The 57671-nt window shown below is 33.4% G+C and carries 56 protein-coding genes (2 of these 56 cut by a window edge); 28 read left to right on the forward strand and 28 right to left on the reverse strand.

What is annotated here, in order from left to right; all coding sequences use genetic code 11:
* The 5 genes in view from BSF41_RS13595 to BSF41_RS13615 are tightly spaced (at most 54 nt apart) and all read right to left on the reverse strand, a layout consistent with a single transcriptional unit that may run on beyond the window.
* On the reverse strand, nt 1-604 hold the 5' portion of the coding sequence (locus tag BSF41_RS13595; protein ID WP_095930045.1) for an ABC transporter ATP-binding protein. Its footprint begins 119 nt before the window's first position; the window shows 604 of its 723 coding nt (coding positions 1-604); its start codon is at nt 602-604; the stop codon falls past the left edge of the window.
* The gene (locus BSF41_RS13600) at nt 601-1833 is read right to left on the reverse strand and encodes a nitrous oxide reductase family maturation protein NosD (protein ID WP_095930046.1); all 1233 of its coding nucleotides are present in this window, start codon (nt 1831-1833) and stop codon (nt 601-603) included. The genes BSF41_RS13595 and BSF41_RS13600 overlap by 4 nt, the downstream gene beginning before the upstream one ends.
* Nucleotides 1834-1862: 29 nt before the next feature.
* Nucleotides 1863-2864, reverse strand: coding sequence for a nitrous oxide reductase accessory protein NosL (locus BSF41_RS13605; RefSeq protein ID WP_095930047.1), 1002 nt, complete (start codon nt 2862-2864; stop codon nt 1863-1865).
* A gap of 54 nt (nt 2865-2918) precedes the next feature.
* Nucleotides 2919-4892, reverse strand: coding sequence for a Sec-dependent nitrous-oxide reductase (nosZ, locus tag BSF41_RS13610; protein WP_095930048.1), 1974 nt, complete (start codon nt 4890-4892; stop codon nt 2919-2921).
* A 29-nt stretch (nt 4893-4921) separates the two neighbouring features.
* Nucleotides 4922-5398, reverse strand: coding sequence for a c-type cytochrome (locus tag BSF41_RS13615; protein WP_095930049.1), 477 nt, complete (start codon nt 5396-5398; stop codon nt 4922-4924).
* Between the two features lie 565 nt (nt 5399-5963).
* Here BSF41_RS13615 and BSF41_RS13625 point away from each other — a divergent pair.
* From BSF41_RS13625 to BSF41_RS13660, 9 genes are all read left to right on the forward strand, one after another.
* Entirely contained in the window at nt 5964-6806 is an 843-nt protein-coding gene (locus BSF41_RS13625) for a hypothetical protein (protein WP_095930051.1), read from the forward strand.
* Nucleotides 6807-6866: 60 nt separating this feature from the next.
* A complete protein-coding gene (locus BSF41_RS13630; protein WP_253251823.1) occupies nt 6867-8864 on the forward strand; it encodes a TonB-dependent receptor in 1998 nt (665 codons plus the stop codon).
* Between the two features lie 181 nt (nt 8865-9045).
* Nucleotides 9046-9978, forward strand: a complete 933-nt coding sequence (gene nadA, locus BSF41_RS13635) for a quinolinate synthase NadA (protein ID WP_095930053.1) — start codon at nt 9046-9048, stop codon at nt 9976-9978.
* A gap of 29 nt (nt 9979-10007) precedes the next feature.
* The gene (gene nadB / locus BSF41_RS13640) at nt 10008-11522 is read left to right on the forward strand and encodes an L-aspartate oxidase (RefSeq protein WP_095930054.1); all 1515 of its coding nucleotides are present in this window, start codon (nt 10008-10010) and stop codon (nt 11520-11522) included.
* A 30-nt stretch (nt 11523-11552) separates the two neighbouring features.
* A complete protein-coding gene (gene ric / locus BSF41_RS13645) occupies nt 11553-12284 on the forward strand; it encodes an iron-sulfur cluster repair di-iron protein (RefSeq protein ID WP_095930055.1) in 732 nt (243 codons plus the stop codon).
* 14 nt (nt 12285-12298) lie between these two features.
* Nucleotides 12299-14422, forward strand: a complete 2124-nt coding sequence (locus BSF41_RS13650; RefSeq protein WP_095930056.1) for a ribonucleoside triphosphate reductase — start codon at nt 12299-12301, stop codon at nt 14420-14422.
* Nucleotides 14403-14570: an anaerobic ribonucleoside-triphosphate reductase gene (nrdD, locus tag BSF41_RS23620; protein WP_172426906.1), complete on the forward strand. Its 168-nt coding sequence runs from the start codon at nt 14403-14405 to the stop codon at nt 14568-14570. The genes BSF41_RS13650 and nrdD overlap by 20 nt, the downstream gene beginning before the upstream one ends.
* A complete protein-coding gene (locus tag BSF41_RS13655; RefSeq protein WP_256385527.1) occupies nt 14524-15240 on the forward strand; it encodes an anaerobic ribonucleoside-triphosphate reductase activating protein in 717 nt (238 codons plus the stop codon). The genes nrdD and BSF41_RS13655 overlap by 47 nt, the downstream gene beginning before the upstream one ends.
* A 20-nt stretch (nt 15241-15260) precedes the next feature.
* On the forward strand, nt 15261-15707 hold the full coding sequence (locus tag BSF41_RS13660; RefSeq protein ID WP_095930057.1) for a copper resistance protein CopD: 447 nt from the start codon (nt 15261-15263) through the stop codon (nt 15705-15707).
* Nucleotides 15708-15787: 80 nt separating this feature from the next.
* On the opposite strand, the gene aspT is transcribed toward BSF41_RS13660, so the two are convergent.
* The 11 genes from aspT to BSF41_RS13710 all read right to left on the reverse strand — a co-directional run bounded on the left by aspT (nt 15788) and on the right by BSF41_RS13710 (nt 27433).
* Nucleotides 15788-17464, reverse strand: a complete 1677-nt coding sequence (aspT, locus tag BSF41_RS13665) for an aspartate-alanine antiporter (protein ID WP_095930058.1) — start codon at nt 17462-17464, stop codon at nt 15788-15790.
* Nucleotides 17465-17838: 374 nt separating this feature from the next.
* Nucleotides 17839-19401: a vitamin K epoxide reductase family protein gene (locus BSF41_RS13670; RefSeq protein WP_095930059.1), complete on the reverse strand. Its 1563-nt coding sequence runs from the start codon at nt 19399-19401 to the stop codon at nt 17839-17841.
* A 34-nt stretch (nt 19402-19435) separates the two neighbouring features.
* Nucleotides 19436-20686 (reverse strand): AhpC/TSA family protein, encoded by a 1251-nt coding sequence (locus tag BSF41_RS13675; RefSeq protein WP_095930060.1) that lies wholly within the window; start codon nt 20684-20686, stop codon nt 19436-19438.
* A 112-nt stretch (nt 20687-20798) separates the two neighbouring features.
* Entirely contained in the window at nt 20799-20984 is a 186-nt protein-coding gene (locus BSF41_RS13680; protein ID WP_141248145.1) for a hypothetical protein, read from the reverse strand.
* Between the two features lie 825 nt (nt 20985-21809).
* Complete coding sequence (locus BSF41_RS13685; protein WP_253251824.1) at nt 21810-23246, reverse strand: serine hydrolase; 1437 nt, start codon at nt 23244-23246, stop codon at nt 21810-21812.
* Nucleotides 23247-23372: 126 nt separating this feature from the next.
* On the reverse strand, nt 23373-24509 hold the full coding sequence (locus BSF41_RS13690; RefSeq protein ID WP_095930062.1) for an AraC family transcriptional regulator: 1137 nt from the start codon (nt 24507-24509) through the stop codon (nt 23373-23375).
* Nucleotides 24510-24658: 149 nt separating this feature from the next.
* Nucleotides 24659-25174, reverse strand: a complete 516-nt coding sequence (locus BSF41_RS13695) for a GNAT family N-acetyltransferase (protein ID WP_095930063.1) — start codon at nt 25172-25174, stop codon at nt 24659-24661.
* A gap of 130 nt (nt 25175-25304) precedes the next feature.
* Nucleotides 25305-25673 (reverse strand): hypothetical protein, encoded by a 369-nt coding sequence (locus tag BSF41_RS13700; protein ID WP_095930064.1) that lies wholly within the window; start codon nt 25671-25673, stop codon nt 25305-25307.
* A 46-nt stretch (nt 25674-25719) separates the two neighbouring features.
* The gene (locus tag BSF41_RS23975; RefSeq protein WP_371611318.1) at nt 25720-26013 is read right to left on the reverse strand and encodes a LytR/AlgR family response regulator transcription factor; all 294 of its coding nucleotides are present in this window, start codon (nt 26011-26013) and stop codon (nt 25720-25722) included.
* On the reverse strand, nt 25974-26414 hold the full coding sequence (locus tag BSF41_RS23980; protein WP_253251825.1) for a LytTR family DNA-binding domain-containing protein: 441 nt from the start codon (nt 26412-26414) through the stop codon (nt 25974-25976). Before BSF41_RS23980 ends, BSF41_RS23975 begins: the two co-directional genes overlap by 40 nt.
* Entirely contained in the window at nt 26411-27433 is a 1023-nt protein-coding gene (locus tag BSF41_RS13710) for a sensor histidine kinase (protein WP_253251826.1), read from the reverse strand. The genes BSF41_RS23980 and BSF41_RS13710 overlap by 4 nt, the downstream gene beginning before the upstream one ends.
* A 141-nt stretch (nt 27434-27574) precedes the next feature.
* On the opposite strand from BSF41_RS13710, the gene BSF41_RS13715 reads away from it, so the two are divergent.
* From BSF41_RS13715 to BSF41_RS13725, 3 genes are all read left to right on the forward strand, one after another.
* The gene (locus BSF41_RS13715) at nt 27575-29962 is read left to right on the forward strand and encodes an outer membrane beta-barrel family protein (RefSeq protein WP_095930066.1); all 2388 of its coding nucleotides are present in this window, start codon (nt 27575-27577) and stop codon (nt 29960-29962) included.
* Nucleotides 29963-30130: 168 nt separating this feature from the next.
* Nucleotides 30131-30718: a TetR/AcrR family transcriptional regulator gene (locus tag BSF41_RS13720; protein ID WP_095930067.1), complete on the forward strand. Its 588-nt coding sequence runs from the start codon at nt 30131-30133 to the stop codon at nt 30716-30718.
* A gap of 66 nt (nt 30719-30784) precedes the next feature.
* Complete coding sequence (locus BSF41_RS13725; RefSeq protein WP_095930068.1) at nt 30785-31594, forward strand: SDR family NAD(P)-dependent oxidoreductase; 810 nt, start codon at nt 30785-30787, stop codon at nt 31592-31594.
* Nucleotides 31595-31668: 74 nt separating this feature from the next.
* Here the strand turns inward: BSF41_RS13725 and BSF41_RS13730 are convergent, their stop codons facing one another.
* The 4 genes from BSF41_RS13730 to BSF41_RS13745 all read right to left on the reverse strand — a co-directional run bounded on the left by BSF41_RS13730 (nt 31669) and on the right by BSF41_RS13745 (nt 36988).
* The gene (locus tag BSF41_RS13730; RefSeq protein WP_141248146.1) at nt 31669-32400 is read right to left on the reverse strand and encodes a hypothetical protein; all 732 of its coding nucleotides are present in this window, start codon (nt 32398-32400) and stop codon (nt 31669-31671) included.
* 341 nt (nt 32401-32741) lie between these two features.
* On the reverse strand, nt 32742-33836 hold the full coding sequence (locus BSF41_RS13735; protein WP_253251827.1) for a PepSY domain-containing protein: 1095 nt from the start codon (nt 33834-33836) through the stop codon (nt 32742-32744).
* Between the two features lie 56 nt (nt 33837-33892).
* A complete protein-coding gene (locus BSF41_RS13740) occupies nt 33893-36274 on the reverse strand; it encodes a TonB-dependent receptor (RefSeq protein WP_095930070.1) in 2382 nt (793 codons plus the stop codon).
* Nucleotides 36275-36415: 141 nt separating this feature from the next.
* The gene (locus BSF41_RS13745) at nt 36416-36988 is read right to left on the reverse strand and encodes a hypothetical protein (protein ID WP_095930071.1); all 573 of its coding nucleotides are present in this window, start codon (nt 36986-36988) and stop codon (nt 36416-36418) included.
* Nucleotides 36989-37319: 331 nt separating this feature from the next.
* On the opposite strand from BSF41_RS13745, the gene BSF41_RS13750 reads away from it, so the two are divergent.
* From BSF41_RS13750 to BSF41_RS13775, 6 genes are all read left to right on the forward strand, one after another.
* On the forward strand, nt 37320-38219 hold the full coding sequence (locus tag BSF41_RS13750; RefSeq protein WP_095930072.1) for a carbohydrate kinase: 900 nt from the start codon (nt 37320-37322) through the stop codon (nt 38217-38219).
* Between the two features lie 162 nt (nt 38220-38381).
* Nucleotides 38382-40559: an HAD-IIB family hydrolase gene (locus BSF41_RS13755; RefSeq protein WP_095930073.1), complete on the forward strand. Its 2178-nt coding sequence runs from the start codon at nt 38382-38384 to the stop codon at nt 40557-40559.
* A gap of 497 nt (nt 40560-41056) precedes the next feature.
* A complete protein-coding gene (locus tag BSF41_RS13760; RefSeq protein WP_095930074.1) occupies nt 41057-42568 on the forward strand; it encodes a glycosyl hydrolase family 32 in 1512 nt (503 codons plus the stop codon).
* Nucleotides 42569-42574: 6 nt separating this feature from the next.
* Nucleotides 42575-43096 (forward strand): PPC domain-containing DNA-binding protein, encoded by a 522-nt coding sequence (locus tag BSF41_RS13765; RefSeq protein WP_216359046.1) that lies wholly within the window; start codon nt 42575-42577, stop codon nt 43094-43096.
* Nucleotides 43097-43249: 153 nt separating this feature from the next.
* Complete coding sequence (locus BSF41_RS13770) at nt 43250-43840, forward strand: Crp/Fnr family transcriptional regulator (protein WP_095930075.1); 591 nt, start codon at nt 43250-43252, stop codon at nt 43838-43840.
* Nucleotides 43841-43916: 76 nt separating this feature from the next.
* Nucleotides 43917-44606 carry a CPBP family intramembrane glutamic endopeptidase gene (locus BSF41_RS13775; protein ID WP_095930076.1) on the forward strand — a complete coding sequence of 230 codons (690 nt, stop codon included), beginning with the start codon at nt 43917-43919 and terminating at the stop codon, nt 44604-44606.
* Nucleotides 44607-44854: 248 nt separating this feature from the next.
* On the opposite strand, the gene BSF41_RS13780 is transcribed toward BSF41_RS13775, so the two are convergent.
* Nucleotides 44855-45211: a hypothetical protein gene (locus tag BSF41_RS13780; RefSeq protein ID WP_095930077.1), complete on the reverse strand. Its 357-nt coding sequence runs from the start codon at nt 45209-45211 to the stop codon at nt 44855-44857.
* Between the two features lie 170 nt (nt 45212-45381).
* Between BSF41_RS13780 and BSF41_RS13785 the strand changes: the two genes are divergently transcribed.
* The 9 genes from BSF41_RS13785 (at nt 45382) to BSF41_RS13825 (ending at nt 52794) form a co-directional block, all read left to right on the forward strand.
* The gene (locus BSF41_RS13785; protein ID WP_095930078.1) at nt 45382-46509 is read left to right on the forward strand and encodes an NAD(P)/FAD-dependent oxidoreductase; all 1128 of its coding nucleotides are present in this window, start codon (nt 45382-45384) and stop codon (nt 46507-46509) included.
* Entirely contained in the window at nt 46510-47223 is a 714-nt protein-coding gene (locus BSF41_RS13790) for a methyltransferase domain-containing protein (protein ID WP_095930079.1), read from the forward strand.
* On the forward strand, nt 47220-48272 hold the full coding sequence (locus BSF41_RS13795; protein ID WP_095930080.1) for a type III polyketide synthase: 1053 nt from the start codon (nt 47220-47222) through the stop codon (nt 48270-48272). The genes BSF41_RS13790 and BSF41_RS13795 overlap by 4 nt, the downstream gene beginning before the upstream one ends.
* A gap of 12 nt (nt 48273-48284) precedes the next feature.
* Nucleotides 48285-48722, forward strand: coding sequence for a 3-hydroxyacyl-ACP dehydratase FabZ family protein (locus BSF41_RS13800; RefSeq protein ID WP_095930081.1), 438 nt, complete (start codon nt 48285-48287; stop codon nt 48720-48722).
* Nucleotides 48719-49987 carry a beta-ketoacyl synthase gene (locus BSF41_RS13805; protein WP_095930082.1) on the forward strand — a complete coding sequence of 423 codons (1269 nt, stop codon included), beginning with the start codon at nt 48719-48721 and terminating at the stop codon, nt 49985-49987. The genes BSF41_RS13800 and BSF41_RS13805 overlap by 4 nt, the downstream gene beginning before the upstream one ends.
* Nucleotide 49988: 1 nt before the next feature.
* On the forward strand, nt 49989-50243 hold the full coding sequence (locus BSF41_RS13810) for a phosphopantetheine-binding protein (RefSeq protein ID WP_095930083.1): 255 nt from the start codon (nt 49989-49991) through the stop codon (nt 50241-50243).
* Nucleotides 50240-50740: a 4'-phosphopantetheinyl transferase superfamily protein gene (locus BSF41_RS13815; RefSeq protein WP_095930084.1), complete on the forward strand. Its 501-nt coding sequence runs from the start codon at nt 50240-50242 to the stop codon at nt 50738-50740. The genes BSF41_RS13810 and BSF41_RS13815 overlap by 4 nt, the downstream gene beginning before the upstream one ends.
* A gap of 115 nt (nt 50741-50855) precedes the next feature.
* Nucleotides 50856-51641 carry a polysaccharide deacetylase family protein gene (locus BSF41_RS13820; RefSeq protein WP_095930085.1) on the forward strand — a complete coding sequence of 262 codons (786 nt, stop codon included), beginning with the start codon at nt 50856-50858 and terminating at the stop codon, nt 51639-51641.
* Nucleotides 51642-51666: 25 nt separating this feature from the next.
* Nucleotides 51667-52794: an aspartyl protease family protein gene (locus BSF41_RS13825; protein WP_141248147.1), complete on the forward strand. Its 1128-nt coding sequence runs from the start codon at nt 51667-51669 to the stop codon at nt 52792-52794.
* Nucleotides 52795-52935: 141 nt separating this feature from the next.
* Here BSF41_RS13825 and BSF41_RS23760 read toward each other — a convergent pair whose 3' ends face one another.
* Nucleotides 52936-53112 (reverse strand): hypothetical protein, encoded by a 177-nt coding sequence (locus BSF41_RS23760; RefSeq protein WP_172426907.1) that lies wholly within the window; start codon nt 53110-53112, stop codon nt 52936-52938.
* A gap of 204 nt (nt 53113-53316) precedes the next feature.
* On the opposite strand from BSF41_RS23760, the gene BSF41_RS13830 reads away from it, so the two are divergent.
* A complete protein-coding gene (locus BSF41_RS13830) occupies nt 53317-53715 on the forward strand; it encodes a helix-turn-helix domain-containing protein (RefSeq protein ID WP_095930087.1) in 399 nt (132 codons plus the stop codon).
* A gap of 119 nt (nt 53716-53834) precedes the next feature.
* Here the strand turns inward: BSF41_RS13830 and BSF41_RS13835 are convergent, their stop codons facing one another.
* The 6 genes from BSF41_RS13835 to BSF41_RS13860 all read right to left on the reverse strand — a co-directional run.
* Nucleotides 53835-54521, reverse strand: a complete 687-nt coding sequence (locus BSF41_RS13835) for a hypothetical protein (RefSeq protein WP_141248148.1) — start codon at nt 54519-54521, stop codon at nt 53835-53837.
* Between the two features lie 2 nt (nt 54522-54523).
* On the reverse strand, nt 54524-55219 hold the full coding sequence (locus BSF41_RS13840; RefSeq protein WP_095930089.1) for a hypothetical protein: 696 nt from the start codon (nt 55217-55219) through the stop codon (nt 54524-54526).
* Between the two features lie 47 nt (nt 55220-55266).
* Nucleotides 55267-55902 carry a hypothetical protein gene (locus tag BSF41_RS13845; protein WP_141248149.1) on the reverse strand — a complete coding sequence of 212 codons (636 nt, stop codon included), beginning with the start codon at nt 55900-55902 and terminating at the stop codon, nt 55267-55269.
* A gap of 62 nt (nt 55903-55964) precedes the next feature.
* Complete coding sequence (locus BSF41_RS13850; protein ID WP_095930091.1) at nt 55965-56456, reverse strand: hypothetical protein; 492 nt, start codon at nt 56454-56456, stop codon at nt 55965-55967.
* 97 nt (nt 56457-56553) lie between these two features.
* Nucleotides 56554-57312 (reverse strand): hypothetical protein, encoded by a 759-nt coding sequence (locus tag BSF41_RS13855; protein WP_095930092.1) that lies wholly within the window; start codon nt 57310-57312, stop codon nt 56554-56556.
* 4 nt (nt 57313-57316) lie between these two features.
* Nucleotides 57317-57671 carry the final stretch of a hypothetical protein gene (locus tag BSF41_RS13860; RefSeq protein ID WP_095930093.1) on the reverse strand. Its footprint extends 359 nt past the window's final position, so 355 of the gene's 714 nt are visible here — the last part of the coding sequence; its start codon lies beyond the right edge, outside the window — the gene reads right to left on this strand; it ends in the stop codon at nt 57317-57319.

Consider the following 57671-nt stretch of genomic DNA (forward strand, 5'->3'; position numbering starts at 1 on the left):
CCTGCATAAAAATAATCTGAGTAATCATATCGTCCAATTCACTCAACAAATGTGAAGTAATCAAGATTAGCTTTCCTTTGTTTTTCTCTTTTATGATTTTTTCTTTCAGAATTTCTGCAGCCAACGGATCCAATCCTGCCGTTGGTTCGTCCAGAATTAAAACATCGGGGTTAAAAAGAAAAGCTAATGTTGCACTTACTTTTTGTGTTGTTCCTCCAGAAAGTGTTCTCATTTGCTTCTCACTCATTTTGTCGAGCTTAAAAGCTTTTATCAAATCTTCATCCAATTCGTCTTTCGAATTTCTAATCTGCTTGATCATGGCTATAATCTGGGCAATGGTCATATGATCAGGATAACGGCCAATTTGCGGCATATAACCAATTCTTTTTCGGTATTCAAACTTCTTTAAAATAGATTCGTCATGCAGCAAAATGTCACCACTATCGGGTAAAACCATTCCTAAAACAGATTTTATTAATGTCGTTTTTCCACAGCCATTCGGACCAATTAAAGCGATGCATTCTCCGGCTTTAAACTCAAGGGTGATGTTTTGCAATACCTTTAGTTTGCCAAATTTTTTATTTATATTTTTTAAAGTAATCATAATACAATAGATTTCATTATAGGAGATTCATCAACAAAATTATCAGGCGTTATACTTGGTAGAATTTTCTCTGATTTATCTAGAAGCGTAATCATAAAGCTTCGAAATAAAAGCATCGCCGACGGATTATTCTCGGTAATTACCGCAAAAAGACTCAGCGGATGAAAAGGCACATCGCCAATACCATCTCGGTTCAAATCATACCCTTCATATTTATCCCAGTAATTATTATTGAAATGATTTAAAACTAAACTGCCGTTTGTGCTGATATCGAAAGTATTCGAAAGAAAATTATTAAACGAGATCACATTTTCCATACAGCTTGCCTGAACTTTCATTCCCCAGCCATTATCCTTAAAAATATTTCGTTCCAATTTTACACGGCTCGTCCCTTCCATATAAATTCCTGAAGTGTTCCTGATAAATTTATTTCCATTTATATAACTATCCGAAATTTCTTTAAGCAATAAACCATAAGAGGCGTCTCCCCAATTCTCCTCGAAATAATTGTTGAACATTTTTACATTTTTGGTAAACATTACCGCTACTCCTGCTCCATTATTTTTAAAGACATTTGAAATATAGGCATCATCATTCGAGAACATAAAATGAAGACCATAACGTATATTTGCTTTAGAAACATTTCGCCAGATTACAGAATTAGAAACAAATTCAAAATAAATTCCGTCGCGATGTCCAGAAATTCTATTTCCTATAATCTGCATATTCTCGCTTTTCCAGCAATGAATTCCGTTTCCAATACGCTGTTCTTCTTTTTGATAGGCCTTTATAGTATTGTTTTTTACAATGCAGTTGACGCCTTTTTGAACATAAATTCCAAAAAAATTATTCTCTAGAAAATTGTCTTTTACTACAACTCCAGTCTTGTTGTATATTTTAATTCCACAGGGATCATTCAGGGAGGCATACCCTGAATTGATAACTTTAAATCCGGAAAAAATTACGCTATCGGCTTTAATAGAAACTACTTCATATTTTCTTTGTCCGTCCAGAGTTGGCCAGTTTTTTCCCTGCAGAATTACTTTTTTATCTACAATTATATTGCCTTCGCGATAAACCCCTTTATTTACTATAATGGTATCACCAGATTTTGCGAGTTCGATCGCCTTTTTAATGGTTTTAATCGACTTGTCTTGCCCTACTTCAATCTTCTGAGACCAAAGGCAGTTTAAAAAAAATAAGAGTGAAAGACAAAAATGTAGCTTCATGATTTAATATTTTAATTTAAGACCGCATTTTATTTATTCAAAATTGCTGTCCATTCCTTTTCCTCTCCTTTTGATTGTGCTTCAAATGCTTTTGCTTCACTTTTATTGTTAAAAGCGGCAATATTTCCATTCATTGGGCTTTTTATGGTTCCGCCCCAAACAAAAAAGGCGCTTTCAGCAGGAATCAATTCATTGTTTTTTGTATAATCATGCACGTAATATGTCTTAATCTTAATGTTTGCATTGTCTTTGCAGTAATGCGACATACACGCAATATCATCAAACTTGTAAACTCGACCTTTTTCTGTAATAATTTCGGCTCCATGTCTTCCATCACTAATTCCCATCATACAGAAATCGCAATTATCAGCATTTAGTTTAATAGGAACAGGTTTGTCGCTAGAGCATGAAAAAAGAAAAACGGGAACCAGCAAAATGCCCAAGAGCCGACCAGATGGTTTAGCATACTTTTCTTTTACAATAACAGCAAAAAGCAAAACTCCAACCGCAATAAGCATCCAGCCTCCAAGATCAGGAATTGAATAAGCTCCAAAATTTAATAATTGTTTGTATCCGAGCATCGGTGGCTGATAAGCCATGCCAGGAACTCTAATCGCAGCATTAGGATCGAGATTATGCCCATATTCATAATTCCATCTATAGAAATCACAGGCAGACAATATTCCAAACAAAACAAAAGAAAAGAAGAATACAAAAAGTCCTTTTCTATTTGCTTTCCATGCACATAGTATCGAAATAGCGCCTAATCCAGCTAAAATAAATGGTAGAACTTTAAACTCAATAAAATCTTCTGTATGCAACGTTTTCATTCCGATATAATGGTTTAAACCGTTGATAATGTCAACATCACCCGCAATTTTAGAGGCGTGAAGTTTTAATACCAAACCTTCAGGATATTGTGGCGCTGTAAGCTCTATTCTCCATATTGGAAAAAATATAGCCCCAATCAATAGAAGTCCTGACAAGAAGAGCGCAATTTTAGAAAAAGCGGTTATTTTTTTATCTCTCATAATAATTCAAAATAAAAGGGAACAAAGAATACTTTGTTCCCTTATGGTTACTGGCTATTCTTTAGGCAGATTAGTACCTACACTATAAGTAATTGGAACATTACTTCCTGCTGGTGAAACTCGTACATAACCCTGCATTTCTTGGTGCAGTGCACTACAGAAATCAGTACAATAGAATGGGAATATTCCTTTTTTCTGAGGAACCCATTTTAATGTTAAGGTTTCTCCTGGCATAATAAGTAATTCGGCAGTATTGGCTCCTTTAATTGCAAATCCATGAGGCACGTCCCAGTCTTGTTCTAGATTCGTAACATGGAAATAAACTTCGTCACCCACACGAATTCCTTCGATATTATCTGGTGCAAAGTGAGAACGAATACAAGTCATATAAATGTGCACTTTATTACCTTCTCTCACTACCTTAGTTTCTTTTTCTCCTTTAGTAGCATATGCATGGTTATTCTCTGCAATTTTGTAATACTTCAACTGTCCGTTATTAATCACTTTTTCAGCTGGAATACCTTGTGCATAGTGTGGCTCGCCAATTGTTGGATAATCTAGAAGCAATTTCATTTTATCTCCACTGATATCAAATAACTGAGCACTTTGTGCCAATTCTGGACCAGTTGGCAAGAAACGGTCTTTCGTAATTTTATTGTAAACCACCATGTATTTTCCAAATGGCTTTTCTGTATTTCCACCAGGAATCATTAAGTGTCCAGGAGAATAATAAGTTGCTTTTCTGTCTAAAACCTTTAAATCTTTAATATTCCATTTAACCACTTCAGACGAAACAAACATTGTAGTGTAAGCATTTCCTTTTCCGTCAAACTCTGTATGTAAAGGCCCTAAACCTGGTTTTTGAACCTCTCCATGAAGAGCAGCTTCATATTTTACAACTGGAATTCCTGCATAATCGCCATCAAATTGTTTTTTAGCAATAGCATCTTTCAATTTTGTGAAACTAAATACCGGAATTAAAGCCGCTAATTTTCCACTACCTACAATAAATTCTCCTGTTGGATCAATATCGCAACCATGAGGCGATTTCGGACAAGGAATCATATAACAGATATCTTTAAGCTCAGAAGCATCAAGAGTAAGAACTTCATTTTTAATCTCAGATTTAGCAGTTTGAGTTTTTTCATCCCAAGTATTGTGAGCATATTTTGCAGGAATTCGTTTTCCTTTTCCAGCTTTAATATATTCCTCTGCTTTTTTCCAGTTTACAGCCATGATAAAATCTTTATCATTTTTAGAAGCGTTAACCTCCAATAAAGTATTAGCTTGTTCTGTATTATAACACGAAAAGAAGAACCATCCATGAGATTCTTTTTTACCAGGGTGGCTAAGGTCAAAATTTACACCTGGAGCTACAATTTGAAAAGCAAGATCCAATTCTCCTTCTTTTCCAACTTTTACAAAACTCAGATATCCTTTAAAGTTTTTCTTGTAGGTATTAATTGGAACGTCTCCATTATCATTATCAGCAGGAACGCTGAAACGGCTTGCTCCTACCACATACTCTGTGTTTTGAGTAATAAAAGGCGAAGAGTGATTACCTCCGCAGTTTGGCAGTTCGATAATTTCAGCAGTTTTGAACGTTTTCAAATCAATACGTGCAATACGTGGCGTATTATTGGCATTGGCAAAAATCCATCGTCCGTCAACTTCTCCATTTGTTTGCGATAAATCCAAGTGATGCTGATCATCCCAAGGCACATAACCATGCGAAGTATTCAACATAGGTTTGGTTTCTTCACTGTACCCGTAACCGCTTTGCGGATCTTCAGAAAACACCGGCATCACTCTTAACAATCTTCCGCTTGGAAGTCCGTAGACACTCACCTGACCGCTAAAACCACCCGATACAAAGTTGTAGAATTCATCATATTTTCCAGGTGCCACATATACTTTTGAGGCTGCATCGCCTTCAACAGCATCCGTAGAGTCTTTTGGTTTACAAGAAACAAAAAGAGCACACCCTAGCGTAACAACGAAAATCGATTTTAAAAATTTATTTTTCATAAGGCTATTTATTTTTGATTTTGATTTCTTTATTTTACCCCATCATTCTGGCGCATATATTCCAAGATAGATCTTGCTTCATCCTCCGTTAATCCTTGATTAGGCATACGAATCATGCAAAGCTCTAATTGCGCTTGCAATTCAGGATCTTTGTCAATCATGGGGTCTGGATTGGTAATAAAGTTCATGATCCATTGCGGTGTTCTTCTCTCGGTAACTCCTTTCCATCCTGGTCCAACCAATTTTTCGTCGGTAGATTTATGGCAAGAAGTACATTTTACTTCAGCAGTTTTAAGTCCTTTTTCAGCCAGTGCTTTATCTAAAGAAGCTCCTAACTCAACTGTTTCATATTTTCCGATACCTCTTTTAGGATCGTAAGATTCTGCATCAGCTGCTTTTTCTTCGGAGGCAGGGGCTGAAAAATCCTGATCGCTGTTTGACTTTTCTTTTCCGCAGGATACCATCAGGAAAAAACCAAACATTGTTAATAAGAATAATTTGTTCATTAGTTTGTTTTTTTAATTGTTAAACTTTTGATCAAAATTCTAAAACTTGTTTTTCACAAAGTATGATTACAATCATATCCTCAAAAAAAAGTTCATAATACCTTCGTATTCTCAAAAAACAACCAATGAAGTTTTGCGTTTACATATTTTTATTTGCGATCGTGTTTAGACCCGCTTTTCCGTTTTTGGATTACGTCGTCAACTACCATTACATTGCAACTGAATTATGCGAAAACAAAAATGCTCCCGAACTTCACTGCAACGGAAAATGCCATTTGAAAAAAGAGCTGGCAAAAAGCTATAAAAACGATACGCCAGCTTCTAACGAAAAGAAAAGTGAAACAACAGAAACATTGGTGCTCTTTATGGTCAAAATCCCAGTATTTTCCTTTAATGAAAACAGGGTTATCCATTTCATAATACATACATTTTACAACAACTTATACTCTCATTTAGAGGCCGTCAATATCTTTCGCCCTCCTATTTTCATCTGATTTTATTTGATTCTTTTCCTTCCGAGTAGTTTCGGCAGACCTTTTATTATCATTATTTAAATCATAATCACATGAAAATTTTAAAATACACAGCACTTTTATTTTTATCAATTGTTTTATTCTCTTGTTCTTCTGATGATGCTTCAGAAATTCCAGCAGATGAAACCACGGGACTTCATAAAATACAGGAAATCGCAAATGACACTCATACAATAGAATTATTCTCGTCAACAGGTTCTTTGGTTCAAGGTTATAATCATGTTTCTCTTCGAATAAAAGACAAGAAAACCAACACTTATATTACAGATGCCGAAATCAGCTGGACACCATTAATGCATATGGCTATGATGCAGCATTCTTGCCCAAGATCTGAAGTAGGGAAAGTAGACAAGAAAACAATTTTTGAAGGAGATATCATCTTTCAAATGGCGCAAAACGAAACGGAATATTGGGAACTAAGCATTTCATACAAAATTAATGGTGCCATTTATACTGCAAGCGACAAAATAAATGTTCCTGCATCAGCAAAACGTACCGTAAGCTCGTTTAAAGGAAGCGATGGAAACAATTATGTAATTGCTTATATCGCACCATCTTCTCCAAAAGTGGCACTAAACGATATGACAGTGGGAATTTATAAAATTAAGGATATGATGACTTTTCCTTTCGTTGATAATTTAAGAGTCAAAATCGATCCAAGAATGCCAAGTATGGGCAATCATGGTTCTCCTAATAATACTGATTTAATGCAACGTGACGTTTATGGTCCTTACATGGGAACACTTTCTCTAACTATGACAGGATATTGGAAAATAAATCTTCAGGTTTTAAACGCTAGTCATGAAGTTCTAAAAGGAGAAGCAGTTACAACAGACAATCCGTCAAGCAGTCTTTATTTTGAAATTGAGTTTTAGATCTAAAAAACAACAAGAAAGAGGCAAAACACAATTTGTCTCTTTCTCTTAAAGTATGAAATGATGAAAAATCTAACAGCACTCTTTTTGGCTGTGTTTTCAACAATATGCTGGGCGCAGGAAAAAGCAAATGATAGTCTTGAAACCATAAAACTAAATGAAATAATTGTTATTGGAAATAAACCTTCTTTACATTTAAAACAATCCAAATCTCTTACATCTGTAGAAGAATATCTCTCAAAATCATCAAAAGTGAATATGATTAAAAGAGGATCTTATGCATGGGAACCTATTATTAATAATATGGCCACAGAACGTACGGTGATTACAATTGATGGAATGCGCATTTTTGGAGCTTGTACCGATAAAATGGATCTGATCACTTCTTATGTTGAGGTTTCAAATTTAGCCGAAGCCACCATAGCATCTGGACAGCGGGCAAGCTGTCACGGCGCAGGAATTGGCGGATCGGTCGATTTAAAACGTAATCCGTTTAGTGATAAAAATACGGGGTGGAACGGCAGTTTAAATTCTGGTTTTGAAAGTAATAATCTGCAAAAAATTATAGGAGCATCCTTAGGATACAATGATTCTCATTTTTATACTCATATCGATTTTATGCATCGTGATGCCGATAATTATAAAGCAGGTGGCAATAAAGAAGTCCGTTTTTCTCAATTTACTAAATACAATATTTCTGCTAGCGTGGGTTATTTTATAAACCAACAGAAACTTTTAGAAGCTTCTGCAATTTATGACAAAGCCAATAATATTGGCTATCCAGCACTTCCTATGGATGTTTCTTTGGCTGAAGCTAAAATTGTATCTCTAAGTTATAAATACTTGCCAAAATCTAATTTCGTAACCAATTGGGAAACAAAATTATATTTTAATTCTATAACCCACAAAATGGATGACACCAAAAGACCTAGCGTACCTATACATATGGATATGCCTGGCTGGTCTGATACGTACGGCTATTATTCAAGAATGAAAGGAAAATTTGAAAAGCATAGTTTTCTAGCTGACTTAAACGGATTTTACAATAAATCTATCGCAGAGATGACAATGCATCCTTCAGATCCAAACGAAAATCTGATGTTTATGTATACATGGCCCGATGTCAGAACTTTATACAATGGATTGTCTTTAGAAGATAATATTAAAATTTCTGAAAATGATCATCTAAGAATTGGTGCTAATCTCGGATTTCAAAATAATACCATAGCGAATGATTTCGGATTAGCGAGTCTACGCATTTTTTATCCGGAAATGGATGCTTCAAAAAACCGTTTCTTAAAAAGTTTTGCAGCAAATTATACCAAAAAAAACAACATTTTTGAGTTCGGATTTGGTTTGGCTTACGCCGAAAGAGCACCTTCTGTATCTGAAGGCTACGGATTTTATCTCTACAACAGCAGTGATTTTTATGATTATATCGGAAATCCAAATCTAAAAAATGAAAATGCTTTTGAAGGAAACTTTTCTACTGGTTATAAAACATCGCAATTAACCGCAAAAATTACAGGTTCTTATTTCTATTTTTCTAATTATATAATAGGTAAAATCGACCCGAATACGCTTCCTATGACTATTGGCGCTTCTGGAGTAAAAAGATATGAAGCTATAGACAATGCCAAAATATTGAATACCGATTTTAATCTGACGTACGACTTTTTAGAAAATTGGCAATTCAAATCACAACTTACTTATAGCACTGGAAAAGATAATGATGGAAACAATTTACCTTTTATAAGTCCGATCAAATACAGCGCTGGAATCGACTTCAAGAAAGAAAATTTTAATGCTGGAATTAGTGTTTTAGGAAATCTGGCTCAAAATGAATTTGCCAAAACTTACGGACAAACCAAAACGCCAGATTATCTAATTTTTGGGCTTAACGCTGGATATGCTTTTCATTGGAATCAAAACATATTGAAACTGCAAACAGGTGTTGAAAATATATTGGATCGATATTACACCACTTATGCCGACTGGAATAAAATTCCGCGAATGGGGCGCAATATTTTCATCAATCTTACTTTCAATTTCCATTAAACATCAAATTATCAAGGTTAACATATAAAAACAAAAATTAAACAGTATGATTAGAATCATGTTTTGAAAAAAATGATGATAATATATTTACCCTATTAAAATTATATGCTTAAATATATTTTAAAACAAACTAAAAAATAAGCAACAACAGCTTTTGTTAGTACAAAATTCAAGAATTTATATGGACAAGAATTTTTTAATACAGGAGATCATCCGATTGAAAAAAGAAAAAAATGCCGTGATACTAGCTCATTATTATCAAGATGAGAATATTCAGGAAATAGCAGATTTTATTGGAGATAGTCTTGAATTGGCTAAAAAAGCTCAAAAGACAGATGCTGATATTATAGTTTTTGCGGGAGTTCATTTTATGGCAGAAACAGCCAAAATTTTAAACCCAAATAAAAAAGTAGTATTACCCGATTGGAATGCTGGCTGCTCTCTTGCAGATGGCTGTCCGCCTGAAGCGTTTAAATTGTTTAAAGAACAGCATCCCGATCATATTGTGGTTACTTACATTAACTGTTCTGCACAAATAAAAGCTATGAGCGACTTAGTCTGCACATCGGCAAATGCCAAAAAGATAATCGAATCTATTCCAGTAGAACAAAAAATAATATTTGCTCCAGATGAAAATTTAGGCAAATATCTTCAAAAAGAAACCAAGCGCGAACTTGTCTTATGGAAAGGCTCATGCGTTGTGCACGAAGCCTTTTCATTAGACAAATTAATAGAAATATATAACAAAAATCCGACTGCAAAAATTGCAGCTCACCCGGAATCTGAAAGTCATATTTTAAAAGCAGCACATTTCATTGGCTCGACTTCGGGAATTATTAATTTCATTAAAACGGATCCTGCTGCCGTTTTCATTGTGGCCACAGAAGCCGGTATCTTGCATGAGCTTACAAAAGCGGTACCTGATAAAACGTTGATTCCGGCTCCTACCACAGAAGACAACAGCTGTGCTTGCAGCGAATGTGCTTTTATGAAAATGAATACACTCGAAAAATTGTATTTGTGCCTTAAAAATGAAAGACCAGAAATGCTTATTAAAGATGAACTGAGAATAGAAGCGCTAAAGCCTATTAAAAGAATGCTTGAATTATCATAAAAAACGCAATAACCTTAAATCAAAATAACATGCTTAAAACAGATATACTTATCATCGGTTCTGGTATTTCGGGATTATTTTTTGCCATGAAAATAGCAAAAAAACGTCCAGACTTATCTATTGTTATAATGACGAAAGAAACAGCCAAAAATACCAATACACAGCTCGCTCAAGGCGGTATTGCTGTAGTTACAGATCATTTAAAAGACAGTTTTAATAAGCATATACATGATACCCTTCGTTCTGGAGGTGGTTTGTGCGATAAAGAAATTGTTAATATGGTGATTACGCAAGCTCCAGAAAGACTTCAGGAATTAATTGAAATTGGAACTTCTTTTGACAAAGATGAAAAAGGCCAATGGAATCTAGGTTTAGAAGGAGGACATTCACAACACAGAATATTACATCATAAAGATAGCTCCGGACAGGAAATTGAGAGTAAACTACTCAAGATTATTAAGAAGATGCCCAATATTGAACTCTTAGAGAATCATTTGGTCATTGATATCAATACCGAAACAAAAAAAGCTAAAACTACTTGTGCCGGAGTCTTCTTTTATGAAAAAAAACACAATCGCATTAAATACATGAGAACGCGCACTATTGTTCTAAGTACAGGAGGATGCGGACAGCTTTTTGAAAATACAACAAATCCTAAAATTGCAACGGGAGACGGACTTGCAATGGCAGCACGCGCGGGAGCAGAAATTGCAGATATGGAATATATGCAGTTTCATCCAACCGCTTTATTTACAGGAAAAGAAAATCCGTTGTTTTTGATTTCTGAAGCTGTAAGGGGTTTTGGCGCTCATATCGTAAATGATGAAGGAAAAAGGTTTTTATTTAAATATGATATTCGAGGCGAATTGTCTACACGAGATATGGTTTCAACTGCCATTAGTAAAGAACTTCAAGCGAGCGGAAAAAAACATGTTTATCTAGACTGTAGACATCTAGATCCAAAAGCATTTTCAAATCAATTTCCTGTGATCACAGCACATTGCAATGAGTTGGGAATTTACCCTGAAAAAGATTTAATTCCTGTTGTTCCTGCCGCACATTATCAATGTGGCGGTATTCGGGTAGATAAAAATGGAGTGACGACAATAAAAAATCTTTACGCAATTGGAGAATGCGCTAGAACTGGTCTTCATGGTAAAAACCGTCTGGCATCCAACTCTCTTCTTGAAGGTTTAGTCTTTGCACATCAGGCTTCAGAAAATGTAGACAGAACTATAGCCGAATTTATTTATTCATCCCAAATATTAATTCCAAAGTTTCCAAAGGCACATCAAGTCGACGATTACCTTGCTTTTGAAGTACTTAAAAAAGAATTGCAAAAACTGGTGACCGCATTTTACACAAGCGAAGAACGCGATGCCGAATTGGCTTTTGAAAAAATAAAAGAGCTTCATAATTATGCAGTTTCGCTTACAGAAGCACACGAAATTACGATTCCGTTTATCGAATTTTCGAATATGATTGCGGTTTCTTTATTGATTATTAAGCAATGTAAAGCTGCAACAGACCAAAAAATATGCTGAAACCAAAATTAATCTATACCCCCAACCATTATGAAACTAACAAGCAAAACAACCATTGGAGAAATCGTCGCAGATGACTTCAAAACAGCAGCCATTTTTACAAAATTCCATATCGACTTTTGCTGCAAAGGATATCGAACAATCGAAGAAGTTTGTAAAAAAAGAGATATTGAAGAAAGTGCTCTTATAGAACACATTGAAAAAGCAAGAAGCAGTTCTGCCAATCAGTCTTTTGATTACAAAAGTTGGCCAGCCGACATGATTGCAGATTATATAACCAAAACCCATCATAGATATGTAGAAGAAAAGTCTCCTGTTATTTTGGAGTATTTAAATAAATTGTGCGGTGTTCACGGTGCGATTCATCCTGAGCTTCATGAAATTCATACTATTTTTTCAAAGACGTATTTGGATCTCACAGCTCATATGAAACGAGAAGAGTTGGTTGTTTTTCCTTTTATAAAAAAAATGAAAATCGCACACAGTAAAGGTCAAGAACTGGAAACACCGCCTTTTTTATCTATCGAAACTCCAATTACAACATTAAAAGAGGATCATATAACCGAAGGACAGCGTTTTAAAAGAATTGCGGCTTTAACCAATAATTATACACCGCCTCTTGACTCATGCAATACTTATAAAGTTGCTTTTCTGATGCTGGAAGAATTTGACAAAGATTTAAAGAAGCATATACATCTGGAAAACAACATCTTATTTCCAAAAGCAATTGAACTTGAAAAAACATTTGAAAAAGTGTCTTAAATTAAAAGAATACCATGGAAAAATATGTTATCAAACGCAACGGAGATTATAAGCCTTTTGAAGCTTATAAAATTCAGGATGCCATTCAGAAAGCCTTTCAAAGCGTCAATCAGCCTATAGACAAGAGAATTTTTAAAACCGTTCTTTCTGGTCTTGAGGTAAAGTTTTCGTGGCCTGTAGAAGAAATTCAGGACATGATAGAAAGAGTGCTTTTTGAAAATGGATATTTCCAAGCCATGCGTTCGTTTATAATTTATCGTCACACCAGGAAATTACAGCGAGAACATATTAATGGTTTAAATGATGACACTACCTATATAGACAGTACGCAAACTGTTGAAGAATACATCAATCAATCCGATTGGAGAATTAATGCCAATGCCAATATTTCGTATTCAAACGCTGGCTTGGTCAGCAATACTGCAGGAAAAGTTATTGCCAATTATTGGCTCGATAAAATATATAATAAAGAAGAAGGTTCTGCTCATAGGAATGGCGACATACACATCCATGATTTGGATTGTCTTACCGGATACTGCGCTGGTTGGAGCCTACGTGTGCTATTAAATGAAGGTTTTAATGGCGTGCGTGGCCGTGTCGAGAGCAGACCTCCTTCTCATTTTAGAGAAGCATTGGGGCAAATGGCTAATTTCTTAGGAATTCTGCAAAGCGAATGGGCAGGCGCTCAGGCTTTCAGTTCTTTTGACACCTATTTGGCTCCTTATGTTTTTAAAGATCGGCTTTCTTATGAAGAAGTTTTAAAAGGAATTAGAAGTTTTGTTTACAATCTTAATGTGCCTGCACGTTGGGGACAATCGCCTTTTACAAACATTACTTTGGATTGGAATGTTCCAGAAGATTTAAAAGAACAGATTCCGACAAGAAGCGATCAGCATTTGTTTTTGAATGTAAATGATAAAAACCTAATTGCGGAAGCTCAAAACAGAGGTGCTCAAAAATTGATAGACTTAAAATATGGCGATTTTCAGAAGGAAATGAATCTTATTAATAAAGCCTATTATACCATTATGACCGAAGGAGATGCAAACGGACAGCCGTTTACGTTTCCGATTCCAACCGTAAATATTACAGAAGATTTTGACTGGCAAGGAGAAAATGTCGATTTATTATTTGAAAATACAGCTAAAATAGGTTCCTCTTATTTCCAGAATTTTATTGGAAGCCAATATGTTTTGGATGAAAATGGAAACCGAATTGAAAACCCAGAAGCTTACAAACCAAATGCCGTACGAAGTATGTGCTGCCGATTACAGCTCGATTTAAGAGAATTGTTAAAACGCGGAAATGGCCTTTTTGGTAGTGCTGAAATGACGGGAAGCATTGGTGTTGTAACTATAAATATGGCGCGTCTAGGATATCTGCATAAAGGAAATATCCTTACTTTATTTGAACATTTAGACGAATTGCTTCAAATAGCCAAATCGACTTTAGAGAAAAAAAGAATCTTTATTCAGCAAATGTACGACCGCGGACTTTATCCGTACACACAGCGCTATCTAAAACATTTTAGAAATCATTTTTCTACCATTGGTGTAAACGGAATGAACGAAATGGTGCTCAACTTTTCTGAAGGAAAACAAAATATAACGGACAGATCAGGAATACATTTCGCTACAGAAATCCTAGATCATATTCGCATGCGAATGAAGGAATTTCAAGAAGAAACTGGAAATCTCTACAATCTAGAGGCAACACCAGCCGAAGGAACAACATATCGTTTTGCAAAAGAAGATAAAAAGCGTTTTCCAGAGATTTTACAAGCGGGTCAAAACGAAAATATTTACTATACCAATAGTTCACAAATTCCGGTCGATCATACCGATGATCCTTTTGAAGCTTTATTACTTCAAGACGAATTGCAATGCAAATATACTGGAGGTACAGTTTTGCATCTTTATATGAGAGAAAAAATAAGCAGTCCAGCAGCTTGTAAAAACTTCGTGAAGAAAGTTTTAACTGGCTTTAAACTGCCATACATAACCGTAACACCAATTTTTAGCATCTGCCCTATTCATGGCTATCTAAACGGAGAACATGAATATTGCCCAAAATGCGACGAAATTTTACTCAATAAAAACAATCAAAAACACTTGGCTTATGAAAACGAAAACGCTTAAAATTCTAGAAGAAAAAAAATCCCAAAGAAGCAAATGTTTGGTTTATACACGTGTAATGGGATATCACAGACCTGTAGAAAGTTTTAATATTGGAAAAAAAGGTGAACACCAACAGCGTACCCATTTCGAAGAAAGTATTATCTATTAAAGGAATATTTAGCCTCACGCCTTTTACTTTATTAGATTTTCCGCATAAAACAGCCTGCATAGTGTGGTTTGCGGGCTGTAACATGCGGTGTTTATACTGCTACAATCCAGACATTGTTTTAGGAAAAGGAAAGATTGATTTTAATGAAGTTCTATCTTTCTTAAAAACTAGAAAAGGATTATTAGACGGTGTTGTATTAAGCGGTGGCGAATGCACTTTACACAAAAAAATAATTGATTTTATAAAAGAAATTAAAGCATTGGGATTTGAGGTTAAAATAGATACCAACGGTTCCAATCCAAAAATATTAAATAGCCTGATTCGTGATCAATTAATTGATTATGTCGCGTTAGATTATAAAAGTCTTCCTCATACCTTTAAAAAACTAACGCAATCAGGCTTATTTTCAGAATTTGAAGAAAGCTTAGAAATTTTGATTCACTCGAATATTCCGTTTGAAGTTCGTACCACTTTTCATTCTTCTTTAATTAAAGAAAATGATTTTGTGAAGATGATTGAATATTTAGAAACAAAGAATTTTAAAGGAAATTATTATGTACAGCATTTTATGAATAATGTCCCAACACTTTCAAAACTAGACGATTCAAGTAAAGAAATACAGCTTAAAAACTTCTCCACTCCAAAAATAAAAGTTATTTTTAGAGATTGATAACTCAAAATGAATACGTTATGACTTTACATCATTTTGTACTTATAATTCATCTATTGGCGGCGACAATTTGGGTTGGCGGACATTTACTTTTGGCTATTTGCTATCTTCCAACAGCGTTGAAGAAAAAAGATCCACAGATTATTTTAAATTTTGAAAAGAAATTTGAAGCACTAGGCATGTCTTCTCTTGCTTTATTAATTATTACAGGAGTCTGGATGGCGTATGATTTTGGCGTAACAGCCGAAACTTGGTTTCATTTCTCAAGCGGATTTGAAAAAGTAGTTTCCATAAAACTGATTTTACTTTTCTGCACTTTTATCTGTGCTGTTTGCGCTCAATTTTTTGTTATTCCGAATCTTAATAAAAATAATATTTACAGAATTGCCATAATTATTCTAACGGTTACTTCAATAGGAGTTGCAATGTTAGTTTTAGGATCGACACTGCGTTATGGCGGAATTTAATTAACTCAACTAACTGATTTTTAATGCAAACGCAATCTCGATTTTTTTGGGATTGCGTTTTTTACTTTACAGCGCATTAGTTACGACATCATTCCTACAAGTATAGGGCCGAATGCAGTCAATAGTATATTGGCTAATGCGTAAGGAATAGTGTAGCCTAAAACGGGAAATTTACTCCCTGATGCATCTTGAACTGCTTTTAATCCAATTGTTGATGTGCCCGCACCTGTTTGCGCGCCAAGTAAAATTAAGGGATTCATCTTTAATACATATCTCCCAAAATACATTCCGATGATATGAGGAATTAAGGCAACCGCTACACCCGCTAATAAAATACCAAATCCAGTTTCTTTAAGACCTGAGATAAAACTCGGACCAGCAGCAAGACCAACAAGTCCAATAAAGGCTGCTAGACCAACGTTGTCAAATATCCACAAAGCGGGTTCTGGAATTCTGCCAAAAACCGGAGTTCTTGAATGCAACCAACCAAAAATTAATCCCATTACCAATGCACCGCCGCTTGTTGTTAACGTTACCGAAACTCCAAATAAGGTTACCGAAAGCAAACCTAAAAGTCCACCAAGGACAATACCCAAACCAACAAAAATGATATCGGTCTCGGGGCTTAAACGATCCAGATAACCTATTTCTTTTGCTGCTTTTTCTAGTTTTGCAGGCCTGCCTGAAAGATTCAAAATATCACCTCTATTTAAAACTGTCTTCGATTCAAGCGGTATCTCATGATTTTCTCTGGTTATTTTGTTTAGCATTAATCCATGATAAAAACTGCTTTTTCGAAGAGACTTTACTGTCATCCCTTCAATAGCTTTATTCGTAATCGTAACATCTAAATGAGCCAGCGGAAAATTTAATAATTCTTCATCCAATACTTCTGGTCCAATAGAAAAGAGACTATCCAAAATGATTCCATGCTGTCCCATAATAACCATTACATCATCTTTTTGAATTATAATATCGGGGTTGGGATCTAGCAATTGATCCTTATGGCGTATTCTCTGAATAACAATATTCTTGTTAGAAATTAATCTTTCAAACTCGCTTATACTGATTCCTGTCCATTTCTCATTGGTTATTTTAAAGGCACGAATAATCCATCTCTGATAGGCGCTTTTCATTCCTGGACCATATTCAGTTTCTCCTGAAATGGTTTCAGCCAATTTATCACTTTCTTTCACTAAATCAATACCAAGCAATTTTGGAGCAATTCCAGTTAGAAAAAAAACAAAAGAGGCTGCCCCTACAAGATAAGTTACAGAATAGGCTACTGGAATATTATTGATTAATCGGCTTTTTTCTGCATCAGCAAGATTTAAGTGGCTGATAGCATCTGATGCAGTACCAATTACAGTTGATTCAGAAAACGCCCCTGCCAATAATCCGGCTGCTGTTCCAACATCATACCCTAAAAAAGTAGAGACAGAATATGCCACTAATAGGCACGATAAGCAAATTACCAAGGTGAGCAGTAATTGCGGAAATGCATTTTTTTTAAAACCTTGAAAAAATTGAGGTCCAACTTTATATCCTGTAGAAAACAGGAAAAAGTCAAAGAAAATAGTTTTTACAATATCAGGAATTTCAATATCCAACTGACCAATTAGCACTCCAGCAAACAAAGTTCCTAATACGACACCAATTTTAAATGTACCTATCTTAATACGCCCTATTAAGAATCCAAGAGCTAAGCATAAGAAAAGTGCCAGTTCAGGATGTGCTCGAAGTATAGCTGTAACCATATTGCCTTTTTTTTATATAAATTTAATCAAAAAAAGACAGCAAGACACTATATTTCAATTATTTACAAGTAATTAATTATAACCACATTATAATAAACAGAAAATAAAAGTGGCAGATATAAAAACTAACTCTTAAATAATTTTTCATCCAAATAAACAAACCTGTCTGGCCGGCTTCATCTTCGCTGGAAAAAACAAAAAACTAAAAAATCTAAACCAACTGGCAAGCAGCTTGAATTAGAAACAATATAAAAAACAGCCCGAAGGCTGTTTTAATTTTTATGAGATATCGCCATAAACATCTGATTTTCCACAAATATTAGAGGGAGTATTTGCTTTTGGATTTCCTTCCCAATACTTCTAATTATCTTCATTTAAAGATCATCCTCAATCAATTCATTTATGAAATATTCCAAATTTTGCCTATCATACACCTTAGGGTAATGATATCCATTAATAAAAAGTGTAGGCGTTAATTGGAAATGGTTATTTTGGCACCAGACGAACTGTTTGGCAAATAATTCATCGATTTTCAAAATATCAAAATCCATTTTATATTTCTGCAGCCATTCGCTAATATTTTTCTCTTCAAACCAATTGGCTAATGCTTCGCTATAAGCTTCTTGTCCCTTTTCCAGATAAATTGCCATCAGGCTCCTTAACAGCAGTTTTTTCTCATCCCTTTCTTTTCCAATATCAATCCCCATCAGCACATTGATTTTTACTTTTTCTCCATGAAGCTTCAAAATTTTAGCCAATAATGCATCGGCATCCTTACAGTAGCCACAAAAAGGATTTGTGATTATGGTTATTTGAACTTTACTGTTTGTATTTCCAAGCTGGATTGGACTTTGAAGCATATCTAATTTTGATCTGGATAACAAGACAATCTTAAAAATTTTATAGTTGCGTATAAATCTCGTCGCTTTAAAATTCATGTCTTTCAGCTCATTATGCTTTGCCAACATCTGTTTGAGCAGTGACCAAATAAATGATATAGCCAGAAATAGGAATGCAAATACTAAAATAGATCTGGGCGAAATGCCTACACTATTTTCAAGAAATATTTCGACATACAATAGCTCTGCCAATAAAGTAAATATTATTGCCAAGCATATCGGGCACCACTTTTTTTCAACTATTTTTTGATAGTAAAGCGATAGGATAATGATCGGTATACTACAATAGAGCAATGCTTTTTGAATTATAAAAAAATCATTTGAATTTCCGGCAAGTATCAATACAAAGAGGCTTATAAACTGAGACGCAAAAAAAACGATGCTTAAACTGCTGAAATTTAAAAACTTGAACAATTTCCATTTATCTGAGTTAAGTATAGCCTCACAGCTTGTATCGTTTGAAATATTGCAGAATTTTGCAATTAATGCGCTCTTTGTACCAAACAGATCTTTTAGTGCTGCAATTGAAAACAAAAGGCCGATTATCGGGAAAATGGCAAAAATCTTTGTCGTAAGGCTTTCATCAGCATTGAAATATAGGATGCCAAGCAGAATTAAAGATAAAGATGGCAAAATGAATGGATAATTATTCTTAGATCCTGTTTCAATTTCATTAGTCTTTTCCGCCAACAAAACAGTCCCGCCCCATCTTTGCTGCAAAAGCTCTCTATCATATTCGACTATTTTTTTTCCTTTATATGTGAAATAGGAAGTTTCTTTCCTTTCAATAAAATAGGGCGTCTTTTTACCATTGTCATTTTTTAGAACGGCAATAAATCTATCGGGCAAAATTTCAATATCATCGAAATCAATATTTATAGCAAAATTTTCTATAGAGAAAAAATTTAAGGTATCCGATATAGCCAGTAAAGTAGGGTAATCAGGATGCGACTGCACCTGGAATGAAAATTCAGATTTATCAATTGGTAGTTCTTCTTTTTCTAAATACTGAAAAAGATAAGTGAAATTTTCGGTCATATATTAAGCTCTTAATCTAAATGTTTTAGAAATTTTATTCTTTGTCAAAAGTTTTTTCAAGTATTTTTTTTAATTCCATTTTATTTTCATCTCCACTGCCTTTCCATCGTCCAATTATTTCGCCCCGTTTGTTAATTAGAATTTTGACAGGAATTGCTGTCACAAGGTAATTATCTTCAATTTTTGTCTGATTTTCAGCAACGGATATATGCTTCCATAAACCAATTTTTTCATCGGCGATTGCTTTCCTCCATGAATTTAAATTCTTATCTCTGGATATGCTGATAATTTCAAATCCTTTATCTTTATATTTCTCATAGGTATCTTTAAGAAAAGGCAGATCATCCCTGCAAGGCTCGCACCAGCTGGCCCAGAAATCTATCAGAACATATTTTTTTTCCCGAAAGGTTGCCAGAGGGATCACCTCTCCATTGTAATCTTTTAATATAAAATCAGGAGCAATGCTTCCCACTTTACTGTTTCTAAAGTCGGAAATCCTTTTAAAAAGCCTCATTCCCGATGGAGATTCTTTTACTTCTTTTGACAGTCCATCAGCAAGAGAAATAATAGTTTCATAATTTAAAAGCCCTTCTTTCTTAGCCAATCTGTAATAAAGTAAAGAGGGAGCTATAAACGAAGACGGATTCTGCCTTATAAAATTAAAATCCATCTCCATTTCTGTGATTTTATTTTGATCTGACAGTTTTTCCAAAATTTCCAATTGATGTTCCAGTTCCAATTTAATCTGCGGGTCTGAGGCGGCAGTGATCGTGTCAAAATACGATCTTATTAGCAATGAGATAGAATCTCTTTTACTATATATGCCATTTTTTACTTTTTGAAGCTGGGAATATTCGTCTTGTGTTTTACTGCCCTTTACCTCTGCTGTTGAAAAATCATAAAAATCTAACTTTATTTCCATTATGGCTGGTTCAAGGAACAATTCTATAGAATTGCTTCTGCTCATACTAAACTCTCGATTATTGCATAAAGTGGCTCTTGTGGGATAATTGATATTTCCTTTCAAAATAAATTTGCTATTATCTATTTTAACCGAGTCATAAATTCTTTTGTCGCCAACTTCGTAAACCAGATAGATCTTATCAATACTTAATCCTTCACCCGCACCCCTTAGTTCGAATGCGGTTCTATTGCCTAATTTCTGGGCAGATAGAGAAATGGAAACTAAAAAAAGAAGAAGAGCCAGTTTGAACATTTTTTTTGTGTTTTCTAAACAGTTAATTTCAGGACAGTTTAACAAGGAGATTTTTTTTAAATAATGCATTGGCTTATCTATTTAAAGAAGCAGGAATGACAATTCCTGCATTTCTATTTTTTAATGTCAGTAAAGGAATTGCATGCAATTCCTTTACTTTGTTAACTAGGATTGGATAATCTTAGCAGTCGCACTTTCCGTTTCTGCAGTAGTCGCAGTATCCATCACAGCCTCCTGCATCGCCTCCGCATTCCTCACCGCATTCTTTCGTTGCAGCTCCGCACTCGTCACAGCCTCCAGAAATCATTCTCATTTGATCTCTTTTAAGAGCATTTTCTTTCATGTCTTTAAAACTCATTTTTTTCATGATTTTCATGTTTGTTATAGTTAATAATTAATTGAAAATCTTTCGCAGATCATTTCTCTAAAATCTACCACGTGCACTTGGTTTGTTTTTTATAGTTATCTGCTATAGATTTACTCTTTTGTTCTTTGTTTCACATGATCGATATCTCCAATTAAGCCGTACTGTAACAATAATCAAAATTGATTTCTAATAGTGAGTATGCCATCAGGCAGTCAAAAAAAAATCCCACCTCCATTAATTAATCTCACTTATTTTCGTGATTTTTTGTTTTGTTTTTTAAATTATATAATAAATTTTTTACACATTAATTAAATAAAATACAAATACACTTGTTAATAAATTTTATAATACATTCTTCTATAATTTTTTGCAAATTGATTTAGATGTATTTTAAAATCATAATCACATTATCATTAATAAAAAATTTGTCAGATTTTATTTCGTTGTAAATATATTACTTCTATCAAATTAATCAAATTTAAAACACAATTAATTCAAAATTCTATCCAGCCGGAAAAACTAACAATATCTTAAAGAAATAAATCAATTTTGAACTTCAGTCCAACGACATTTTAGGATTTAAATTTCCTCAACAAATTAGGGCGTAAAATAGCAGCGAAACCACAACCCCTACCAATAATTCTATTAATCTTATTTAATCCTTAGAAATAAATTGTCCCTAAATAATCTTCTCATTCCCCCGTCACCAGTTAAAAGCAAAAATAAAATAAGTCTGAGAAAAAAGATGAAAATTATAACTAACTAAAAGAACAAGAGGAAATTCAATAATTCCCTCTTGTGATAAAAGCCAAGTTTATGCCATGACTAATTATTTACTTTTATTTTCTCGATTTTCTCTATCATTTTTTCTGCGTTTCCGTTTGTTCCGCCAAGTTTTATTGCTTTTGCATAGCTGTTTAATGCCAAATCGTACTGTTTATTAATATAATAGGCTTCACCTAAACTGTCAAACAGATTGGCATTTGTAGAAAACTCTTTTGTTGCCAGTTTAAATATCTCTATTGCCCCATTAGTTTTTCCGGCCCTTAGTAGTTCATATCCTAATGCATTGAGTTCGCTCGGATTTCCAAAGCTGTATTCCTTCTCAGAATTTTTTTTGAGCAGATAGTATGCCTCGATGCCTTTCTCCGTATCATTAAGCGCTTGCTTTCTGATAGCCAAATGAATAGATTTTTTAGGGATTTCGTATTCCTTTCCTAACATTAGGCTGTGGATGCTGTAGCCTAGATCCCAAACCCTATTCAGATTATTGGACAATAGGATTATCGTTATCTTATTTTTAAAATCGTTTAAGAAAATAGATTCAAATTTATACGATACCCCATTGTGCCTCTGCAGCTCGTCTTTTTCGAAGTATCTGCCAAGTGATCCGCCTTCGTCGACTGCATATGGGTTTTCTAGCAGTGTAAAAAAGGATTTCTCGGATATCAGACGGTTGCTATTCATTCCTTCAATCCATTTATAAAGATCATTTGTATCCGTCCAGAGCCATCCGCTGATAAATTCCAATTCTGGACATCTCACATTATCCAAATCGTAACAAGACGTTCGATTTTTATAGCCAGATTTCGGATCAAATGCCGAATTTGTCATTTTCAATGGTCCAACTATATTTTTAAGGACAAATTCCTCGTATGACATTCCGGATACCTTTTCAATAATTCGTCTCTGTAAAAATACATTGCTATTGTCATACCTGTAGGCAGTTCCAGGCTCAAACAGCAAACTGTCGCTGTTTCTTAAGATTTTCCAAGCCTCTTGGTCATTTTTAGGCACTATGGGGTCAATTCTGGCAATGCCGCTGGCATAATTGATAAGATGTCTTATCGTAACTTTTTCTGACCAGTTAGGCAGTCCCAAATCAAATTTGGATATATGGTCATCAAGATTAAGAAGTCCACGTTCAGCTAGAATCATTATCGAAACGGCATTAAATTCCTTTGCGATAGAGCCAATATTGAATATTGAATTTTCACTTAGGGGAGTCTTCTTGGTTTCATCGGTAAAACCGAATGATTTCTGATAGATAATTTTATTGTTTTTAACGATAAGCACGTTCCCATTAAATAGCCCTCTTTCATAGGATGTTGCCATTAGGGAATCAATTTGGCTGAAAACCGATGAATGCTGTGGGGTCGAATTTTGACGTGTTTTCTTCGCTTCTTTAACGTCACTTGATTTTTGGGCAGAAAGCACATTTGCAGATAGAATGGCTGCCAATAATAAAAACTTGATCTTCATTTTTAATAAATTTTTCGGAGATAGAATTTTGATTGATTGTCTAAAACTTTCTGCAAATATGCTTTAAAACGCTTCAATACGCGACCGATTAAAAAAAGTCGAACCCTTTTCTTGGAAAAAAATGAATTAATTCGAGTCTTTTCTAAAATCAGTCGGAGTTTTTCCGGTATATTTTTTAAAAGAAGAGCTAAACGATGATTTGGAATTGAAGCCTACCTTATAGAGAATTTCAAGAATGGTAAGCTCTTTCTCCAGAGGATCTTTTAGAATTTCTTTAGCTTTTTCAATCCTATACTCATTTACGAAATCGAAAAAGTGCTTATCCATATATAGGTTAATCAGCGCAGACAAATCTTTAACTGGCATTTTCAATTGTTCAGCCAAATCCTGGATCGTCAATGAAGAATCCAGGTAAGGTTCCTTTTCAATCATAAAATCTTTCAAGGATTCTATCTGTCTATTTTTTTCCTCATCTATTGCAGGAGGCGATTTCTGTTTCGACACAGCATCTGCAATCGGTTTAAACTGAGAATTGATGCCCCTGAAAAACTCTGGGTTATTTAACGCAGCAAACAGATACCAGCAAGTGCAGAATAAAAACGCAAACCCGTCAAGAGTTACAATCCAAGCTCTTACTTCTCCCAAACCAAAGATAAAAGTAACCAGCCACCTTAAAAGCACTATAAAATGTAAAGCATAATATAGAATTGTTACTCTATAAAGTGCATTAAGCAAAGAGATATCCGGATTCGTATAATTCTCGAGATAGACGGTTTTAGCTTTTCTAACCGCCAAAAATGAAGCGATAAAATAAACTTGAAATAAAATTTCGAAAAGAAAATAAAAAAACTGCATGACTGGCGTCTGATTCATAGCGTTTATGAAACTCACTTTTGCAGCTCTATCCTCAAAATATATCCCCGCCATCATATACAGATTGAAAGCGGCAAACGGAATGGCGTGCAGTAAATGCTTCGGTTTCAATCGAAATCCAGAAAAACAGATCGACAATACATAGAGATAAAAAGAGGCAGGAGCCAAATAGTTGATGCTCCATCGAAATGCTTCGAGATTGATGTAGTTAACAGGAAAATCACGCATCAAAAATTTCAATGCATCTGCAGCACATGCAAAAAGAAAAAAGGCAAGAAGGCAATTTGCCAATTTATATTTTGTTTTAACGGTAAACAGAAATAAGGCAAGAAACAGCACCAAAAATATTCCTATAAGTGCCGCTATTTCCAAAAAGCTGTATCTGTCCATAGTTTTTTAACTTAGGCGAAATTTAAAATTTAAATGGGAAAGTCTAAAAAAGTATGGATGATTTTATCCAAATTTTAAAAATATTTTGCTTAAAATGCTGAAAGTCTATCCGCTGAGGTTTTAAAAAAGAGACTTTTTAAATACCCCAATCATAAATGAAACTGCAATCTCTCAATCTTAAAATAAGCAAGTTCCTCCTCGTTTCTTATCAGATTGCTTAATCGTTTAAAACCAACTTTTTGCAGCACATTTTGCGATCCGGTGTTCTCGAGATCTGTTATGGCTACAACTTCATTTGTCTTTGTATTTTCAAAACTATATTGAGTCATAGCCCTGCATACTTCTGTGGCAATACCTTTTCCCCAATATGCTCTACTAAGCACATACCCAATCTCTATCTGATCTGTATTGTGTACAAAAATACGGGCAACACACATTCCGATAAAACTATTATCCAAAGTATCAAATATCGCCCAACGGCTGAGATTTTTGTTTTTATAATTTTCTTGCAGTTCGTTAAACATTTCGGCACATCTTTCTGGTGAAGTATCAGGAAGGTATTGCGTCACCTGCTTGTCTATAAAAAGATCAAAGAATGTCTGTTTTTCTTCAGGCAAAAATTCGCGGATAATTATTCTAGGGCTTTGATAAATAATATGATGCATTGGTAGTATTAAAAATAAATAAGTTAGAACCTATTTTCTAAAATTAGTAATAGAATTTTTCTTTTGTAAATATATCGAAATTTTTTAACCACGAAAAAGCATTTGCTGATTCGAGGGATCAAAACAAAAATTAAAAATAGTCCGAATCTTTCATCCAGGTTATTTGATCATCTTCATGAAATATGGGACAAAGAATTATACTTTTATCTCCTTTCTCATTGAGAATGTACCAATCTTTAGTAGTATCAACTATTAAATCAAGATATTTTTTTTCCTCTTCTGATTGAGCCAAAACCAAATCATCATCCTCAACTCCTTCACCTAATAAAATGCTATCATTTATAGAGAATTTTATATAGTCAGCCAAATGTTCATTTTCAGATGACTCAGCTAAATAATCAAATTTAAACGAAATATCTCCTGAACTTCTCATATCCCAGTTGGTTTCAACAATCGATCCAATGTTAAGGTCTCTCCAGTACAATTCGAATTTCTTCATTTCTTTTTAGTTTATTTTAATTCTTTATTTATAAAACATTCCAAACTTACACCAACCACTCACTAACCAACTTTTTATACGTCTCTCCTATTGGTAAAGCATTACCGCTTTTCATTAGAATCTGATTTCCATCAATAACCTTAATTTTATCCTTTGGAATAATATACGAACGATGAATTCGAATAAACTGATTCGGAAGTTTCTCCAAAATATCTTTCATATTCTCCAATGCCATAATTTTTTCGTCATTGGTATGGATGCGGATATAATCTCGTAATCCTTCAATATATAAAATATCGCTTAAAGCAATTTTATAGTGCTTCGGTCCGCTTTTACAAATAGAAAATCATCTCCTGCTTTTTCAGTAGTTTGAAAAGTTTCCTGCCAGCGAATGAACTTTTCTACACTTTGATAAAAACGATTGAACGTAATGGGTTTCAGCAAATAATCAATCACATGAAATTGAAAAGCTTCAAGCGCATATTGTGGATAAGCCGATGTAATGATAAAATTATATTTCTGATTGAACATCTGCATCAATTCAATTCCAGTCAATTGCGGCATCTGGATATCAATAAAAATCAAATCGACCGATTCTGTATTTAAAACTTCAATCGCTTTAAAGACATCACTGTCGGCATACAGAACATTTAACCTTGAAATTTTAGATGCGTAATCGGCAATTAATTTGACAGCAAACGGCTCGTCATCCAGAATTATGCAGTTTATTTTTTTAGTCATTTTAAATCTATTTCTAGTTCAGCCGTAAAATGGTTTTCTTCTTTGGTTATTTTTATTTGGTGTTTTTCGGGATAATGAATCTGTAAACGCTTTTGCAAATTATCCAATCCAATTCCGCCCAAACTATCTTTTTTCTGTGTTCCGATTTTATTTTTCACTTTAAAAATCAATTTTTCAGAAGAAACCTTTAGCTGAATTTCTATGGGTTCTGAGTCTGAAACTTCTCCGTGCTTTAACGCATTTTCTACCAAAGGCGACAAAATATATGGCGGAATTTCTTCATATTCATTCTTGATTTCGACATTCAAATCAACACGAACATTGTCCTGATGCCTCAATTGTTCGAGTTCAATATACGCTTTTATATAATCCACTTCATCTGAAAGTCTGATCTTTTCTTTCTGAGATTCGTACGTTGTAAAACGCATAATCTTGCTCAATTTATCAATCGCGACCAATGACTTATCTGACTGAAAATAAACCATTGAGTAAATGTTATTTAAAGTATTAAATACAAAGTGCGGATTAATCTGCGCTTTCAAAAATTTGATTTCGGTATTCTTATTTTCTTCTAGAATAAGCTTGTTATATTCTAAAAGACGAATCGAATAAATAACAAACCAAAGAAACGAACTCAAAATAATCGCCATACTGCTGTAATGCAAATTATCGAGCATATAGTTCAGAAAATTAACATCGGTATAATTTACTTTATCAAATAAAAGTTTGGTTACAATTTGCTCAAAAAAGAATCTCAAAAAAGTAAAAACCAGATACGAAACAAAAACTCCTGCAAAAAGCCTTTTCCATTTAAAAGTCTTAAAAACCGTTTTCATTACGATCAAATAATTAAAATAGAACGTAATAATAAAAACGATAAAGTAAGTGCAAAGAAAAAGATCTGGTAAAAAAAATTGTCTTCCAATAGGGTTTTTCACGAAAGTGAAATAGAAAATTAAAATCCAATAAATAAAATGAATTAGACATTCCAGTTTTTTTGTAACGGTTCCTTTATACATTCGGTATATTTTTAAAACAAAGATATACATTCAATAAAAAGCATTTTTACAGGTTTGCAGATAAATCGAAGGGGTTTGTCGATAAAAGTGGTTTTTGGGTTTTAATTCTAACAGTTTTGTCCTGTAATTAATTTTAAAACCATGAACAGAATCATTTTAGTACCAGTCTTATTTCTATTTCAAATTAACGTATTTGCCCAACAATTTTCTGTAAAAGGAAAAATCATCAATCAGAACAAAACACCGCTTGAATTTGCAACTGCCACTTTATTAAAGATCGATAAAACTTTGTACCAGCAAGCTTCAACAGATAGTTTGGGAAATTTTACATTGAAAGCAGAAAAAGGAAATTATCTCCTCATAATAGAACAATTTGGAACTGAATTTAGCAATAAGCCAATTGATATCAATCAAGATATTCATTTAGGAGAATTAGAAGTAAAAGAACAAATTCAGCTTGATGGTGTGACTGTAAAATCAAGAAAAAAATTGGTAGAGCAAAAAGTAGATCGTTTGGTTTTTAATGTCGAAAACTCTATTGTTGTAACCGGCGGAACTGCTTTGGACGCTTTAAAATCTACGCCAACCGTGAGAGTTCAGAACGAAACGATTTCTATTGTTGGAAAGGGAGAAGTCTTGGTTATGATTGATGATCGTTTAAATAAAATGACTCAGGAAGATCTTGTTGCATTTCTAAGATCGATTCCCGCAGATAACATTAAAAGTATTGAAGTAATTACAACGCCTCCTGCAAAATATGAAGCGGAAGGCAATAGTGGTTTGATCAATATTAAATTGAAAACTGCTAAAGCGAATTCGTGGACCGCTAATCTCGGAACTACCTATACACAAAGAAGTGATGCAAGCGGAAACATCAATGGATTATTTATTTATAATTACAATAAACTTTCGCTTCAAGCTTCAATCAATAAAGGAACAGAGCAATTTCGCACGACTTCAGATAACCAAATTTATTATCCTAATGAAGTTTGGAAACAAAATATTGCAACCAAATCAAAAACAGATTTATTGAGCATTGGTTTTGGTACCGATTATAAACTGACTGAAAATTGGACTTCTGGAGTAAAATATTTAGGAAGTTTTAATGACAGAAATTCAGCAAATAATCCGCTGACAACTCGTTACAATACAGCTGGAGAAATCAATTCTTATGTGTTTTCTAATGTACATGCACAGAACAAACCTCAAATGAATTCGGTTAACTGGAATAACGTTTTTAATTTAAATAATGAAGGCAAAAACATTACAGTAGATTTAGATTATTTTGACTACCAAAAAGACGATTCACGTGTGTTTTCGGGAAATGAAATGGATAATCAGAAAGGAAATATTCCTGGAACTTATTTTGCGGCAATTAATTCTAATTTAAACCAATTGAGAAATTATTCGGCAAAAATGGATGTTTCTATTCCTTATTCTTGGGCGAATATAAGCTTTGGCGGAAAAGGATTTTATACGAATACTAAAAATAATTTAACGGTTTTTGACAACGAAACAGGAACTCCAATTCTGGACACCAATTATTCTAATATATTCACGTACAAAGAGTACAACGAGGCAATCTATTTTTCTGCAAATAAAAAATTAAGCGAAAAATGGGAAACGCAAATTGGTTTAAGAACCGAAGCGACACAAACAGAAGGCTATTCTGAAAATCTAAACCAAACTAACAAAAACAATTATATCAAATTGTTTCCAACCGCTTATGTGACTTACAATGCAAATGATAACAATTCGTATTCTTTAAATTACAGCCGAAGAATCCGCAGACCCGATTTTGATTATTTGAATCCGTTTGTGATTAGAACGAGTCCGTTTTATTATTCTGAAGGAAATCCGTTTTTGAAGCCTTCTATTATAGACAATTTACAATTCTCTTATATTCGCAATCAAAAATGGGTAAATAATATCTATTTTTCTCAAGTTTCAGATTTCGGTCAAGAATTAGCGATTATTGATCCTGAAACCAATATCACGAAAAGCACGCCAATCAATTACGCTGACACTTACCAAATAGGGCTTTCAACGTATTACAATTTCAATAAATATACATGGTGGAACAGCTTTATGGGATTCAATTTAAACTATCAAAATGTAAAATCGAGAACGAATCTAATTGCTTCTGTAGATGGGTACAACGGTTATATTTACACCAATAATGATTTCACAGTAAATCAATCTAAAACTCTTTTTCTGGGTTTAAATTATGGTTTGCAATTGCCAGGACGCTATCAGGTTTTTAATATTTCGACTTTGAATATTTTAGATGTTTCGGTGAAATTTCTAGCTTTAAAAAAGAATCTTTCGATTACTTTAACCGGAGAAGATTTATTGAATGCACAAAAGCCTTTAATTTCTTATTATTCAAACGGAATTAAAAATACAATGAAAAATTATGGAGATTCAAGAGCTTTTAGAATTGCTTTAAGCTACAAATTCGGAAACCAAAGTGTAAAATCTAAAGAGAGAAACTTTGGAAATGAAGAGGAAAGGAATAGAGCGAATTAATTTTTTACAATCATTTTGATGACGATAAACAGCTTCAAATATTACTATTTTAGAGTATCTGAAGCTGTTTTTATCTATTTAAAAAACAGCTAAATAAATAAAAAAGTAAAATTTATTTGCATATATGACCAATCGGTCATATATTTGCATCGTTAAATACAACCTATCATGACAAAAGGTGAAGAAACTAGACAATTTATTATAGAAAAAGCCGCTCCTATTTTTAATACAAAAGGAATTGCAGCAACTTCTATGAGCGATATTATGGAGGCAACCAAACTGTCTAAAGGTAGTATGTATGTTCATTTTGAAAACAAAGATGTTTTAGCTTGTGCTGCCGTAGATCATAATATGAAAATACTAAGCTCTAAACTGGAAATGGCACTTAGAGAAGGAAAAAGCGCCAAAGACCAGCTTTTTGCCTATATAGAGTTTTTTAGTAATCCGATCAATCCACCGGTAATTGGCGGATGTCCTTTGCTAAACTTTGGAACCGAAGCTGACGATACCAACCCGATTGTAAAAGAAAAAGTAAACACCGCTATCAAACGTGGACAGCAGCTTTTAACCTCGATTATAGAAAAAGGAATCGCAAATAAAGAATTTGATCCTGAATGGAATGCATCTGAATTTGCCATTGCGCTTTTTGCCATGCTTGAAGGAGGCCATTTAATGTCCCGTATGTCTGGCAATAACGATAATATGAAAACAATAGAAAAAACGCTTAAAAAAATTATATCTGAAAAATTGATATAATTTTTTTCAACCTAAAAGTGACCGATTGGTCATTTTTAAAATTAATTAATTATAAAAACAAATACCATGTCAAAAACAATTTTAATTACAGGAGCTTCAAAAGGATTTGGAAGAGCTTGGGCAGAAGCTTTTTTAGCTAAAGGATACAATGTAGCAGGAACTGCTAGAAACCTTGAAACCTTAAACGATTTAAAAGAAAAATACGGAAATGCGATTTTACCTTTAAAATTGGATGTAAATAACCGTCAAGAATCACTAGAAGTGGTTCAAAAAGTAAAACAACATTTTGGAACTATCGATGTTTTGATTAATAATGCTGGTTACGCACTTACAGGCGCAGTTGAAGAAGCAAGCGAAAGCGAAGCTAGAGAACAATTTGAAACGAATTTCTTTGGGACATTATGGTTAACCCAAGCTGTTATTCCAATAATGAGAGAACAAAAAAGCGGTCATATTATTCAGGTTTCTTCTATTTTAGGATTAGCAACTTTACCAACAGGAATGGGACTTTACAGCGCTTCTAAATTTGCAATTGAAGGTTTAAGCGAAACTTTAGCATCAGAAGTAAAACAATTCGGAATCAACGTAACTTTATTAGAACCAAACGGATACGAATCTAATATCTGGCATACTGGAATTACCAGCGAAAGTTTACCTTATTATGACGAAATCAAAAAAGCTCTGGCAGAAAGAGAAAACATTTTTGGTAAAGTGCAAGCAACAGCTCCAGCAGTTGTGAATTTGGTAGAATCAGAAAATCCGCCGTTACGATTGTTGCTAGGAAAAGTAGCATTTCCATTCGTAAAACAAAGCTACGAGCAAAGATTAGAAAACTGGGAAAAATGGAATGACGTTTCGGTTGAAGCTCATGGTTAATTAATTTCCAATTTAAAATAAGAAAGGCAATCTCATACGATTGCCTTTCTTATTTTATCTGCTTTATCATCAAATCAAAAATTGCCAAACGTATTTCGATATTTATCCATCACGGTTTTGAACAAATCTTTATTGGATGGCGGCGAAAGCACAATTGCTCTCGAACCAGAATTTATAGATTCTTCGATATTATGTAAACTTTTCCCGCCAGTTGCCATTACAGGAAAATCGGGAAATTTAGCCGTAATTTCTTTTACAATTTTAGCTGTATGTGCTCCTCCAGAAACATGAAAAACATTTACTCCTGCATCGATTTTTCCTTTTAGAAAATCATAATCAGATGAAGCAACAGTTGCTACAATTGGTATCGCAATTTTTTCTCTTATTTTCTTAATGTCTTTATTTTCAAACGGAATATTTACAATAATTCCGGATGCACCTGCTTCTTCCGCATAAATTGCTATTTCTACAGATTTTTTTCCTTTAGTTGTTCCGCCTCCAACACCACATACAATAGGTTTTCCTGCAAAATCAATCAGCGTTTTGATTATTTTTGGCGATGGTGGAAAAGGATAAACCGCCAAAATAGCATCGGCATCATTGTTTTCAATAAGCGCCATATCTGTAGAGAAGAGAAATGATTTTAAGTTTTCATTTCCTAGCTGTAATCCTCGACAGTTTTTACTAATCATTTCTGGTGTAGATAGTGCTTTATTTATCGTTTTATTTCTTCTAAATAATCTATCCCAGAGAGAGATTTTCTTCTTATTTCCCCAAAATGAATCTGAAATTAAATTGATTTCCATGGTCTTGATTTTTGCATTATGACCAAATTTAGGATATTGAAATTTATTTTTTTTATAAAATAAATACGAAAAATTACATTTTGTAATGAGTTGGGGAAAATTTGTAGTGAAATAGAATCTGCCAATTCGTTTAATGGAAATCAAACAAAAACAGAATTCTTTATTTCAAAATAAAAATGCTTCACAAGCTGTTATCATTCCGTAGGAATGTTTCGTTGGTAAAAAAATGGCAACAACCTGATTCTACCGACCAGATGTTCCTACGGAACATAAGCGATTTATCGAAAAAAGCGCAAAATAGATTTATTTTGCGCTTTTATATTTTACTTGAAATGATTTTTTTATGCCCTAACCTTCTTAGCCTTCTTCTTCCCTTTCTTCCACCAAATAATAAATCCAGTTATAGGAAGAGAAGCTCCAATCAAACTAACCAAACTCCAAATTATTTTGCCAGTAAGTCCAAAGAAAACTCCTGTATGCAGATCATGATTACTTGCTTCGTAAATATCTGCAGCATTATTGTCTTTGTATAATTTCGTTCTGAGCATTTGCCCTGTTATTCCATCAAAAAAAATAGTATTTTGATTTCTTGCCCAATCATTTGGATACGTCATTCTTAATCGCAACTCTCCTGTTTTTCTTATCGAAAATGAAACTGAAGTTGCGCCAGGATATTTTGCATTAGCACTTTCGTAAATATTATTATAACGAACAGGAATTGTTGTTGAATCTATTTTTGCATTAGAAACCACTTCATCGCCTTTTCTTAATTTAGCGCCTGTAACTAAACTTACTCCTTTTTTTACCGTTTCATATTTAAAATAAGTTCCTGAAAAAGCAATTAAAAGCAAAAAAATAGAAGCGTAAAATCCGAGAACTTGATGTAAATCAAAATTGACTCTTTTAAAAGAACCGCTCCATTTTATCTTTAAAGATTGTTTAAGTAAACGCCTTTGCTTTGGAAACCATAAAATTAATCCCGTAATCAACATAACGATAAAAATCACAACTGCCCAACCTTGAATAAATTCGCCCACTTCTCCTAACAACAAAGTGCGGTGTATTTCCAGAATTGTATTCAGCCAATCTGCTCCCTGCTGATTTATTAAAGTTCCATCGTATGGATTGAAATAATAGGTCTTTTTCTTTTTTGTCGAAATTTGAACTGTGGCATTCGGTTCTGTTTTGTCAATTTTTAAAGCCGTGATTTTCTGCTTCGGTTCCAGAAGTTCGTAATTTTCAATTATAGCTTTTAAACCTATAAAGGGCTTTTCCTGAACCGGAACATGAAGATATTCTTTCTGCGAAAAGTCTCGAATTTCTTCTTCAAAAACATACAGAAAACCTGTAATGCTCACTATAAAAACAATGAGGCCCGATGCTAAACCGAGCCACAAATGTATTTGTCTAATAGTATTTTTAAAACCTTTGGTCATAATTTGCAATAAAATCCAAATGTAGATAATATGATTCTAAATGACGAATTGTAATCTTAGAATTTAAACGTAATATTTCCTGTAACTCTTGTTGGGTTTTGAGCCGCTAGACGATAAGACCAGTATTTTTCGTTGGTAAGATTGTCTACTTTTAATCCTAATCTAAATTTTGGTCGGTCATAAAACACAGAGGCATCCAAAACAGTATAAGAAGGAATAGTGAATTTAAAAGTTGTTGTATTGGTTTGATAATATTCGCTTCCGTAAATTCCTCCAAATCCAAATCCAAGACCAGAAGCAGCGCCTTCAGTCAATCTATAACTTGCCCAAAGATTGGCAGTTGTAGGCGAACCAGCAGTTGTTGGTCTTAAACCATTAATGCTCGGATTTGCTTTTGTATATTGGCTATCATTATAAGTATAACCCGCAACGATATTTAAACCTTTAATTGGGTTTGCAATAAATTCTGCTTCAAAACCTTTACTCAATTGCGTTCCGTCCTGAATCTGGAAATTGATGTGATCTGGATCATCACGCGTAACATTGGTCACTTTAATATCGTAATAGCTAAAAGTTGCACTAATTTTATTAAAGTCAAATTTAACTCCACCTTCTAATTGGTTTGCCTGATTTGGTTTGAAAGTATTTCCGTAAAAATCAGATCCGCCAACATTGTTGAATCCGTTCATGTAATTTCCGAAAACAGAAACTTTATCTTTAACCACTTGATAAACCGCTCCCAATCTAGGAGAAAATGCTGTTTGATTATAATTTCCAGCAATAGAATCGCGACTTGGATAGTACACTCCTTTATTGATATAACGGTCAGCTCTAACACCAGCCATTACCAATAATTTATCTGTAACATTCAACACATCAGAAATATACGCGCTATACGTTCTTTCGTCATTTGACACCAAATTAGTGTATGTAGCATTTGCAAATAAAGGCTCTATTTTATTGATTGTAAAATTGTTGTAAGCATCTCCAGGTTTTCTAAAGTTAAGCGCTGGCATGTTTACTGTTGCATCGTTGCGTGTCGCGCGAAGGCTGTAAAAATCTAAACCTGCCACTACTCTATTACGCAATTTGCCTATTTTAAAATCACCGTTGAAATTCTGCTGAATATCAGTTCCATAATATGGATAATCCTGATTGGTAACTTGCTGTCTAAGGGTTTCATTACTCAACATAGTCAAAGCCACAACATATCCTTCAGATGAAGATCTTGTACGAGAAACTATTGTTTGTGAAGTCCATTCTTCTGAAATTTTATACTTCAATTGAGCAAATATATTATACTGCTGACCTGTATAGTTTACTGTATTATTGGCAAAAGAAAGTTTATACGGAATTCCTAATTCTTCGATGCTGTGAGCAGTCGCATCTGCTTTTGTATAAGGTGCCAATCGTGTTGGAGATGTTCCTTTAGAAACACTAAATTCAGCATCAATTAACAAAGTCAGTCTTTCATTTACTTCATAAGAAAAACTTGGCGCGATGAAAAAACTTTTATTAAAACCAGCGTCTTGAAAACTTCTTTCGCTGTGCAGTGCCGTATTAATTCTAAAAAGAGCCGTTTTGTCTTCATTAAGAGGCGTATTAATATCAGCCGTTAAACGATTCAAATCCCAATCGCCAGCCGAATAAGAAACTTCTCCTTTAAAGAAATTAAAAGGCTTTTTGGTAACTCTATTAAACAATCCGCCAAAAGAAGAGATGGTACTTCCAAACAAAGTTGCCGATGGTCCTTTAATAACTTCAATACGCTCTAAATTAGAAGGATCAATCGTATTATAGGTAAAACTTCCAACACCATTTCTTACCAATTGAGGCGTTGCAAAACCTCTAGAAATGTTAGTTGTTCTACCTTGATTTCTCACTTCGGCAATACCAGCACCGGGAACGTTTTTAAAAGCACTGTTGTAATCTGTAATTACTTGCTCTTTCATCAATTCCTTACTCACAATAGTATAAACCTGAGGATTCTCCATGTTTTTGAGTTTCATTTTAGAAACCTCTTCACTTTCTTTTCTTGCAAATCGGTTTCCTCCCGAGCTTACAATTACCTCTTCTAATTTTTGCGAAGTGTAAGCCATTTCAAAATCAAGAGTAACTTCTGTATTATTCTGATCTACAATAACAGAAGCTGGAGAAGATTCGTAACCATTTAATTTTATTTCAACAAAATAGGTTCCGAAAGGAATATTTTTTAATTGATATGTACCATCAGAATCGGTCGTTGTAGTTTTATTTAATTCTGAAATTTTAACCGTTGCACCTTGTAAAAAATTTCCGTCTTTGAGCACAGCCTTACCAGAAATTGTACCAACAGTTGATTGAGAAAAAGCCGTTTCTGAACAGGAGAAAAGCATCAAAAAGGCAACAAACACTTGACTTAAAACATTGTTTTTAAGTGTTTTAAAAATTGTTTTCATATAAAATTTATAATTTATCCTTATTTAGACTGGTTACAAATATATAAATGAGAACTAACTTCTTAGAAAAAGATTAAAACTTTCTTAAAAAATAATTAAAATCAAACATGGAGATTTCTCACGTCTCAAAAAGATTTACGATTATAGAAGATTACCTTCCCAATCAGTCTTCTTCGGAACAAATATTTTATGCCATTTTTCTACAAAGACATTTATATTTTGCATATCAGATTGTATCAATTTTGTTAGTTTACCGACTTCGCTTTGGTAACCACTTTTAGTATAAAATTTTCCAAGTTTATGTTCTGGTAAAAAAAGCATGTAGAACAATGGCGGACCTTTATATTCATCACTTCTCAATCTCATTTTAGTCGAAATCTTATCTGGAGTTCCAAATTCTAATCCATCAAAATCTTTTAAAAGCAATAATGAGTTTAAAGTCGGACTAAGCTCATATATATTCAAATGAATTTGAATCCATTTTTCGCCATTAAGTATACTTATAGAAATTTTTTCCAAATAATTTTCTGATGATAATCTGCTAAAATCATAAGTATATCCGCGACTGCTTCGATCATATTGACCGTGCCATGAAGTTTTAAATGGAGAAAGTTCAAAACCATTTTTTAATAAAGAAGGAATTCCCGCTTCTTTGAAAATTTCATTTCTAACTTTTAGAAGCTCCTTGTCTTCAACTTTGTAAAATAATTTCATTTAAATTTTAAATAGTTTTTGAAAGTAAAATTTTATTAGCAAACTGTTATAGTACAATTATGATTCACTTTAAATTCATTACAAGTAGTTTTTATAAGATTGTAAGAAAACACCCGTTTTAGTCCCGTTTTATCCTCTATAAATTCTATTTTCATAAAAAAAAGACTACTGATTCAACAAATATAAATTAAAATTTTAGACTTTGTAAAGCGAACAGATTGTTATGATTTTTAGAATTGGGTTGCAGAAACCGTTATTCTTTTTTATTTTTATGAAATCGTGTGAAACTCTAATCACTCGATTTAATATTTACAAATAAGAGAAAACTAAAATGAGCAACGACAAAAAACTAAAAGCTGTCGCTTTCGGAGAAGTACTTTGGGATATTTTTGGCAATGAAAAAAAAATTGGTGGAGCGCCATTAAATGTAGCCCTTCGCATGAAAGCCTTAGGCGTTGATTCTAATATGATTAGCTGTGTAGGAAATGATGCAGATGGAGAGGAAATTATAAACGAAGTCAGCAAATTAGGTTTAGAAACCAACACTCTTTTACGATCTAATGATTTCCCAACAGGATTGGTAAATGTAACTTTAGACGAAAGCAAATCGGCTACTTATGAGATTCTTTATCCATCGGCTTGGGACAAAATTATCCTAAACGAAGAAACGAGAGAATTAGTCGTAAACTCAGATGTTTTAATTTATGGAAGTTTGGTCTGCAGAGATGAAGTCTCTAGAAAAGCATTAGAAGAATTACTCCACACACATACTTATAAGGTTTTTGATGTCAATCTTCGAAAACCACATTATGATTACGAAATTCTACAGCACTTAATGCAGGCAGCAAATTTCATCAAATTTAATGATGAAGAGCTAATGGAAATAAGCGCTGCATTAGATTCTCCTTACAATACTTTAGAAGAAAACATGAACTTCATCTGCTCTTTAACCAATGCTACAGCTATCTGTGTAACAAGAGGAAAAGATGGGGCTTTACTTTTATGGGATAAACATCTTTACGAAAACGAAGGTTATACCATAAAAGTTGAAGATACAGTTGGTGCAGGAGATTCATTTTTAGGAGCTTTGGTCACATCACTTTTAAATGGAAAAGAACCACAAGCAGCCTTAAACTTTGCTTGTGCGACGGGTGCTTTAGTCGCCGGATCTGCAGGTGGAAATCCCGAAATTTCAATCTTTGACATTGAAAATCTGATCAATAAAAACTAAAAGAAAAAAACTATAGCCTGATTCAAAAAATCAGGCTTTTTTTATACTTAAAACATACCGTTTCTATTAAAAACATGGGAAATATGTAAATTTAAAACGTAATTATTTCTTCCTAATCGATACAAGCGCTGTAACTTGCATTTTTAAAATAATTAATGAAGAATGATGAAAAAATTACGAATTTCTCTTATCAATATACACGGACTTTTGAAAGGTTCTGGTCTCGAAATCGGTCGAGATGCTGACAACGGAGGTCAGACCAAATACATATACGAATTAGCAGAATTTTTATCTCAACATGAAGATGTAGAACACGTTCATCTTTTTACCAGATTAATTGATGATCCCGCTCTTTCGCCAGAATATGCCGTGCCTATAGAAAATATAAATGATAAACTGGATATAAGGCGAATTCCGTTTCTGGGGAAAAAGTATAAAGCAAAAGAACAGCTTTGGGAAGGTCTTGATACTTTTGTGAACGGCGCGATGCAACACATCAAACAACACAATATTTTCCCAGATTGGATTCACTCCCACTACGCTGACGCTGGATATGCCGCAGCCGAATTATCAGCCGTTTTAAACATTCCTTTCGCACACACAGGACATTCATTAGGATTCTACAAAAAGAAAAAACTAATTGAAAGCGGAGAAACGGAAGAAGAACTTGAAAAAAAGTACAAATTCAAAGCCAGAATAGCCGCCGAAGAAAGAACATTAGAACTTGCAGAATTTATTGTTACTTCTACCGAACAGGAAATTGAAACCTACAAAGCATACAAAAACTTCGAATTAGGAAAATACCACGCCATTTCTCCTGGAATTGACACCAGAAAATTTGTTCCTTATTATTATCAAGAAAACGATTCGGACAAACATATGGAAGAAGCGCAACGAAAATATTGGGTTGCCGAAAGCATTTCTAAATTTTTAACCAATCCGCACAAGCCTATAATTCTGGCACTTTCAAGACCTGACCGTCATAAAAACTTGAACACTTTAATTGAAGTTTACGGAAAAGACAAAGAACTCCAAAGCATAGCCAATTTAGTCATTTTTGCTGGTATTCGAAAAGACATTGCCAAAATGCCAGAATCTGAAAAGAACGTTTTAACAGATCTTCTTCTTTTGATGGATAAATACGATTTGTACGGAAAAATGGCCATTCCGAAGAAACATGATGTTGAAAATGAAGTTTCGATTATCTACCGTTATGCTGCAGAAAAAAGAGGTGTTTTTGTGAATTTAGCTTTGCATGAAAACTTCGGCTTGACCGTAATAGAATCGGCTAGTTCTGGGCTTCCCGTTGTGGTAACCAAAAATGGTGGACCTTCAGAAATTATTCCGGTTTGTCAAAACGGAGAATTGGTAAATCCACAAGAAGAAAGCCAAATTAAAAAAGCGCTACGTAATATTCTAACGGATGAAAATAAATGGAAATATTATTCAAATAATGGAGCGATAAATATTCAGAAACATTACAGCTGGATTAGCCACGTCAATCATTATGTAGATATAATTAATGAAAATCTGTCTGTTTCCTCGACTGGAATCAAAAAACAGCATTATCCAAATATCAATATCGACCGATTGAAAAGAAAAATCGATCACCTATTGGTTTCAGATATTGACGGCACTTTAATAGAACCCAAACTAGCAAATCCAGGTTTGAAAGAATTAAAAGCCCATTTAACCAATCGTACCGATAAAATGGCTTTTGCAATGGCTTCTGGACGCAATTTGGAACTCGTAAAAAAAGTAATTGACGAAGAAGAATTTCCTCTGCCCGATTTCATTATCTGTTCAGTTGGAACTGAAATCTATTATACAAACGGAAAGGATTATATTCTAGATAAAGGTTGGGCCAAGTTTCTCTCTGGAAGATGGAAAAGAGACGAAATTGTCAATACACTTAAAGGCATAAAATGGATTAAACTACAGGAAGAAGAAGCGCAAAACCCTTTTAAAATCTCTTATTATTATGATAAAGAACATTACAATCATGATGAGTTAATTCAAATTTTAGGAACGGGATGGTACAAAGTCAATATTATTCCGAGTCACGGTCAGTTTTTAGATTTTATTCCGAAAAGAGCTTCTAAAGGAAATGCTATTAAATTTTTATGCCGAAAATGGTCGATTCCTTTAGGAAACGTAATTGCTGCAGGAGATTCTGGAAATGATGTTGATATGTTTAGAGGTCCAGTGAAAGGAATTATTGTTGGAAATCGAAGTTCTGAACTTGCCGATTACGAAACGACCAAAAATATTTATGTCGCTAAAAATTCAGCTTCAGAAGGAATTTTGGAAGGTTTAAAACATTATAAAGTTATAAAATAATATTGTTGAGTTAAAAATTCTAAACACATAGAAACATAGGTTTTATTCTGACTTAAAGAGAAGAAAAAGAAACTAGTTTTCAAACATAGAACAAACTCAAGGGTCAACTTTGTCAAAGTTTAAAACCAAGGGTATAATGAACATAAAACATAAATTATAAAATTGGTTTATGCATTTTTGTCATTTCGACGAAGGAGAAATCTCCGCGAGAAGCTCGACAAAGATTGGATTTTCGTTACGGAGTTACTTGCGGAGATTTGCTTCGCCAATTCGCTATCGCTCGAGTCTCCCTTCGGTCGAAATGACAAAGATTGTGGTTACTGTGTAATACTAAAGTTCCTTACACTCTTGCTTTCAAAACTTTGACAAAGTTTAACGGTTAAAAGATCTATGTTCATTTTAACTAAATAAAATGCCTTTTTTAACTCAAAGTAAAACTATGATTCTTTGTGTTTAAAAAATTAAAAATATACTAACAGTTTAAAATAAATAATAAAATGTATTCAGGTTCAGGATTTAGCAACTGGGAAATTGGAGATGTTGATGTATTTATAGATGAAAAAGGAATCCATCATTTATTTCATTTAATCATTCCCAATCACGATTATATCGCTCATGCCATTTCAAAAGATGGCCTTTCGTGGAAACGAGTAAAAAATGCCCTATTTGTTGGCGATCCTGGAGAATGGGACGATGATATGTTATGGACGATGCATATCAGCAAAAAATCGGATGGCGAAGGTTATGAAATGTATTATACAGGTCTTAAACGCCAAGATAAAGGAATCGAACAAAAAGTAGGAAGAGCAATTTCTACCGATCTGCTTACTTGGAAAAAAGAAAATCTATACGGACTTCCTTTTAAAAGTGAAGCGCCACATTATGAGGGCAAGAATAATAATCCGCGTCAATGGATAAGCTTTCGTGACCCATTTAAATACCAATACAAAGGAGAAGATTATTTGTTAATCTGCGCCCGAAGCGCCTCTGGACCAACATACCGCAGAGGCTGTATTGGTGTAGCCAAAAGAGAAAAAGAAGGTTATGTGCTGCAAAAACCGCTTCATATTCCGTACGTGTATGATGATGTAGAATGCCCGTGTGTGTTTGAAATTAAAGGAACGCATTATCTTTTGGGATCCATTAGAGAAGATATTAAAATACGGTATTGGTCTTCGCCAGAATTTAGAGGAGAATATTCTGCATTTCACAACAATGTGCTGATGCCACAAGGAAACTATGCCGCCAGAGTGGTTAAAGATGGAAAACATTATTTGGTTTACAATTTCTATTTCGCAGACGGAAACGTGAATACGCATCGTGTGATTCCGCCACCGAAAGAATTGGATGTCGATAAGAGCGGAAGACTTCTTTTGAAAAGCTATTATTATTGGCAAAAACTGTATCAGAAAACCATACTTCAAAAAGATCTGCCCCTTCCCTTACCTATTTTAGGAAATCCGACAGCAGAATTTGTTTTGGAAAACGAAAACAAATGGCGATTTGGATGCCGAAGCGGTTACGAAATTTATGGTTTCGAAAAGCCATCAAATGATTTTGTTTGGGAAGGAACATTGTCTGTTGAAGGAATGGGAAAAACGGGCTTTGTAATTGAATGTGATAAAGAAGGAACGGGCTATTATATTTCGATTGATTTTATGAATGGCTTCGTGCAGTTTAGAGCTTGGGGATTTAATGAAAAGGATGTGAAGAATAATTTTATCTTTGAAAACATCCAAACCAATCAGTTTGAAATTAGTGACGAAAAACAGATTTCTTTTAAAATTATCCGCTACGGAAATTATTATGAACTTTCGATAAATGACATTGTAAAACTAACTTTATTGGATTTTAAATACAACGAAGGAAAAGTCGGAATCTATGTCTGTTCGGCTGTAATTTCGATAAGCGATTCTAAAATTCATGTCATTCCAGAACCAGAAAACGAATACGCAGCTTCTGATCCTGAAAAATATGATAATGAATTACAACCCAATTCTCTAATTTAAATACTTATGAATATACAACCCCTTAAAATCGGTATGGCATTGATACTTTTAATGTCTCTTAATTTTGCTAATGCCCAACAGAAAGATGCTGAAAAATGCCGTTATACCAAAACACCTCAAGGTTATCTGATGGTTCTTCGCGAAGGCGATAATGTTTTGGAACTAATTGAAAAATTAGCCAAAGAGCAAAATATTCCGTCAGCAAATTTTACTGGAATAGGTTTTGCACAAGATGCCACTTTTGGATTTTATGATTTCAACCAAAAGAAATTTCACCCCAAAACTTTCAATAAAGTAGAAATGGGAAGCATTACGGGATCTATTGCTTGGAGCGGCGACAAACCTTCAATACATATGCACGGAGTTGCAACCGATGATAAATTTGATGCTTACGGCGGTCATATTCTTGGACTGAAAGTAGGAACGGGTTCTATGGAAATTTATATCACAGTGAATCCTGAAAAACTAGAAAGAAAAATAGAACAGCCATTGAATGCAAATGTGTTACAATTGCCTTGTTTAAAGTAGATTTTTGCCGTCTTAAACTTTGTCAAAGTTTAGAACTTTGACAAAGTTGTCTTACCAGTCTTCTCAAAAAATATAAGTAAACAGGATAATAAAGCTGTTTTTATTTTGAAAGATAAAACCTATATTGGCATTCCAAACTGATAATTCTAAAAAATGCCACATAGTCCTTCTCCAGAAGATGTAAAGAGAATTTTCGAAAATTATTTTACTGCCGATATGAATATCTGGACGGGATTTTCGGAAAAAATTAGAGTTCGTGAATTTGACAAATCTGAAATTATAAAAGATTATCACGGTGTCGAAAAATATCTTAACATCATTATTAAAGGATCGGCTGGACTATTTGTTTGGGATGGCAAAAGAGATATTTGCATTAATCTTCTTTACGAAAATAGTTTTATTAGCGATTATATGTCTTTCTTAAATCAGCAGCCGTCTGTTATTAAAACCGAAGCTTTAGAAGATGTAACGCTTTGGTCTATTTCTAATCAAGATTTAAATGAATTGTACCAAAGATCGGAAACGGGTTTGCGAATCGGAAAAGCTATTTCTGAAATGTTGTATGTGCGTAAGCAGCAAGAACAAATTAACCTGCTGACACTTTCGCCACAAGAACGTTATTTAAAACTTATAGAAGGACGTCCAGAAATTTTTCAAAGAACGCCACTTAAAATCATTGCTTCCTATTTGGGATTAACGGCCGAAAGTTTAAGCCGAATTCGAAAAAGAGTTATGGAAAAATGATTTCTTACCCAAAGTCAATTTTATTTTCATTTTCGTGCCCTAAGTTTGCTTCACTAAACCAAACAAATTTAAAACGATGAAAAATAAAATCAACTTTGGCGCTATTATAGTTTATTATGTAATTGCTGTAATCTGCAGATATGCAGCTGTTAAAACCAATTTATTATCTGGAATAGAAAATCCGTATTTAGCCATTTTGCTGCGCGGTGTTGGTCCTGCTTTAGGAGCTTGGGCTGTAATAAAAATATTCTCGCTTCATAATCCGATGTCATTAAAAGGGATTTATAAAAATGCTCTAGTTCCGTTTGCCGTTTATTGGATTCTTCCAGCCGTTTTAATTGCAAGTGTTTATTACTTTACAATCGGTAAATTTCCAATTTTATTAATGTTTACGGTTTTGGCTTACGGACTTTTAGAAGAAATCGGTTGGCGCGGATTTTTACAAGAACAATTAAAATCGCTTCCTAAATTTACTTCGATATTGATTATTGCTTTACTTTGGTTTGCATGGCATTTAAACTTCGAAATAACGCCAAGCAATATGACTTTCTTCGGAATCATTTTCTTCGGAAGTTGGGGAATCGGAAAAGTATATACTTCTACAGGATCGTTATTGGCAGTTGCAGGAGTGCATTCGCTAAACAATTTCTTCCGTAATGGCTTGCATGAAACAGAGCTTACTTTAATCGTTGTGTTATTAGTAATATGGGTTGGTTTTATTATTCTTTATAACAGAAAATATAAAACTGTAGTAAATCCAACATAGACTTTAAACCCTAAACTTTGACTTCAATGAACCTTTATCTTCAATAAAATAACCCCAATCATTGTCATTTCGACCGAAGGGAGAAATCTCCACAAGTAGCTCCGCAACGAAAATCCAATCTTTGTCGAGCTACTAACGGAGATTTCTCCCTTCGGTCGAAATGACAAAAATGTGAAAACCAACTTTATAATTTATCTTTCCTCGAAGTTCTTTACACCCATGGTTTAAAACTTAAAAATTATTCTCCCTTAATTTAATCGTTCTGTAGTTTCCATTCTCAAACAATGTTCACTTCCTAAATACAAAGGATCTCCATGTTTCTCCGACCAAAATCCGTCTAAAACATCTTTTGTAATGCATCTATAGACCGCAACTCCTTTATAGGTTTTATGGTCATCTCCTTTATAACTGAAATTAATTACCAGAATATTATCTTTAAAGAAACCCGTTCCTTTTTGTTTGTGCGAGTTGATAATCCAATCTGCCTTTATGCGATTGTTTTGATCTAACGTCAGCGTCAAGACACCTTTGTATGTTATCTCATTACTATCGTCCTGATTGCTTCCAGAAATGGAATAAGTGCCTACTAAATCTTGTATTGTCATTTATTTAATGCGCTATTTTTTGCAAAAGTAAAAATTATCTTTTAAATCAATTTTCTCACATTTTTTTCTAATAATAACTCATTGTAAACTTTTAAAATAAAGTTGAAATTTTGTTAATTTCTTATGGAATTAAGTAAGATCATTTAAGTTTTTATGATTAAATTGGTTGTATGAGAACAAATCCTGACGTACTTATTATTGGAGGCGGTCTTGCTGGCCTGGCAAGTGCTTTACACTTATCCAAAAAAGGATTGAAGGTGATTCTTATCGAAAAAAACACCTATCCAAAACATAAAGTTTGCGGAGAATATATCTCAAATGAAATCTTGCCTTATTTATTTTGGTTGGAATTAGATGTTAGGGAACTTCAGCCAACCAGTATTTCTAATTTTGAATTTACAGCCCAAAACGGAAAAACAGCAAAAACTAAACTTCCACTGGGCGGTTTCGGAATCAGCCGTTATGCAATGGATAATTTCTTGTTTGAAAAAGCAACCGAAAATGGCTGTACTATTATAACCGATCACGTCTCTCATATTTCTTTTGAAAATGAGATTTTTACTGTCACTACTTCCGAAGAAATTATTTCATCAAAAATAGTTTTAGGCGCTTACGGCAAAAGATCGAATATAGATCAGGTTTTGTCAAGAGATTTTATTGCTAAAAAATCACCTTGGCTAGCCGTAAAAGGACATTACAAAGGAAATTTTGACGAAAGTCTTGTGGCTTTGTACAATTTTCAAGGCGGATATTGCGGCGTTTCAAAGGTCGAAAACGACGTTATAAATATTTGCTATTTAGCGGATTTTGATACTTTTAAAAAATACAAAAACATCGAAGAGTACCAAAAAGCGGTGCTTTATAAAAATAAAAAATTGAAAGGGATTTTTGAAAACAGCACTTCCCTATTCGAAAAGCCTTTAACGATCAGTCAGATTTCATTCGATAAAAAAGAACCTGTAGAAAATCACATTTTAATGATTGGAGACACCGCAGGATTAATTCATCCCATGTGTGGCAACGGAATGGCAATGGCAATTCATAGCGCTAAAATAGCTTCTGAGCTTGTGCTTGATTTTTATTATGGAAAAATAGAATCGAGAAGCGAATTTGAAAAAGAATACATTAAAGAATGGAAAAAGCATTTTAGCAAAAGATTATTCTTTGGTAGAGTTTTAGCCAAAGCGCTGACACATAAAAATCTGACTCATATCATGACAACTGTCGCAGCATCAATTCCTGCATTACTATCGTTCATTATAAAACAAACGCACGGCCGACCAATAACAATTGAATAAATGGGTGTAAACACTAAATATAGAACAGAAGAAATTGAAATAATGGATGATTTTTCGCTTCAAAGCGAAGAGCTTATTGGCGCGTTAGATCAAATTGCTTCTATTAATCAATTGCTTGGCGGAAATAAACTCACGCTTAATGGCATAAAAGAACTTTTAAAAAAGACGGATACTTCTCAAACCATTACCATCGCCGATATTGGATGCGGAAATGGAGACATGCTAAGAATGCTTGCCAAATATGGAAAAAAGCAAAATCTTCAGTTCCAATTAATTGGAATCGATGCCAATGCTTTTACCATTGATTATGCCAAGAAACTGTCAAAAGATTTTCCGAACATATCATATAGCTGCATGGATATTTTTAGCGAAGATTTCAATCGGCTAAAATACGATATTGTTTTGTGCACGCTAACGCTGCATCATTTTACCACCAGTCAAATTGATGAAGTAATGGATACTTTAAACCAAAATGCTTCGATTGGAATTGTGGTAAACGATCTTCACAGAAGCAAAATTGCGTATCGATTGTTTGAGCTCATAAGCGTTGTGTTCAATCTCAATACAATGTCGCGCAACGATGGTTTGATTTCTATTTTAAAAGGATTCAAAAAAAACGAATTGGAGCATTTCTCCAAAAAACTAAATCTAAAAAACTATTCCATAAACTGGAAATGGGCCTTTCGCTACCAGTGGATAATTACTAAAATATGAGTGTAAAGATAATCACGGCTGTTAAACAGCTTCCGCAATATTCTCGAACGACCGAAGAAATACTTCCGCTTGTAGACGTATGGCTTGAAGGTCAGGAAGAGCGTTTTATCAAAAAAGTAAAAAAGATATTCGAAGGCGCTTCTGTAGACAAGCGCTATTCTATCATGGAACCTTCGGAAGTTTTTAACGCTACTTCATTTGAAGAAAAAAATGATATTTATAGCCGCGAAATGATTGTTCTAGGACATCAAGTTCTCGAAAAAGCATTAGAAAAAACAGGCTGGGATCCGCAGAGTTTAGACTATATTATTACGGTAAGCTGTACCGGAATTATGATTCCTTCGCTTGACGCTTATCTGATTAATAAAATGAAATTAAGACAAGATATTGTTCGTCTTCCTGTAACCGAAATGGGCTGCGCAGCAGGAATTTCTGGAATTATTTACGCTAAGAATTTTCTAAAATCGAATCCTGGAAAACGTGCTGCGGTAATAGCAGTAGAATCGCCAACTGCCACTTTTCAGCTCGATGATTTCTCCATGCCAAATATTGTAAGCGCTGCAATTTTTGGAGATGGAGCGGCTTGCTGTTTATTGTCTTCAAAAGAAGAAGATGCTGGTCCTGAAATTCTCGACGAACAGATGTATCATTTTTATGATGCCGAACATATGATGGGTTTCAAGTTAACCAACGGCGGACTGCAAATGGTTCTCGATATTGAAGTTCCAGATACCATTGCTTCTCATTTTGGCGATATTATTCATCCTTTTTTAAAGCAGAATAATCTTGAAATTAAAGATATTGACCACATGATTTTTCATCCCGGAGGAAAAAAAATCGTAACAACGGTTGAATCGCTTTTTGCCGGATTGGAAAAAAATATTGACGACACTAAAGAAATTCTCAAACAATACGGCAATATGTCGAGCGCAACCGTTTTGTATGTTTTAGAAAACATTATGAATCGAAATCCGAAAAAAGGAGAAAAAGGTTTAATGCTGAGTTTTGGTCCAGGATTTTCGGCACAAAGAGTTTTATTGCAATGGTAATTTTAAAAGCTTATGAAATTAAATGATATTATAAAACAGCTACCCTACAGCGAACCTTTTTTGTTTGTAGATGAATTGCTTCACGCAGATGAAAATGGCGTAACTGGAACGTATACCTTCAAAGAAAATCTTGATTTTTACAAAGGCCATTTCAAAGACAATCCGGTTACTCCAGGCGTTATTCTAACTGAAACAATGGCTCAGATTGGAATGGTTTGCTTGGGAATATTTTTGTTGGGAAATGAATTGGGAGAAAATACTGTGATTGCCTTCACTTCTGCCGATATGGAATTTTTAAAACCCGTGTATCCAAATGAAAAAGTAACGGTAACTTCAGAGAAATTGTTCTTTCGCTTTGGAAAATTAAAATGCAATGCGGTCATGAAAAATGAAGCTGGACAAGAAGTTTGCAGAGGCGTTCTGGCAGGAATGATAACAAAAAGATTATGAAAAAACGAGTCGTTATAACAGGTATTGGAGTTGCAGCGCCAAATGGGGTTGGAATTCCTGCGTTTACTCATGCGCTGCAAAATGGCATTTCGGGTATTCGTCATGATTCTCAGCTGGAAGAATTGCAATTTTCTTGTCAGATTGTAGGTCAGCCGCAAATATCTGAAGAGTTGAAAGCGCAGTATTTTACAGAACTCGAACTTCGCGGGTTTAACAGCACAGGAATTTTATACGGCGTTATTGCGGGTATGGAAGCTTGGAACAACGCAGGATTGCCTATTAACGAAAATCCAGATTGGAATAGCGGTGCCATCTTTGGAGCTGGAACTTCTGGAATTGATAAATTTCGTGAAAGCATTTATAAAATTGATGAACTGCAAGTCAGAAGATTAGGAAGTACAGTTGTTGCACAAACGATGAACAGCGGTGTAAGCGCTTATCTTGGAGGTAAAATCGGATTGGGAAATCAGGTAACGACCAATTCATCGGCTTGCACAACAGGAACTGAATCCATATTAATGGCTTACGACCGCATACAATCTGGACAAGCAAAACGAATATTAGCGGGAAGCACTTCTGACAGCGGTCCCTATATTTGGGGTGGATTTGACGCGCTTCGTGTCTGTTCTTCTAAATATAATGACAATCCCGAAGAAGGTTCAAGACCAATGAGTGCTTCCGCTGCCGGATTTGTTCCTGGAAGCGGTGCAGGAGCTTTTGTAATTGAAGATTTGGAAAGCGCTTTAGAACGCAACGCTACTATTTATGCCGAAATATTGGGTGGAAATGTCAATTCGGGCGGACAGCGCGACGGCGGAAGCATGACTGCTCCAAACAGTATAGCTGTGCAAAGATGTATTAAAACTGCTATTGCAAATGCCGGAATCCATCCCAATGAAATTGATGCTATAAACGGGCATTTAACAGCAACAACAAAAGACAGTCTGGAGATTGAAAACTGGACAAAAGCCTTGGAACGAAGCGGTTCTGATTTTCCGTATATTAATTCGCTGAAAAGCTTAACAGGACATTGTTTAAGTGCTTCTGGAAGTATCGAAAGTGTTGCCGCGGTATTACAGCTTCACGAAGGTTTTTTATTTGGAAATAAAAACTGCTCTGATCTTCATCCTGAAATTGCGGCATTGATTGATCCTTCAAAAGCACTTATAGAAACGATTAAAACTAACCCAAAAATAATTGCAAAAGCCAGTTTTGGTTTTGGCGATGTAAACGCATGCGTAATATTTAAAAAATTCGAAAATTAAAATGGACAGAAAAGAACTAACCGAAAGATTAAAAGTAATTATAAAGCCTTTTGCAACCAATACAGAAGCTTATGACAATTTAACTGAAGAAACAGACTTCATTAAAGACCTCAATATAAACTCGGCTAATTTGGTGGATATCGTGCTGGATATTGAAGAAGAATTCGACATCGTAATTGACAATGCCGATATGGAACGAATGCTGGATGTTAAAACTGCTTTGGAAATCATCGAAACCAAACTTGCTGCAAAATGATTGGCAATGACATTATAGATCTCGCGCTGTCCCGTAAAGAAAGCAATTGGCAACGCAAAGGTTTTATAGAAAAGCTTTTCACAGCTGATGAACAACAGCTTATAAAAAAGTATGATGAACCAGAAATCATGGTTTGGCTTTTATGGAGCATGAAAGAGGCTGCGTATAAAATCTATAATCGTCAGTCCAAAATTCGTGAGTTTAGTCCCAAAAAGCTTGTTTGTTTTATAGAAGCATTAGACATAAATAATTCATGCGGGAAAGTAGTTTGCGATAAAAATATTTATCACACCAAAACTATTTTGTCTCTAGAAAGTATTCATACGGTTGCTGTTGCCGATTTTAAAGATCTAAATAATGTGATTGAAGTTGAAAATAAAGAAATTGTAAAAGACGAAAACGGTGTTCCATATTTGAAAATTTCTTCCAATACAGTTCAAGATATTTCAATTAGTCATCATGGGCGTTTTGAAAAGAGGATTATGATACAAAATTAATTTATCAAATACCTAGTGGTTTCATTCCAAACAAATCAGGTTTTAGTTGCTCAGAATATTCTTTATATTTGATTCTTTATATGTTCAATTCATATTCACCAGAAAGCAAAAATCTATGAAAATACTTTTTACAAAAACAGTATTGCTTTTACTTTTCTTAACCTTATTTTCTTGCGAAAATAAAAAACCAAAACCAGTCGCAAAACCTGCCTATAAAGCGGGTGTAATTTTATCTTTTGATGATGCTTATGTCGATGAATGGTCGGAAGCCGATCAAGTTTTGCGAAAATATTCTTGGAAAGCCACTTTTAACGTCTGCAGAATTGATTCGATTGGAGCTCCTGAAATCAAAAAACTACTCGAAATGCAAAAATACGGTCATGAGATTGCCGGACATGGCTATCATCATTACAATGCAGTTAAGTTCACCAAGCAATATAGCGTCAAAGAATATTTAAAACAGGAAATCGATCCGATGATTATTTCTATGAAAAAAAAGTCTTTCAACGTTACTTCCTTTGCTTATCCTTACGGCGAAAGATCAGATTCGCTGGACAAAGCACTATCTCCTCTTTTTAAAATTATTAGAGGAAGAGCATTTGGAGGCGAAATTCCAGAAAAGCAAGACAGTTATTTTAATAATTCTAAAATTGTATTTGCCTTTGATATTGATAACAGCCACATTCATTTTAGCATTCCGTATGTATTAGAATTATTAGATTACGCCAAAAAGAACAATAAAATTCTACTTTTATGCGGTCATAAACCGGTAAAAGAAATCACAGAAAATTATCAGGTTAAAATCGAAACTTTAGAATTTATCTGCAAATACATGAAACTTAATGATCTTAAATTCTATAAACTTTCAGATTTAGACAATTTGCTTCCTCCACAACTTTAGTCCAAAAAAATAGAAATTATAACCAATGAAGATTTATCTTATTTCAATGATGGCTGCCGTAACGGTTTCTCAGGACCAAGTAAAAAATCCTGTAATTAAAGCTTCTTCTAAAATCTGTTATATAAAAGAAGATAATGAAGAAAAAACGAAATGGTATTTAGATTCAAAAGCAAAACCAGATTTATACGTAACCAATAAAACTCCGAAAGAGAAAACGGTTACTTTTTATACCAATGAAGATTCTATCGTCATAAAACTAAAACCTGGAAAAAAGTTTGATTTTGCTGTTATTTTAAATAATACCGACAGCTGTTATACACGTATTGAATGTCCGCCTTTACAAAACTTTTCAAAACTCAAACCTGAAATACATGATACAATTCCTTTTGTGCTTTCAGAATTTAACAACATCATTTTCAAAGTTAAATTAAACGACAAAGAAACACTCGATTTAAAATTTGATTCGGGAACTAGTGATTTTCTTTTAACCAATGATATGATCAGTCAGCTAAAATTAAGCAGTTTAAAAGGGCATCGTTTCCAACTTGGAAATCAAATCTGGAAAGATCAGCAGATTTATCCTGTAGAGCTTTCTGGACAAGGAACTGTGGGGCGCTTTGGCTGGAATCTATTTGATGGCAAAATTGTAGAAATCGATTATGATAAAAAGCTTTTTATAATTCATTCTAAGCTGTCCAAACGAAACAAAGAGTACACAAAATTGGATATGGAATTTACACATACTTTGTTTTGCATTCAAGGACAACTTCAAATAAAAAATACAGTTTATAAAGGCCGTTTTCTTTTTGATAATGGCTATCAGCGTACCGTAATGCTTGATCAAGAAATGGTACAAGAACAGCAATATCCAACAGAAAGTTTACCTGTTCTTAAAAAAGTAATTTTAAAAAATGGTCAAGGCGAAGAAGTTCCAGTTGTGACCGTGAAAAACGAAAAACTTTACTTAGGCAATTTATGTCTAAATGATGTTCCCGTACAATTACTAACAGCAAACAATCCGGCACGATTTAAAACCCATATTCTTGGTAGCGAAGTTTTAAAAAGATTTAATACCATTTTGGATTTTCAGGAAAATAAAGTTTACTTGAAACCAAATTCGCTATGGAATGAATCTTATACTGAAAGTTCATAAAGAATCATAATTATTGTAAAACTCAAAGAATCTAATTTAAACAAATCCATTAAATTAGATTCTTTTTTTATTTCATAATTAAATACTTAGAAGTTTTAAATAATTAAAAACTATACTTGAAAAACATACAGCCTTTTCAGTTTAAAACATAGTATTATCCCGATTTGGATCAAAACTTCCTTTATCTGGATATTTAATGCTATCCTTTAATTCTTCTACTCGTTTTGGATCAAACTTAGGCAATTGCAGTTCGTTATTTTCTTTCCACTTTTTAACGGTTTCGGAGATTTCTTCTGCTTCCCCTCCCTCGCGTAACAAAATAAAATATTTAGAAAAATTTTTAAAAGGAAAATAATTTACTGAATATGCAAAATGAATAAAGACCTGAATAATCAGGGCTTTTTTTCTGTCTGAAAAATTGTATTTTTGTTAAGTCAGACAAAAAGGTGATTTGGTATTTTACAGCACCAAAATGTAGGATACATTTTCTATTTTTTTATTCTTAATTATTATCTTTGAGCTATGAGTACATTACTAAAATCAAATCATATCGGGCGAAAAATAAGCCGTATTCGTGAACTAAAAGACATGAAACAAGAAGCCCTTGCACAAGCTTTGGGAACAAATCAACAGGCAATCTCAGCTATGGAGAATAGTGAAAATGTTGATGAAGAAAAATTAATCCAAGTTGCAAAAGCCTTAGGCGTAAGTGTGGAAGCAATCAAGAATTTTTCAGAAGAAGCGATATTCAATATTATTGGAAATACAATCAATAATAATGATAATGCATCTATGAATTCAAATATTCAGTATCAGCCGACATTTAATCCTCTTGATAAAGTTGTTGAGTTATATGAAAGGTTAGTACAAGCTGAAAAAGATAAAGTGGAATATTTGGAAAAATTATTGAAAGGAAGATAGTTTACCGAATATGCAAAAAGAACAAAGCCCTGATTATTCAGGGCTTTTTTTATGATTATGATAAATATAGTTAATACGACGATCATTTGAAAGTGTTGTTTTCCTCATTATTATAATTCTTAAATTCCTTTTAAATAATATTTATTTCCCTTATTGCTTTGTTCTTTTGCAAAAACCGAATAACTGTAATTTTTTACATTTAAATTTTTCTTTTTTCTTTCTTTAAGATAAGCTTCATAATAAGTTGTACTGTTTATATACATTATTAAATTGTCCAGTTGATTATTTAGCACAATTAAATTAACTTCATCAGTTTTTATATTTTGTATTATAGCATTATAACCAATATTAAAAACATAAATTTCATTTTCGTCCTCCCAAACAACATGACGATCAATTTTATCTTTATCATCATAATTAGGTAACCCCAATTTTTTATTAAGAGAATTAAATAATTTTTCACTTTCTTGTTTTGTATAGGTATGAAATTGATATCCTTCTATTTTTTTTGTCTTTTCATTGACTAATAGATTGAGGTAGTTTTTTCCGCTGTAAGTTGCTGAAACATCTTCGTCTATTGAGTTTGATAAATCATTATTATCGTAAGTTAACATTTCAGAATCTTTATACTCATAAGCAGTAAGATTAGGGTCATAGATAAATGGCTGTTTTTTTTGATCTATTTCATTATTGATTAAAGTACTTTTACTTGTTGGTAATTTAATTTGAGCTAAATCTTTTTTCTGTGAGTTGCAACTTTGCATTAAAATGCAAATAATTGTTGATGTGATTATTTTTTTTAACATTATCAAGGTTTTACATAACTTTTTATCTTATAATCATCCCCTTCACTTTCCATGATTTTTGCATATTGATAATACGAAATTTGTTTACTTGTTTTATTTTGTTTGTCGAGATAATCTAGATAATCACCATAATATTGAAAAGGTCCTGCTGAGAATTTATGTCTTCGAATTATTAGATTGTTTTTTTTAAATGCATCAAAATATGACGTGTTTTGTGTTACTCCTCGTAATAAGTAGTAATTCTCCTTATCTTCCCATAATAAAGCATCTGGCTCAATTTCTTTTGGTTCAGATAAAAGTTTATCCACATAAACAGGTTTGCCTATGCTGTTTTTTAAAGTGTTGATTAATTGTTTTATATTTTTATTATAGAACAATATTATATGATAATAATTTAATGTATTATCTTTTTTCGAAAATTCAAAACTTATAGTATTAGTTCCAAATTCTCCCTTTTTATTTCTATATCCACTCAAATCGACTCCGTTAAAATTAAGCACATCTTCCGATTGTGAGCCATAGACATCAAAAAAATTATAATCTATCATAGAACTATTTTCTATATATTCATTAGGAATATCTCCAAAAAAAGTATCGTACTTTTCAGTAAAAGTAATTTTTGCCAAATCTTTTTTTGGCTGATCTTTGTGACAGGATATGAAAAACAATATCATTAAAAGCATACTTGTTTTTTGCATAAGATTTTAATTTTTGCTCTGAATTATCGTTTAAATAATTAGAACATCTAATAGTATATAATTTTGCGGTTTTTTATTTCTGGTAAATTGCTGTCATGATAATAAGTTGTTGTTTTAATTAGACTTCCAACATTATCATATTGATATAATTCTTTACTGGAAATTTTATTTTCATTTTGATTGTTATAACTATGTTTTTCAATTAAATATCCTTTATTGTATATATACTTTTCTCTACCTTGTTCATAAAATTTATTGTCTTCTAAAATTGATATTATAAATTCTTTTAAAAAACCATTTGAATCAAATAATGATTGAATTTTCCTATCGCCAAATTTTCTAATTTCTTCTGATTTTTTACCAGCTGAATTATATCTAAATTCTGTTTCAATTGTTCCAGAATTACTATACTCTATTTGTTTTACTAGTCTTTGCTGATTATCATACTCTTTTTTAACTTTTATCTGTTTCAATTCTTCATCTGTTAATTTAATCCATGGATCGCTACTTTTTATCTTTCCGTTTTTGTCATATTGTATTGTTTCGATAGGATTTCCATTTCTGTCAAAAGTTGTTGTTGAAAAATAATAAAAATTTTCAGTAACTATTTTTTCTTGAATTTCTTTTACATTGCCTTTAATTTTAAATATTTCCTGAATGTTTTTTATATCATCAGGTTTCATTTCTTTCGAAGTGCAACTATGTAGTAAAATGAATAGAACGTGTAATTTGATAACATTTTTCATTAAATAATTAATTCTGAATTATTATCTATAAACTCACTGTAAAAAGATAGCTTAGGAATATCTTTAAAATTATTGACATTTAATTTTATTATTTTTCCAGAGCTATTCCACTGTACTTCTTGCCCAAAATCATTTTTAAAATTGATTTTAAATTTTCCTAATGATTTTGAAATTAAGCCTATATTCTCCTCATAAAAATCGTTCCCTTCAATTTGTAAAGTGTACCCAATAACTTTTCCGTTTTTATAAAAAATAAATGCTTCTTTCCCTTCATAGTTTTCTATTATCAAATCATCTTTTGCAAAGTGGTAATAGCCAAAATTCTTATTTCCTTCTTTATTTAAAAATTCAAATGTATCTAACAAGGAATTTGATTGTCCCAAAATAGTATTCAGGTTTACTTTTTTATTAGAGCAACTTACTAATGAAGGGATAAAGTATAAACCTAATCCTCCTAATCCTGTATTTATTATAAATTTTCGTCTATTCATAAAACTATATTAGATTATACTAAATCCTTTTTCTAAAGTTCTAACATGAAGCTTAACCTCTAACTCGATATTTCTTTCTCCTTCTGCAATATTTCGTTTAAACTGAAGTGCTGACCCCCCCATCAATTCGAAGCAATGAAACTAATTTACCATAACCAAAAATTTCTAATTTCAATTCGTCCGGATTCAAAGGAAGTACTTCTAAGTTTTTATTAAATAAATTTATAATACTATCTCGTATTTCTTGTTTTCTAATCGAATTGAAATAAAATGCTTTAGTTTGTAACTCTTCTTTTTCTCTTGATAGCTCTAGAAATTTAGATGCGTTATGTTCTTTTAAAATAGCATGAAGTTGAGTATAATATTCTATAACTTTTTGTTTCAAAACAGTTTCATCTAGTTTTGTTAAGTCGATAGAATTTTGCCATCCATCTAAGACAAAAGGTAATTCAATCTCAATTTCTGTTTTAATTTCAAAATAAGGGAGACCTTTTAATGGACTCGTAACTTTGTTGTTTCTATCAAATGAAGCTTCAGGTGTACTTAATTGAGGGAAAAAGCTTTGTTTTGTTTCTTTCCAGTTATCAATATCGGATACATTAAAACTGATTTCCATTCCATCATTTTCTGTTAAAGTTTTTTGCCCAAACCTAGGGAATATTTTTCCAACAACGTTGTATTTTCCGCTTTGCAAAACCACATGATTTATAGGAACAGAGCCATCTAATATTCCGTCTTTAGTGTCTTTACCAAGAAAGCTAAATACAGGAACGTCATTAATTAAAACTATTCCTGAACAATTTAGGTTAGGATATAATTCGTAGAAAGGATTATTTATCGTACTTCCTATTGACATTTTTTTACTTTAAATATTCATAAAAAGGAATGTTATCTTTTTGTTCTGGTAAAGGCGGAGGATAGAGTACTCGATCTTTACATGCTTTCTTAGTCATTGGTCTGTAGTTAACACTAAAATTTTCGCTATCCATAATAATATTTACAATGTATAAGACTTTATCTTTATCCCATATAATATCTCTGGGATAAGTGAAATCCTCCTCTACAATTCCTTCTGGTTTATAAAGTTTTGTTTCTTTTGGAAAAAACTTTTGTAATTTTAAATAAATCTCTCGATCAGATTTATTATTTATGGTCGCAGTATCAAAATTGATTTTTGAAGGATTTCCAAGTTTTTTTAATATTTTTCCTAAAAAC

Source organism: Flavobacterium sp. ACN2 (assembly GCF_002303885.1).
Taxonomy (GTDB): domain Bacteria; phylum Bacteroidota; class Bacteroidia; order Flavobacteriales; family Flavobacteriaceae; genus Flavobacterium.

What these genes read in the sequence shown, in the direction of transcription:
- BSF41_RS13715 (WP_095930066.1), top strand. Translation starts at nt 27,575, where the DNA reads ATGAACAGAATCATTTTAGTACCAGTCTTATTTCTATTTCAAATTAAC.
- nrdD (WP_172426906.1), top strand. Translation starts at nt 14,403, where the DNA reads ATGAAAACGAAAACGCTTAAAATTCTAGAAGAAAAAAAATCCCAAAGA.
- BSF41_RS13710 (WP_253251826.1), bottom strand. Translation starts at nt 27,433, where the DNA reads ATGTATAAAGGAACCGTTACAAAAAAACTGGAATGTCTAATTCATTTT.
- BSF41_RS13600 (WP_095930046.1), bottom strand. Translation starts at nt 1,833, where the DNA reads ATGAAGCTACATTTTTGTCTTTCACTCTTATTTTTTTTAAACTGCCTT.
- BSF41_RS13820 (WP_095930085.1), top strand. Translation starts at nt 50,856, where the DNA reads ATGAAAATACTTTTTACAAAAACAGTATTGCTTTTACTTTTCTTAACC.
- BSF41_RS13805 (WP_095930082.1), top strand. Translation starts at nt 48,719, where the DNA reads ATGAAAAAACGAGTCGTTATAACAGGTATTGGAGTTGCAGCGCCAAAT.
- BSF41_RS13780 (WP_095930077.1), bottom strand. Translation starts at nt 45,211, where the DNA reads ATGACAATACAAGATTTAGTAGGCACTTATTCCATTTCTGGAAGCAAT.
- BSF41_RS13630 (WP_253251823.1), top strand. Translation starts at nt 6,867, where the DNA reads ATGATGAAAAATCTAACAGCACTCTTTTTGGCTGTGTTTTCAACAATA.
- BSF41_RS13725 (WP_095930068.1), top strand. Translation starts at nt 30,785, where the DNA reads ATGTCAAAAACAATTTTAATTACAGGAGCTTCAAAAGGATTTGGAAGA.
- BSF41_RS13670 (WP_095930059.1), bottom strand. Translation starts at nt 19,401, where the DNA reads ATGACCGAAAATTTCACTTATCTTTTTCAGTATTTAGAAAAAGAAGAA.
- BSF41_RS13720 (WP_095930067.1), top strand. Translation starts at nt 30,131, where the DNA reads ATGACAAAAGGTGAAGAAACTAGACAATTTATTATAGAAAAAGCCGCT.
- BSF41_RS13625 (WP_095930051.1), top strand. Translation starts at nt 5,964, where the DNA reads ATGAAAATTTTAAAATACACAGCACTTTTATTTTTATCAATTGTTTTA.
- aspT (WP_095930058.1), bottom strand. Translation starts at nt 17,464, where the DNA reads ATGGTTACAGCTATACTTCGAGCACATCCTGAACTGGCACTTTTCTTA.
- BSF41_RS13615 (WP_095930049.1), bottom strand. Translation starts at nt 5,398, where the DNA reads ATGAACAAATTATTCTTATTAACAATGTTTGGTTTTTTCCTGATGGTA.
- nadB (WP_095930054.1), top strand. Translation starts at nt 10,008, where the DNA reads ATGCTTAAAACAGATATACTTATCATCGGTTCTGGTATTTCGGGATTA.
- BSF41_RS13765 (WP_216359046.1), top strand. Translation starts at nt 42,575, where the DNA reads ATGAATATACAACCCCTTAAAATCGGTATGGCATTGATACTTTTAATG.
- BSF41_RS13605 (WP_095930047.1), bottom strand. Translation starts at nt 2,864, where the DNA reads ATGAGAGATAAAAAAATAACCGCTTTTTCTAAAATTGCGCTCTTCTTG.
- BSF41_RS13740 (WP_095930070.1), bottom strand. Translation starts at nt 36,274, where the DNA reads ATGAAAACAATTTTTAAAACACTTAAAAACAATGTTTTAAGTCAAGTG.
- BSF41_RS13760 (WP_095930074.1), top strand. Translation starts at nt 41,057, where the DNA reads ATGTATTCAGGTTCAGGATTTAGCAACTGGGAAATTGGAGATGTTGAT.
- BSF41_RS13855 (WP_095930092.1), bottom strand. Translation starts at nt 57,312, where the DNA reads ATGTCAATAGGAAGTACGATAAATAATCCTTTCTACGAATTATATCCT.
- BSF41_RS13695 (WP_095930063.1), bottom strand. Translation starts at nt 25,174, where the DNA reads ATGCATCATATTATTTATCAAAGCCCTAGAATAATTATCCGCGAATTT.
- nosZ (WP_095930048.1), bottom strand. Translation starts at nt 4,892, where the DNA reads ATGAAAAATAAATTTTTAAAATCGATTTTCGTTGTTACGCTAGGGTGT.
- BSF41_RS13830 (WP_095930087.1), top strand. Translation starts at nt 53,317, where the DNA reads ATGAGTACATTACTAAAATCAAATCATATCGGGCGAAAAATAAGCCGT.
- BSF41_RS13675 (WP_095930060.1), bottom strand. Translation starts at nt 20,686, where the DNA reads ATGCATTATTTAAAAAAAATCTCCTTGTTAAACTGTCCTGAAATTAAC.
- BSF41_RS13835 (WP_141248148.1), bottom strand. Translation starts at nt 54,521, where the DNA reads ATGTTAAAAAAAATAATCACATCAACAATTATTTGCATTTTAATGCAA.
- BSF41_RS13755 (WP_095930073.1), top strand. Translation starts at nt 38,382, where the DNA reads ATGATGAAAAAATTACGAATTTCTCTTATCAATATACACGGACTTTTG.
- BSF41_RS13845 (WP_141248149.1), bottom strand. Translation starts at nt 55,902, where the DNA reads ATGAAACCTGATGATATAAAAAACATTCAGGAAATATTTAAAATTAAA.
- BSF41_RS13745 (WP_095930071.1), bottom strand. Translation starts at nt 36,988, where the DNA reads ATGAAATTATTTTACAAAGTTGAAGACAAGGAGCTTCTAAAAGTTAGA.
- nadA (WP_095930053.1), top strand. Translation starts at nt 9,046, where the DNA reads ATGGACAAGAATTTTTTAATACAGGAGATCATCCGATTGAAAAAAGAA.
- BSF41_RS13650 (WP_095930056.1), top strand. Translation starts at nt 12,299, where the DNA reads ATGGAAAAATATGTTATCAAACGCAACGGAGATTATAAGCCTTTTGAA.
- BSF41_RS13840 (WP_095930089.1), bottom strand. Translation starts at nt 55,219, where the DNA reads ATGCAAAAAACAAGTATGCTTTTAATGATATTGTTTTTCATATCCTGT.
- BSF41_RS13770 (WP_095930075.1), top strand. Translation starts at nt 43,250, where the DNA reads ATGCCACATAGTCCTTCTCCAGAAGATGTAAAGAGAATTTTCGAAAAT.
- BSF41_RS13700 (WP_095930064.1), bottom strand. Translation starts at nt 25,673, where the DNA reads ATGAAGAAATTCGAATTGTACTGGAGAGACCTTAACATTGGATCGATT.
- BSF41_RS13790 (WP_095930079.1), top strand. Translation starts at nt 46,510, where the DNA reads ATGGGTGTAAACACTAAATATAGAACAGAAGAAATTGAAATAATGGAT.
- BSF41_RS13660 (WP_095930057.1), top strand. Translation starts at nt 15,261, where the DNA reads ATGACTTTACATCATTTTGTACTTATAATTCATCTATTGGCGGCGACA.
- BSF41_RS13785 (WP_095930078.1), top strand. Translation starts at nt 45,382, where the DNA reads ATGAGAACAAATCCTGACGTACTTATTATTGGAGGCGGTCTTGCTGGC.
- BSF41_RS13680 (WP_141248145.1), bottom strand. Translation starts at nt 20,984, where the DNA reads ATGAAAAAAATGAGTTTTAAAGACATGAAAGAAAATGCTCTTAAAAGA.
- BSF41_RS13750 (WP_095930072.1), top strand. Translation starts at nt 37,320, where the DNA reads ATGAGCAACGACAAAAAACTAAAAGCTGTCGCTTTCGGAGAAGTACTT.
- BSF41_RS13795 (WP_095930080.1), top strand. Translation starts at nt 47,220, where the DNA reads ATGAGTGTAAAGATAATCACGGCTGTTAAACAGCTTCCGCAATATTCT.
- BSF41_RS13815 (WP_095930084.1), top strand. Translation starts at nt 50,240, where the DNA reads ATGATTGGCAATGACATTATAGATCTCGCGCTGTCCCGTAAAGAAAGC.
- BSF41_RS13800 (WP_095930081.1), top strand. Translation starts at nt 48,285, where the DNA reads ATGAAATTAAATGATATTATAAAACAGCTACCCTACAGCGAACCTTTT.
- BSF41_RS13685 (WP_253251824.1), bottom strand. Translation starts at nt 23,246, where the DNA reads ATGAAGATCAAGTTTTTATTATTGGCAGCCATTCTATCTGCAAATGTG.
- BSF41_RS13735 (WP_253251827.1), bottom strand. Translation starts at nt 33,836, where the DNA reads ATGACCAAAGGTTTTAAAAATACTATTAGACAAATACATTTGTGGCTC.
- BSF41_RS13690 (WP_095930062.1), bottom strand. Translation starts at nt 24,509, where the DNA reads ATGGACAGATACAGCTTTTTGGAAATAGCGGCACTTATAGGAATATTT.
- BSF41_RS23980 (WP_253251825.1), bottom strand. Translation starts at nt 26,414, where the DNA reads ATGACTAAAAAAATAAACTGCATAATTCTGGATGACGAGCCGTTTGCT.
- BSF41_RS13775 (WP_095930076.1), top strand. Translation starts at nt 43,917, where the DNA reads ATGAAAAATAAAATCAACTTTGGCGCTATTATAGTTTATTATGTAATT.
- BSF41_RS13730 (WP_141248146.1), bottom strand. Translation starts at nt 32,400, where the DNA reads ATGGAAATCAATTTAATTTCAGATTCATTTTGGGGAAATAAGAAGAAA.
- BSF41_RS13825 (WP_141248147.1), top strand. Translation starts at nt 51,667, where the DNA reads ATGAAGATTTATCTTATTTCAATGATGGCTGCCGTAACGGTTTCTCAG.
- ric (WP_095930055.1), top strand. Translation starts at nt 11,553, where the DNA reads ATGAAACTAACAAGCAAAACAACCATTGGAGAAATCGTCGCAGATGAC.
- BSF41_RS13810 (WP_095930083.1), top strand. Translation starts at nt 49,989, where the DNA reads ATGGACAGAAAAGAACTAACCGAAAGATTAAAAGTAATTATAAAGCCT.
- BSF41_RS13850 (WP_095930091.1), bottom strand. Translation starts at nt 56,456, where the DNA reads ATGAATAGACGAAAATTTATAATAAATACAGGATTAGGAGGATTAGGT.